The organism is Halobacillus sp. ACCC02827, from assembly GCF_030291935.1.
Classification (GTDB): Bacteria; Bacillota; Bacilli; order Bacillales; family Halobacillaceae; genus Halobacillus.
The window spans coordinates 2,756,117-2,813,787 of record NZ_CP128168.1 but is presented as its reverse complement, the minus strand read 5'-3'; the positions used below and the strand labels follow the sequence as shown (position 1 = coordinate 2,813,787).

The 57,671-nt window shown below is 47.4% G+C and carries 59 protein-coding genes and 1 pseudogene (2 of these 60 running past the window's edge); 52 read left to right on the top strand and 8 right to left on the bottom strand.

Annotated features, from left to right (window positions below; genetic code table 11):
• From QRD89_RS14930 to QRD89_RS14825, 22 genes and pseudogenes are all read left to right on the top strand, one after another.
• Positions 1-723 carry the 3' end of a cell wall-binding repeat-containing protein gene (locus QRD89_RS14930; RefSeq protein WP_286096886.1) on the top strand. 3,558 nt of this gene lie to the left of the window's left edge, so only the last 723 of its 4,281 coding nucleotides appear in the window; the start codon falls outside the window, past its left edge; its stop codon occupies positions 721-723.
• A 109-nt stretch (positions 724-832) separates the two neighbouring features.
• Positions 833-937 (top strand): annotated as a pseudogene (locus QRD89_RS14925) (DUF421 domain-containing protein); the annotation flags it as partial.
• Positions 938-1,113: 176 nt separating this feature from the next.
• Entirely contained in the window at positions 1,114-2,283 is a 1,170-nt protein-coding gene (locus QRD89_RS14920; RefSeq protein ID WP_008637655.1) for an acyl-CoA dehydrogenase family protein, read from the top strand.
• Between the two features lie 15 nt (positions 2,284-2,298).
• The gene (gene fabG / locus QRD89_RS14915; protein WP_026578156.1) at positions 2,299-3,063 is read left to right on the top strand and encodes a 3-oxoacyl-ACP reductase FabG; all 765 of its coding nucleotides are present in this window, start codon (positions 2,299-2,301) and stop codon (positions 3,061-3,063) included.
• Positions 3,064-3,076: 13 nt separating this feature from the next.
• Positions 3,077-3,511, top strand: a complete 435-nt coding sequence (locus QRD89_RS14910) for a MaoC family dehydratase N-terminal domain-containing protein (protein ID WP_008637657.1) — start codon at positions 3,077-3,079, stop codon at positions 3,509-3,511.
• Positions 3,508-3,921 carry a MaoC/PaaZ C-terminal domain-containing protein gene (locus QRD89_RS14905; RefSeq protein ID WP_008637658.1) on the top strand — a complete coding sequence of 138 codons (414 nt, stop codon included), beginning with the start codon at positions 3,508-3,510 and terminating at the stop codon, positions 3,919-3,921. Before QRD89_RS14910 ends, QRD89_RS14905 begins: the two co-directional genes overlap by 4 nt.
• Before the next feature lie 12 nt (positions 3,922-3,933).
• On the top strand, positions 3,934-5,163 hold the full coding sequence (locus QRD89_RS14900; RefSeq protein ID WP_286095590.1) for an acyl-CoA dehydrogenase family protein: 1,230 nt from the start codon (positions 3,934-3,936) through the stop codon (positions 5,161-5,163).
• Positions 5,153-5,926 (top strand): SDR family oxidoreductase, encoded by a 774-nt coding sequence (locus tag QRD89_RS14895; RefSeq protein WP_286095589.1) that lies wholly within the window; start codon positions 5,153-5,155, stop codon positions 5,924-5,926. The genes QRD89_RS14900 and QRD89_RS14895 overlap by 11 nt, the downstream gene beginning before the upstream one ends.
• A 23-nt stretch (positions 5,927-5,949) precedes the next feature.
• Positions 5,950-7,122, top strand: coding sequence for a thiolase family protein (locus tag QRD89_RS14890; RefSeq protein WP_008637665.1), 1,173 nt, complete (start codon positions 5,950-5,952; stop codon positions 7,120-7,122).
• Positions 7,123-7,198: 76 nt separating this feature from the next.
• A complete protein-coding gene (locus QRD89_RS14885; RefSeq protein WP_008637667.1) occupies positions 7,199-7,765 on the top strand; it encodes a TetR/AcrR family transcriptional regulator in 567 nt (188 codons plus the stop codon).
• A gap of 55 nt (positions 7,766-7,820) precedes the next feature.
• Positions 7,821-8,249: an acyl-CoA thioesterase gene (locus QRD89_RS14880; protein WP_008637669.1), complete on the top strand. Its 429-nt coding sequence runs from the start codon at positions 7,821-7,823 to the stop codon at positions 8,247-8,249.
• The gene (locus tag QRD89_RS14875; protein WP_008637671.1) at positions 8,236-9,000 is read left to right on the top strand and encodes an SDR family NAD(P)-dependent oxidoreductase; all 765 of its coding nucleotides are present in this window, start codon (positions 8,236-8,238) and stop codon (positions 8,998-9,000) included. The genes QRD89_RS14880 and QRD89_RS14875 overlap by 14 nt, the downstream gene beginning before the upstream one ends.
• A 66-nt stretch (positions 9,001-9,066) precedes the next feature.
• Positions 9,067-10,746 (top strand): long-chain-fatty-acid--CoA ligase, encoded by a 1,680-nt coding sequence (locus tag QRD89_RS14870; protein WP_026578161.1) that lies wholly within the window; start codon positions 9,067-9,069, stop codon positions 10,744-10,746.
• A 61-nt stretch (positions 10,747-10,807) separates the two neighbouring features.
• Complete coding sequence (locus QRD89_RS14865) at positions 10,808-11,671, top strand: branched-chain amino acid ABC transporter permease (RefSeq protein WP_026578162.1); 864 nt, start codon at positions 10,808-10,810, stop codon at positions 11,669-11,671.
• Complete coding sequence (locus tag QRD89_RS14860) at positions 11,672-12,700, top strand: branched-chain amino acid ABC transporter permease (RefSeq protein ID WP_008637679.1); 1,029 nt, start codon at positions 11,672-11,674, stop codon at positions 12,698-12,700. It abuts the gene before it with no gap.
• Between the two features lie 2 nt (positions 12,701-12,702).
• Positions 12,703-13,467 carry an ABC transporter ATP-binding protein gene (locus QRD89_RS14855; RefSeq protein WP_008637680.1) on the top strand — a complete coding sequence of 255 codons (765 nt, stop codon included), beginning with the start codon at positions 12,703-12,705 and terminating at the stop codon, positions 13,465-13,467.
• On the top strand, positions 13,460-14,167 hold the full coding sequence (locus tag QRD89_RS14850) for an ABC transporter ATP-binding protein (protein ID WP_008637681.1): 708 nt from the start codon (positions 13,460-13,462) through the stop codon (positions 14,165-14,167). Before QRD89_RS14855 ends, QRD89_RS14850 begins: the two co-directional genes overlap by 8 nt.
• 36 nt (positions 14,168-14,203) lie before the next feature.
• Complete coding sequence (locus tag QRD89_RS14845; protein WP_286095588.1) at positions 14,204-15,424, top strand: ABC transporter substrate-binding protein; 1,221 nt, start codon at positions 14,204-14,206, stop codon at positions 15,422-15,424.
• A gap of 81 nt (positions 15,425-15,505) precedes the next feature.
• Positions 15,506-16,657 (top strand): acyl-CoA dehydrogenase family protein, encoded by a 1,152-nt coding sequence (locus QRD89_RS14840; protein WP_286095587.1) that lies wholly within the window; start codon positions 15,506-15,508, stop codon positions 16,655-16,657.
• A 10-nt stretch (positions 16,658-16,667) separates the two neighbouring features.
• Positions 16,668-17,867, top strand: coding sequence for a thiolase family protein (locus tag QRD89_RS14835; RefSeq protein ID WP_286095586.1), 1,200 nt, complete (start codon positions 16,668-16,670; stop codon positions 17,865-17,867).
• A gap of 5 nt (positions 17,868-17,872) precedes the next feature.
• A complete protein-coding gene (locus QRD89_RS14830; protein WP_286095585.1) occupies positions 17,873-18,652 on the top strand; it encodes an enoyl-CoA hydratase/isomerase family protein in 780 nt (259 codons plus the stop codon).
• A 14-nt stretch (positions 18,653-18,666) separates the two neighbouring features.
• Positions 18,667-19,065 carry a PaaI family thioesterase gene (locus tag QRD89_RS14825; RefSeq protein ID WP_008637686.1) on the top strand — a complete coding sequence of 133 codons (399 nt, stop codon included), beginning with the start codon at positions 18,667-18,669 and terminating at the stop codon, positions 19,063-19,065.
• A gap of 27 nt (positions 19,066-19,092) precedes the next feature.
• Here QRD89_RS14825 and QRD89_RS14820 read toward each other — a convergent pair whose 3' ends face one another.
• Entirely contained in the window at positions 19,093-20,211 is a 1,119-nt protein-coding gene (locus QRD89_RS14820) for a glycerate kinase (protein WP_286095584.1), read from the bottom strand.
• 113 nt (positions 20,212-20,324) lie between these two features.
• On the opposite strand from QRD89_RS14820, the gene QRD89_RS14815 reads away from it, so the two are divergent.
• The 4 genes from QRD89_RS14815 (at position 20,325) to lhgD (ending at position 23,818) form a co-directional block, all read left to right on the top strand.
• Positions 20,325-20,879 (top strand): chromate transporter, encoded by a 555-nt coding sequence (locus QRD89_RS14815; protein WP_026578169.1) that lies wholly within the window; start codon positions 20,325-20,327, stop codon positions 20,877-20,879.
• Positions 20,876-21,406: a chromate transporter gene (locus QRD89_RS14810; protein ID WP_008637689.1), complete on the top strand. Its 531-nt coding sequence runs from the start codon at positions 20,876-20,878 to the stop codon at positions 21,404-21,406. Before QRD89_RS14815 ends, QRD89_RS14810 begins: the two co-directional genes overlap by 4 nt.
• Positions 21,407-21,664: 258 nt before the next feature.
• Positions 21,665-22,600, top strand: coding sequence for a glutarate dioxygenase GlaH (glaH, locus tag QRD89_RS14805; RefSeq protein ID WP_026578170.1), 936 nt, complete (start codon positions 21,665-21,667; stop codon positions 22,598-22,600).
• 12 nt (positions 22,601-22,612) lie between these two features.
• A complete protein-coding gene (gene lhgD / locus QRD89_RS14800; protein WP_008637691.1) occupies positions 22,613-23,818 on the top strand; it encodes an L-2-hydroxyglutarate dehydrogenase in 1,206 nt (401 codons plus the stop codon).
• A 75-nt stretch (positions 23,819-23,893) separates the two neighbouring features.
• On the opposite strand, the gene QRD89_RS14795 is transcribed toward lhgD, so the two are convergent.
• Both QRD89_RS14795 and QRD89_RS14790 read right to left on the bottom strand, forming a co-directional pair.
• A complete protein-coding gene (locus tag QRD89_RS14795; RefSeq protein ID WP_008634146.1) occupies positions 23,894-24,199 on the bottom strand; it encodes a DUF3870 domain-containing protein in 306 nt (101 codons plus the stop codon).
• 18 nt (positions 24,200-24,217) lie between these two features.
• Entirely contained in the window at positions 24,218-25,234 is a 1,017-nt protein-coding gene (locus tag QRD89_RS14790) for a DctP family TRAP transporter solute-binding subunit (protein ID WP_286095583.1), read from the bottom strand.
• 96 nt (positions 25,235-25,330) lie between these two features.
• On the opposite strand from QRD89_RS14790, the gene QRD89_RS14785 reads away from it, so the two are divergent.
• The 8 genes from QRD89_RS14785 to QRD89_RS14750 all read left to right on the top strand — a co-directional run bounded on the left by QRD89_RS14785 (position 25,331) and on the right by QRD89_RS14750 (position 33,429).
• Positions 25,331-26,923 carry an ATP-binding protein gene (locus QRD89_RS14785; protein WP_286095582.1) on the top strand — a complete coding sequence of 531 codons (1,593 nt, stop codon included), beginning with the start codon at positions 25,331-25,333 and terminating at the stop codon, positions 26,921-26,923.
• Positions 26,920-27,603 carry a response regulator gene (locus QRD89_RS14780; RefSeq protein ID WP_026578174.1) on the top strand — a complete coding sequence of 228 codons (684 nt, stop codon included), beginning with the start codon at positions 26,920-26,922 and terminating at the stop codon, positions 27,601-27,603. Before QRD89_RS14785 ends, QRD89_RS14780 begins: the two co-directional genes overlap by 4 nt.
• 16 nt (positions 27,604-27,619) lie before the next feature.
• Positions 27,620-28,174, top strand: coding sequence for a GNAT family N-acetyltransferase (locus tag QRD89_RS14775; protein ID WP_286095581.1), 555 nt, complete (start codon positions 27,620-27,622; stop codon positions 28,172-28,174).
• A 134-nt stretch (positions 28,175-28,308) separates the two neighbouring features.
• Positions 28,309-29,298 (top strand): TAXI family TRAP transporter solute-binding subunit, encoded by a 990-nt coding sequence (locus QRD89_RS14770; protein WP_286095580.1) that lies wholly within the window; start codon positions 28,309-28,311, stop codon positions 29,296-29,298.
• Positions 29,295-29,810, top strand: a complete 516-nt coding sequence (locus tag QRD89_RS14765; RefSeq protein WP_286095579.1) for a DUF1850 domain-containing protein — start codon at positions 29,295-29,297, stop codon at positions 29,808-29,810. Before QRD89_RS14770 ends, QRD89_RS14765 begins: the two co-directional genes overlap by 4 nt.
• A gap of 15 nt (positions 29,811-29,825) precedes the next feature.
• Positions 29,826-31,976, top strand: a complete 2,151-nt coding sequence (locus tag QRD89_RS14760) for a TRAP transporter permease (protein WP_008634152.1) — start codon at positions 29,826-29,828, stop codon at positions 31,974-31,976.
• A 19-nt stretch (positions 31,977-31,995) separates the two neighbouring features.
• Positions 31,996-32,787, top strand: coding sequence for an SDR family oxidoreductase (locus QRD89_RS14755; protein WP_286095578.1), 792 nt, complete (start codon positions 31,996-31,998; stop codon positions 32,785-32,787).
• 93 nt (positions 32,788-32,880) lie between these two features.
• A complete protein-coding gene (locus tag QRD89_RS14750) occupies positions 32,881-33,429 on the top strand; it encodes a GNAT family N-acetyltransferase (protein ID WP_026578178.1) in 549 nt (182 codons plus the stop codon).
• A 37-nt stretch (positions 33,430-33,466) separates the two neighbouring features.
• On the opposite strand, the gene ald is transcribed toward QRD89_RS14750, so the two are convergent.
• Positions 33,467-34,597, bottom strand: a complete 1,131-nt coding sequence (gene ald, locus QRD89_RS14745; RefSeq protein WP_008634155.1) for an alanine dehydrogenase — start codon at positions 34,595-34,597, stop codon at positions 33,467-33,469.
• A gap of 106 nt (positions 34,598-34,703) precedes the next feature.
• Positions 34,704-35,954 (bottom strand): PucR family transcriptional regulator, encoded by a 1,251-nt coding sequence (locus QRD89_RS14740; protein WP_286095577.1) that lies wholly within the window; start codon positions 35,952-35,954, stop codon positions 34,704-34,706.
• Between the two features lie 239 nt (positions 35,955-36,193).
• Between QRD89_RS14740 and QRD89_RS14735 the strand changes: the two genes are divergently transcribed.
• From QRD89_RS14735 to QRD89_RS14675, 13 genes are all read left to right on the top strand, one after another.
• Positions 36,194-37,267, top strand: a complete 1,074-nt coding sequence (locus QRD89_RS14735; RefSeq protein WP_008634157.1) for a YkvI family membrane protein — start codon at positions 36,194-36,196, stop codon at positions 37,265-37,267.
• Between the two features lie 143 nt (positions 37,268-37,410).
• Positions 37,411-38,382 (top strand): N-acetylglucosamine kinase, encoded by a 972-nt coding sequence (locus QRD89_RS14730; protein ID WP_286095576.1) that lies wholly within the window; start codon positions 37,411-37,413, stop codon positions 38,380-38,382.
• Positions 38,379-39,284 carry an N-acetylmuramic acid 6-phosphate etherase gene (gene murQ, locus QRD89_RS14725; RefSeq protein ID WP_286095575.1) on the top strand — a complete coding sequence of 302 codons (906 nt, stop codon included), beginning with the start codon at positions 38,379-38,381 and terminating at the stop codon, positions 39,282-39,284. The genes QRD89_RS14730 and murQ overlap by 4 nt, the downstream gene beginning before the upstream one ends.
• A 90-nt stretch (positions 39,285-39,374) precedes the next feature.
• Entirely contained in the window at positions 39,375-40,706 is a 1,332-nt protein-coding gene (locus QRD89_RS14720; protein ID WP_502875721.1) for an extracellular solute-binding protein, read from the top strand.
• A gap of 93 nt (positions 40,707-40,799) precedes the next feature.
• Complete coding sequence (locus QRD89_RS14715) at positions 40,800-41,693, top strand: carbohydrate ABC transporter permease (RefSeq protein WP_008634172.1); 894 nt, start codon at positions 40,800-40,802, stop codon at positions 41,691-41,693.
• A gap of 19 nt (positions 41,694-41,712) precedes the next feature.
• Entirely contained in the window at positions 41,713-42,549 is an 837-nt protein-coding gene (locus tag QRD89_RS14710; protein ID WP_008634174.1) for a carbohydrate ABC transporter permease, read from the top strand.
• A 14-nt stretch (positions 42,550-42,563) separates the two neighbouring features.
• Entirely contained in the window at positions 42,564-43,463 is a 900-nt protein-coding gene (locus QRD89_RS14705; RefSeq protein WP_026578181.1) for a MurR/RpiR family transcriptional regulator, read from the top strand.
• An 18-nt stretch (positions 43,464-43,481) separates the two neighbouring features.
• Positions 43,482-44,885, top strand: coding sequence for an FAD-binding oxidoreductase (locus tag QRD89_RS14700; protein WP_286095573.1), 1,404 nt, complete (start codon positions 43,482-43,484; stop codon positions 44,883-44,885).
• The gene (locus QRD89_RS14695; RefSeq protein WP_286095572.1) at positions 44,878-46,170 is read left to right on the top strand and encodes a (Fe-S)-binding protein; all 1,293 of its coding nucleotides are present in this window, start codon (positions 44,878-44,880) and stop codon (positions 46,168-46,170) included. The genes QRD89_RS14700 and QRD89_RS14695 overlap by 8 nt, the downstream gene beginning before the upstream one ends.
• 103 nt (positions 46,171-46,273) lie before the next feature.
• Positions 46,274-46,960 (top strand): response regulator transcription factor, encoded by a 687-nt coding sequence (locus QRD89_RS14690; RefSeq protein WP_026578184.1) that lies wholly within the window; start codon positions 46,274-46,276, stop codon positions 46,958-46,960.
• Complete coding sequence (locus tag QRD89_RS14685; RefSeq protein ID WP_062514320.1) at positions 46,957-48,309, top strand: sensor histidine kinase; 1,353 nt, start codon at positions 46,957-46,959, stop codon at positions 48,307-48,309. Before QRD89_RS14690 ends, QRD89_RS14685 begins: the two co-directional genes overlap by 4 nt.
• A 33-nt stretch (positions 48,310-48,342) precedes the next feature.
• Positions 48,343-48,885, top strand: coding sequence for a PepSY domain-containing protein (locus QRD89_RS14680; protein ID WP_286095571.1), 543 nt, complete (start codon positions 48,343-48,345; stop codon positions 48,883-48,885).
• Positions 48,886-48,975: 90 nt separating this feature from the next.
• Positions 48,976-49,494 carry a PepSY domain-containing protein gene (locus QRD89_RS14675; protein WP_026578187.1) on the top strand — a complete coding sequence of 173 codons (519 nt, stop codon included), beginning with the start codon at positions 48,976-48,978 and terminating at the stop codon, positions 49,492-49,494.
• Between the two features lie 32 nt (positions 49,495-49,526).
• On the opposite strand, the gene QRD89_RS14670 is transcribed toward QRD89_RS14675, so the two are convergent.
• The gene (locus QRD89_RS14670; RefSeq protein ID WP_286095570.1) at positions 49,527-50,384 is read right to left on the bottom strand and encodes an STAS domain-containing protein; all 858 of its coding nucleotides are present in this window, start codon (positions 50,382-50,384) and stop codon (positions 49,527-49,529) included.
• Between the two features lie 265 nt (positions 50,385-50,649).
• Here QRD89_RS14670 and QRD89_RS14665 point away from each other — a divergent pair, with 265 nt between their 5' ends.
• The 3 genes from QRD89_RS14665 to QRD89_RS14655 all read left to right on the top strand — a co-directional run bounded on the left by QRD89_RS14665 (position 50,650) and on the right by QRD89_RS14655 (position 52,932).
• On the top strand, positions 50,650-51,438 hold the full coding sequence (locus QRD89_RS14665) for a glutamine ABC transporter substrate-binding protein (RefSeq protein WP_008634193.1): 789 nt from the start codon (positions 50,650-50,652) through the stop codon (positions 51,436-51,438).
• A gap of 115 nt (positions 51,439-51,553) precedes the next feature.
• Entirely contained in the window at positions 51,554-52,210 is a 657-nt protein-coding gene (locus QRD89_RS14660; RefSeq protein ID WP_008634195.1) for an amino acid ABC transporter permease, read from the top strand.
• Entirely contained in the window at positions 52,210-52,932 is a 723-nt protein-coding gene (locus tag QRD89_RS14655; protein WP_008634196.1) for an amino acid ABC transporter ATP-binding protein, read from the top strand. Before QRD89_RS14660 ends, QRD89_RS14655 begins: the two co-directional genes overlap by 1 nt.
• 124 nt (positions 52,933-53,056) lie before the next feature.
• On the opposite strand, the gene QRD89_RS14650 is transcribed toward QRD89_RS14655, so the two are convergent.
• On the bottom strand, positions 53,057-54,028 hold the full coding sequence (locus QRD89_RS14650; RefSeq protein WP_062514314.1) for a sodium:calcium antiporter: 972 nt from the start codon (positions 54,026-54,028) through the stop codon (positions 53,057-53,059).
• Positions 54,029-54,323: 295 nt separating this feature from the next.
• Positions 54,324-55,535 carry a S8 family peptidase gene (locus QRD89_RS14645; protein WP_286095568.1) on the bottom strand — a complete coding sequence of 404 codons (1,212 nt, stop codon included), beginning with the start codon at positions 55,533-55,535 and terminating at the stop codon, positions 54,324-54,326.
• A 247-nt stretch (positions 55,536-55,782) separates the two neighbouring features.
• Here QRD89_RS14645 and QRD89_RS14640 point away from each other — a divergent pair, with 247 nt between their 5' ends.
• On the top strand, positions 55,783-57,519 hold the full coding sequence (locus tag QRD89_RS14640; protein ID WP_026578189.1) for a carbon starvation CstA family protein: 1,737 nt from the start codon (positions 55,783-55,785) through the stop codon (positions 57,517-57,519).
• Between the two features lie 57 nt (positions 57,520-57,576).
• On the top strand, positions 57,577-57,671 hold the 5' portion of the coding sequence (locus tag QRD89_RS14635; RefSeq protein ID WP_235601511.1) for a cory-CC-star protein. It continues 133 nt past the right edge of the window; the window shows 95 of its 228 coding nt (coding positions 1-95); it begins with the start codon at positions 57,577-57,579; its stop codon lies off the right edge, out of view.

Below are 57,671 nucleotides of genomic sequence, written 5' to 3'. Positions count from 1 at the left end.
AAGGAAATCAAACGCCTTGGTGCGAAGAACGTGTATCTGTTAGGCGGTGAAGGTGCGGTTTCTAAAGAAGTGTTCAGCCAATTGAACACGATCAGCATCGCATCTGATAAGGTTGAACGTTTGTCAGGTGACACCCGTTATGATACAAACCTTGCTATTGCAAATGAGCTGCAGAATTCCTTTGGATTCGAAGGCAACGGTGTCTTCCTTGCTACAGGTAAGAACTATGCGGACGCGTTAAGTGCCGCTTCTCTTGCCGGAGCAGAAGGAATGCCGATCGTCTTGACAGATGGTAAGAAGCTGTCTAAAGAAGCAATGGCCATCCTGGAAGATGAAGATGTCTATGTTGTCGGTGGAACTGGTGTTATCTCGGATGACCTGGTGAATCAAGTCGACAAGAAGGCTCTTTCCGTGGAACGCCTGTCCGGTACGAACCGTTACGGTACGCTTGTATCGCTGTTGAAAGAGTTCGGACCGAATACTGGTGAATTGTATGTGGCAAGCGGACGAAACTATCCGGACGCTCTCGCAGCAGCACCACTGGTAACAGGTAATGGAGGTTCGCTTCTATTGGTCGATCCAGAGAAGCTTCCGAAAGAATTGGATGCTTATTTGACGAAATATGTCTATACGACTGATGTTACATCCGTAACAGTCCTGGGTGGAGACGGCGCTGTCAGCCCGGCAGTTAAAGAAGCTCTACAGAAGAAAGTTACAGAATAACGTAGTCGTAGGTGAGTACCTTCCCGAATCAGGGAAGGTACTCTTTTTGTTGTATGGATTTTGTTCTCCTCCTGATAATAGAAGATAAAGAAGATAGAGAGTGAACGAAATGTCTACTGTGGAACTCATCCCCAGGCTGTTACTTGCCTTTACGACGTTACTTCTTCTTACTAGGTTGATGGGGAGGAAAGAGATATCCCAGATGACTTTCTTTACGCAGCGAATGAAAATGAAACACCTAAAAAAGCCGCCTGTTTTTCCAGGTGGCTTTTTTAGGTGTTTCATATGGATATTTCTTCAAAAGTTGTTGTATTTTTAGAAAATTTCAAATAATATAGAAGTAACATACTAACCGGTAGGTATGTGTATCGATGAAGAGGGGGAAAAGTTATGCATTTACGTTTGACAGATGAACAGGAAATGGTCAGAAAAACAATACGAAAATTTGTGGAGAAAGAATTGATACCTCTTGAAAATGATGTGCTTAGAAATGAACGGGAAGGAAAGCCCAGTCTTCCTGCCGGGAAATTAGAGGAGCTGCAGCAGAAAGCGAAGGATGCCGGGTTCTGGGGCATAAATACCCCAGAAGAATATGGAGGAGCTGACCTCGGTCAGATGATGCTCGCCATCGTCATGATGGAGGTTTCCCGCACGTTCGTTCCGTTTCAGTTCGGTGGTTCTGCAGACAATATTCTTTACTATGGGAACGAAGAGCAGAAGGAGAAATACCTGCTCCCTACCATCAATGGAGAGAAGAAATCCTGCTTTGCCATGACAGAACCGGGGGCGGGATCGGATACGAGGAACATAAGGATGACGGCTGTGAAAGATGGAGACGGCTGGGTGTTAAACGGGGAGAAAACATTCATCACTGGTGGAAACGAAGCGGATTTCGTCATGGTCATCGCCATCACGGACAAAGAGCTTCACCAAACGTCCAACGGCAGGGAAGGAGTCACCTGCTTTATCGCTGACCGCGATATGGGGTGGAAGTCTGAATATATTCACACGATGGGAGAATGGGGACCGGCGGGGCTTGTTTTCGACAATGTACGTGTCCCGGAAGAAAATATTCTCGGTGAACTTCATAAAGGATACGACCTCGGCTTGGAATGGATTGGCTTCGCCCGCTGGATCGTTGGAGCACGGGCGGTCGGCGCAGCAGAACGTCTTCTCAATATGGCAATCGACTACGCCAATGAGCGGGAAACCTTTGGTAAGCCGATTTCAACGAGACAGGCGATCCAGTGGCAGATTGCTGATTCCGCAGTAGAGATTGAGGCGGCGAAGTGGCTGGTGTTAAACGCTGCGTTCACGCTGGATCAGGGGGAAGATAACAGACATTATGCTTCGATGGCCAAACTGTATGGGGCTAACATGGGAAACAACGTTATCGACCGCGTCTTACAGATCCATGGCGGCATGGGGTATACGAAGGAACTGCCGATTGAGCGTTGGTACAGAGAAGCGAGGCTTTGGAGGATTTACGACGGAACAGATGAAATTCAAAGGCTGATCATATCTCGAAATTTACTTAAAGGGCATGTGAAAATTGGATAAAGGAGGGGAAGCATCATGGCGGACAGATTTAAGAATCGTGTCGCTTTTGTAACCGGTGGAAGCCGCGGGATCGGCAAGGGTATTGCCAAACACTTGGCATTGGACGGTGCAAAAATCGCTGTCATCGATATTAATGAAGAAGCGCTGCAGGAAGTAGAAGCAGAATTTAAAGAAGAAGGACTTGAGCTGTACACGAAAGTCGCGGACGTCAGTGATTTCAGCCAGGTGGAAGATGCGATGCAGGAAGCCTATAAGCGCTTTGGATCGATCGACATTCTTGTCAACAATGCTGGTGTAATCAAAGATAATATGCTGTTTAAAATGACAGCAGAGGACTGGGATACAGTCATGAACGTTCATTTGAAAGGGTCGTTCAACGCTGCCAAAGCTGCACAAAAGTACATGGTTGAAAGTAAATACGGAAGAATTATAAACATTTCCTCCACGTCTGCATTAGGAAACCGGGGACAGGCAAACTATGCCACAGCGAAAGCCGGCCTGCAGGGGTTTACAAAAACGCTTGCCATTGAGCTTGGAAAATTCGGCATTACCGCAAATGCCGTTGCGCCGGGATTCATCGAAACAGAAATGACGAAGCAGACGGCTGAAAGGGTAGGAATTTCTTTTGAAGAAATGATTCGCTTAAGCGTTCAGAATATACCGGTAGGCCGGAGCGGGCATCCGGAAGATATTGCGAACGCAGTGGCGTTTTTCGCTGACGAAAAATCTTCGTTCGTAAGCGGGCAGGTCATCTATGTCGCCGGTGGCCCGAGAAACTAAAAGGAGGATACCTATGTTTAAACATGCGGTCGGAAAGAAATCCGAAAAAGTGAAGAACACGGTAGAGCGGGGAGCGGTCATCAAGTTCGCCGAGGCAATCGGTGACCCTCACCCTGTTTATTTGGATGATGTCGCTTACACGCGTAATATTGCCCCACCAACATTTCCGAGAGTGTTTGATTATGGAAGCGTGAAGGGTCTGGATCTTCCCGCTAAAGGGCTTATCCACGGAGAGCAGCACTATCATTATGAGCGCCCGCTGTTTGTTGGGGAGGAAGTGCTCTGTTATACGGTCATCGAAGATTATTACGAACGGAGCGGCTCCAGCGGCAATATGGGATTCTTGAAAGTGAAAAAGTATGGAGAGGACTTGGAAGGTCGTTTGATTTTCTCAGAAGAGCAGACAGCGATCATTACGGAAGCGGTCAGGAAGGAGATGCGCGTATGACGAATTGGAAAGCTGGGGAAACCCTCGATACGGTGACGATGAAACCGGTAACGAGGCTGGATTTGATCAAGTATGCAGGAGCATCCGGCGATTACAATCCGATCCACACGATCGATAAGGAAGCGGAAAGGGCAGGACTTCCGGGGGTGATCGCTCACGGCATGTGGACGATGGGGAATTTGTCCAAGCTGTTTACTCCTTACTATGACCAAGGCTTCATCCAGGATTATTCCATCCGCTTCAAGGGCATGGTGTTCCTTGGTGATGTGCTCACCCTTCATGCGGAAGTGGAAGAGGATACGGAAGAGAAGACTACGTTCCGCGTGTATGCAAGGAATCAGAAAGAAGAAGATGTCATCAAAGGGAATGTTGTATTTTGTAAGCGTTTAATAGAAGCGCCTATTCATTAAGGAGGATGTTATATGTACTTTGAACATTCCGATAAGGTAAAAGCCTTGCAGGAGAAGTTGAAGGAATTCATGGATACACATATCTACCCGAACGAAGCGATCTATGAAGAACAGCTTGGAAAACAGGATCGTTTCGAAAACATTCCGCCAATCATGGACGAATGGAAGCAGAAGGCCAAAGAAGCAAGGCTTTGGAACTTGTTCTTACCGGACAGCGAATATGGAGCAGGTTTGACGAACATGGAGTATGCTCCACTGTGTGAAATTATGGGACGTTCCTTCGTCGGACCGGAAGTGTTCAACTGTGCGGCACCTGACACAGGTAACATGGAAGTGCTCGTCCGATACGGAACGGACGAGCAGAAGAAGCAGTGGCTTGAACCGTTATTAAACGGAGAGATCCGTTCCTGTTTCTCGATGACCGAGCCGGATGTTGCTTCATCGGATGCTACGAATGTGCAGACGAGTATCACGAGGGTCGGGGATGAATATGTCATCAACGGAACGAAATGGTGGTCCTCCGGAGCAGGAGATCCTCGTTGTAAAATCAGCATTTTAATGGGTAAAACGGACCCCGATGCACCGAAGCATGAGCAGCAGTCGATGATTCTTGTTCCACTGGATACAAAAGGCGTCACTATCAAACGGATGCTTCCGGTATTCGGTTATGACCATGCGCCTCACGGTCATGCGGAGATAGAATTCAAGGATGTGCGCGTTCCAGCCGCTAATTTGCTTTGGGGAGAAGGAAAAGGATTTGCCATCGCACAAGGCCGTCTCGGCCCGGGACGTATTCACCACTGTATGCGCACAATCGGTGCAGCAGAACGCGCGCTTGAACAGATGTGTGCACGTGTTCAGGAACGTACAGCGTTTGGAAAGAAAATCGCGGATCAAGGAGTTGTTCGGGAATGGATCGCTGATTCACGGATAGAAATCGAACAGGCCCGTCTTTTGACACTGAAGGCTGCGTACATGATGGATACAGTTGGAAACAAGGAAGCAAAATCGGAAATCGCCATGATCAAAGTAGTGGCACCCAACATTGCCTTGAATGTCATCGACAGAGCCATCCAGGCTTTCGGTGCTTCCGGTGTCAGTGAAGATCAGTCCCTTGCCGCAAGCTGGGCCAACATCCGCACCCTTCGTCTTGCGGACGGTCCGGATGAGGTACACCGGCGTGCGGTAGCGAAGTATGAACTGCAAAAAGCTTCAAAGAGGAGCGAAGTCCATGCACGCTAAAGACCTTTTCGATTTAAGCGGCAAAGTAGCCGTCGTTACCGGAGGTGGTCGCGGGCTTGGGAAGCAGATCGCGCTTGGCTTGGCCGAGTCAGGTGCACATGTCGTCGTTTGTTCAAGGAAACTTGAGCCCTGTGAACAAGTGCGTGATTTGCTTAAAAAAGAAGGAGTCGATGCGCTGGCGTTCGAGTGCGACGTAACAGATGCTTCCAGCATTCAGGATGTGGTCGATCAGACCGTGGATCATTTCGGCCGCATTGATATTTTGGTCAATAACAGCGGGGCGACCTGGGGAGCACCAATGGAAGAAATGCCGCTTGCAGCCTGGCAGAAGGTCATGGATGTGAACGTCACAGGAACGTTCCTCATGTCCCAGGCCGTAGGGAAAATAATGCTGGAACAAGGAGAAGGAAACATTATTAACATCGCTTCCGTAGCTGGAATGAAAGGGTCTGATCCGGAACAAATGGATACAATCGGTTACAACTCAAGCAAAGGTGCCGTCCTTACGTTTACAAAAGATCTTGCCGTCAAATGGGGTCCCCGTGGTATCCGCGTTAATGCGATTGCACCTGGATTCTTCCCGACGAAAATGTCCAAGGTTCTGATGGAGCGGGGAGAGGATACGTTTCTTAATCGGACGCCTCTGCGGAAGTTCGGCGGCGATGATGATTTGAAAGGAACGGCAATATTCTTAAGTTCACGGGCGTCGAACCATATTACAGGGGATGTCGTCATCATCGATGGTGGTTCTCATGCTATGTGACATTTTCGAAGGGAGTGGAGTAATTGGGGAATAGAGATGCAGTGATCGTATCAGCAGTCCGGACGGCCATTGGAAAGCAGGGAGGTTCTCTTGCAACCGTACCGGCGCATGTTCTTGGCGCAGAAGTTATTAAGGAAGCCGTGAAGCGTGCGAAAGTCAATCCCGAACAGATTGAAGACGTCATTTTCGGTAATGTTTTGAGCGGAGGAGGAAATATTGCCAGATTTTCCGCCCTGCAGACAGGGTTATCAATGAAAATCCCCGGATTGACGGTGGACCGCCAGTGCGGGTCCGGGGTGAATGCTATTCACTTAGCTGCTCAAGCCATTAGATCTGGAGACGGAGATGTATATGTCGCTGGAGGAACAGAAAGCATGAGCAGGGCTCCTTATCTGATGGATCGGCCGGAGCGTCCCTACAGTCCTGTCCCCCCATCGTTCCGATCCTCACAGTTATCGCCGAAGGAGATTGGAGATCCACCCATGGGAATCACGGCAGAAAACCTTGCCGAACAGTACAATATATCCCGGGAGGATCAAGATGCGTTTGCCCAGCGTAGTCAGGAGCGGATGGGGCTGGCCATGGCAGAAGGGCGGTTCGATGAACAGATTGTACCTCTTCACATTCCAGTGCGGAAAGGTGAACCGGTCGAATTTAAACAGGATGAACATCCACGACCGTCCTCAACGATTGAGGGGATGGCGAAGCTGAAGCCTGCATTTGCTCAAGGGGGCAGTGTGACGGCAGCGAACAGTTCCGGGTTGAACGATGCCGCTGCTGCATTAACCCTTATGTCGCGTGAAAAAGCGGAGGCGGTTGGAGTGGAGCCGCTCGCAAAAATTGTTGCCTGTACGGTTGCCGGCGTTGACCCTAACATTATGGGGATAGGTCCGGTTCCCGCCACACAAAAAATCATGGAGCAGACGGGATTATCACTGGCTGACATGGATGTCATTGAAATTAATGAGGCGTTCGCAGCCCAGGTTCTTGCCTGTCAGGCGGAATTGAAAATGAATATGGAGAAGGTGAACGTTAACGGCGGAGCCATTTCTCATGGCCATCCACTCGGTGCGACCGGAGCGATCCTGACGACGAAAGCAGCCTATGAGCTGAAACGCATCGGTGGAAGATATGCGTTGATCACGGCTTGTATCGGAGGCGGCCAGGGGATATCGATGATCATCGAACGTGATTGACGAAATCCGTCGCTTTTTCCCGATTTAGGAATGTTATAATTTATATCATCCCTAAACGAGAGGATCGTGTTGTTCTATGCGAGATAAAATCATTCATACCAGTATCCACCTTTTTGATGAAAAAGGATTTACCGAAACGTCTCTGCAGGAAATCGTGGAAGAGATCGGTGTAACAAAAGGTACCTTTTACTATTATTTCAAAAACAAACAGGAGCTTTTGACGGTCATCCATTTGGACTTCATTGAATTTCTTTTGCGGAACCAGGAGGAGATTCTGCATGACGTCTCGAAAGATAGCAAGCAAAAGCTCCGCAGCATGATTTATATGAGTATCCACAGCATTAAGGATCGAAAGCAGAGTGCCCGAATCTTTTTCCGTGAAATGCGGAATCTGGGTCCGGATTACTTGGAACCGATTATTGAAAAGAGGGACCAGTTCCGGGTGAACGTCCAAAAGGTGGTCGAGGAAGGAATCTCGAACGGGGAGTTCGAGGAAGGGATGAATCCGGATATGGTGACACGTGGAATTCTTGGTATGACGAACTGGAGCTATTATTGGTTCGATCCAACCGGGAAAGTTTCGGAGGAGGATCTCACTTCCATTTATCTTGAAATGATTTTGAACGGAATTGCAAAATCCTGATAGCTCTTTAAGAGCTATCGCCATAACATACTGACTAGTCAGAAGGGGTGAGGAAGTGGAGCATGAGAGTAAAGTGAGGGTCCGTTTCTGCGAGACGGATATGGCTGGACACGTCAATAATACGAGCTACTTCATCTACTTGGAAGAGGCACGGGGAAAGTTCTTTCAAGATATTTTCCCGAGCCACTTGAATACAGTTGGAACGTTCATCCTTGCAACAACGACGTGCGATTTCGTCAGCCAGGCCTATTTCGGACAGCCGCTTATTGTCCAGTCCTGGGTATCTGATATCGGCAACAGCAGTTTTTCCTTCGGGCATCGGATCATCGTCGAAGGAACAGAGGAGCTGGTAGCGAAAGCGAGTGCCGTCATTGTTCATTTCAATTATGATAAGCAAATAAGTGAACGGATTCCCGATGAGCTTCGCCTTTTACTTGACGATTGTCTTATGACGGAAAGGAGTGGGAGCCGTGGGAAGATTTGATTCCACAGTCGCCGTCGTGACCGGAGCCGGCAGCGGAATCGGAGCAGCGACTGCTATGAGACTGGCTGAAGAAGGAGCGGTTGTGGTCCTTGTAGGACGGACGACTTCCAAGCTTGAGCATGTGGCAGCGGATATTCAGGAAGCGTTCGGAGCGCGAAGAGCTTCGATTTATCAAGCAGACGTTTCCGAAGAGGAGCAGGTAGCTGGGCTTGCTGCTTTTCTCTACGAAACATATGGGAACGTGGATGTTCTGGTTAACAACGCGGGAACCTCCGGGAAATCTTCTATTCTGGAAATGGAAGCGTCGGAATGGGACCGCATTCAGGACGTGAACCTGAAGAGTGTCTTCCTCGTATCGAAGGCATTGGCACCACTGATGATGGAGAAGGAAAGTAGAAAACGGTCGATTGTGAATGTTGCTTCTTTGTCCGGACATAAGGCAGGAGCGAAAATTCCGCATTACAGTTCATCAAAAGCCGCGGTCATCAATTTCACGAAAGCGCTGGCATTGGAGTTCGCAGATTCCGGTGTACGCGTCAATTCCGTTTCTCCCGGATTTGCAGTGACATCGATGACCGAAGAAGGGTTGAAAAATGAAAAATTTGAGAAGTCTATTCAACGTCATACAGCATTGAAAAGGGTAGGAAAACCGGAAGAGATTGCAGCCGTCATTTGCTTTGCAGCTTCCGAAGAAGCATCCTATATGACAGGCACCGATTTGCTGGTCGATGGAGGATGGATGATCAGCTGAATTTTCGCCCTGTTTAGAAAGCGCTTACAGAAAAGTCTTGTGAAAAAGGAAGAAGGAGGACTATGTATGCACACGAAACATTATGAATTCTGGCCTAAGCTTACGAAGTCACTGACCATTCCGGAAACCTCGATATATGAAAACCTGCAAGTGTCCGCACGCCGCTATCCGAAGCATGCGGCCATTTCTTATTATGGCACGACTATACCGTATGAGAAGCTGCTGGGGGAAGTTGATGCCCTTGCCGGATATATGCAGAAAGAGTGGGAGGTCAAAAAAGGGGATAAAATCCTTTTATTGATGCAGAATGCCCCTCAGTATATCGTCAGTTTTTTTGCCATTCTGCGTACAGGAGCTGTTGTCGTTCCCATCAATCCGATGTTGAAAGCAGAAGAGCTCGCGTTTTATGTGAAAGACGGAGCCATCGAGCATGCCATTGCAGGTCAGGAGCTTATGTCCGTCGTGGAACCGCTGCTAACATCTACGACTTTACATAGCATTCTGTCTGCGGCGTATTCCGATTATCGCGGGAAGAAGGATGAAGAACTCCAGCCGCAGGAAGTAACAGCAGAGAAAAGGGTATTCGAATCGGAAGCGATTACGCTCTGGAGCGATGCTCTGGAGCGGGAGCATACACCGATAGATGTCGATGTCCGCGCAGAAGATCTTGCCGTCATGCCTTATACTTCGGGAACGACAGGGCTGCCGAAAGGATGTATGCATACGCATCGTACGGTTCAGGCAAATACACTCGGTGCCTTCTATTGGTCCAGGACGACGATGGATTCCAAGTCGCTCGCGACGCTTCCATTCTTCCATGTTACAGGTATGGTCCACAGTATGCTTATGCCTGTCTATAGTGGCAATACCGCAGTCGTAATGACGCGGTGGAACCGGGAAATGGCAAGACGGACGATCAGAGATGAAGCATGCACGCACTGGGTGACAATCAGCACAATGCTTGTTGATTTTCTTGCCAATCCGGAAGTGAAAGCAGAGGATTTGACCACTCTCTACGCCATCTCCGGCGGAGGAGCATCCTTTCCAAAAGCGCTTGGTGAAAAACTGTACAAGCTTACCGGCCTCGAATTTGTTGAAGGATACGGTTTGTCCGAAACAATCGCCCAAACCCATTTTAATCCACCGGATCGTCCGAAGATGCAATGTCTCGGTATTCCATCGTTCAATGTGGATGCGAGAATTATAGATCCTGCGACCTTGGAGGAGGTCGGGACGGGAGAAGTCGGTGAAATCGTTGTGAACGGTCCACAAATCATGGTCGGGTATTACAATCGTCCGGAGGAGAACGAGCATGCGTTTCTTGATATGGACGGAAAGAGCTTTTTCCGAACGGGGGACATCGGCCGGATGGATGAGGAGGGCTATTACTTTATCGTCGATCGACTGAAACGAATGATCAATGCTTCAGGGTATAACGTATGGCCGACAGAGGTGGAATCCGCTCTCTATGATCATCCCGCTGTCCAGCAGGCCTGTGTCGTCGGTGTACCGGATCCGCGTAAAGGAGAAAATATCAAAGCGTTCGTCATTCTGAACGAATCCTACGAAGGTGATATTACAGAAGAAGAAATCATTGCATGGTCGAAAGAGAGAATGGCCGCTTATAAATATCCGCGGATGATTGAATTCATCCAGGAACTTCCGATGACCAACAGCGGAAAGATTTTGTGGCGGAAACTGCAGGAGGATGAACGCAAAAAGGTCGAAGCCAATCAAGAATCCTGAACACCGATGCCCCGGGCGGCCGGGGCATATGCTTAAAAATCGAGCGTAAAGGGGAAGTTTCATGGATATTCTGATGCAACAGTTGTTCAATGGCTTGACAATCGGAAGTGTCTACAGTCTGGTTGCCCTTGGTCTCACCCTTGTTTACGGTATTCTTCATATTCCTAACTTTGCTCACGGTGCATTATATATGCTCGGGGCGTATGTCACTCTGACTATGATGCTGCTTTACGGTGTCCATTACTGGGTTGCTATGGCCGTCTCCGTCCTCGTTGTCGGTCTGCTTGGTGTACTGATGGACCGGATTGTATTTCACCCGCTCCGTAACGCCCCGCCGATCCATGACAAAATTGCCGCCATCGGAATCCTGTTATTTTTGGAAGCTTTCGCTCAATTAATTTGGGGAGCAGATTACCGCACGATGGTTACCCCATATGGGCAGGTCGTCGATATTTTTGGAATGACGGCGACGGTGCAGCGGGTGCTGATCAACGTTGGTGCCATTGTTGTCATGGTCCTCCTCTATTTGTTCCTGAAAAAGACATACGTCGGAGCGACGATTATCGCGATGGCTCAGAATCGGGAAGGGGCACACCTTGTCGGTATCAACACAAACAAAGTTGCCATGCTGACGTTCATGATCTCAGGCGCGCTTGCCGCCATTGCTGCTTCCTTGTCTGCACCGATTAACCTCGTTTTTCCGGGAATGGGCCACCTCGTTATATTGAAGGCATTTGTCATTATTATCATCGGTGGTATGGGCAGCGTCCCGGGGGCGATTCTCGGCGGCTATATTCTTGGCTTTACCGAGAGTCTCGGTGCAACCTATATATCCAACGATTATAAAGACATTATTGCGTTTCTGCTTCTGGTCGCCATCTTGTCCATCAAGCCTAAAGGTTTATTTGCAAGGGAGGGATTTTGATTGGGAGCGCTTCTTAAACAACGGGGCTGGATTATTGGGTTCATCCTCGTCGCTGTTTTGTTTCCCTTCGTTCTGAATAACGGTTATTTCCTTCATGTATTGACTTTGGCCTTCATATGGATGATTGCGGTCTATGGGTTGAACCTGCTCGCTGGTTATACGGGATATCTGTCCCTTGCCCATGCAGGCTTCTTCGCTGTCGGAGCTTATGCTCTGGGACTCCTCACGGTCAAGGCAGAACTCAACTACTGGCTGTCTCTTCTGCTTGCCTGCCTGATCACCAGTGCCATCGGCTGTCTCGTCGGATTAATTGCTCTCCGGACGAGAGAACACTTCTTTGCGATCTACACGCTTTGTGTCGGTTACATCATCTACCTTGTCATTGATAAATGGGACAGTCTCACAGGCGGTGTCCGCGGTTTGATTGGAATTCCCGCCCCCTCCGCAATTGGACCATTGTCATTTGACACACCACTCTCTCAATATTACTTAATCCTATTTTTTCTTTTACTCACCATACTCGTTATGTACCGCATCGTACACTCGCTGACCGGCCGTACTTTTATAGCCATCCGTAATGGGGAGGATCTTGCAAAAACTATCGGTATTTCGACCATGAAGAATAAGCTGATTGTCTTTGTCCTGTCTGCCTTCTTTGCTGGATTTGCCGGTGCTCTCTATGCATCTTTCATTCGATTCATAGGTCCTGATATCGGCTATATGACGGTCATCTTCGACTTGTTGACGTACATGCTTGTCGGCGGGATCGGCACTTTAGCAGGACCGATAGTCGGTACGTTTCTCATCGTTGCCCTGTCCCAGTCCCTTCAATTTCTGCAGGATTATCGAATGCTCATCTTCGGTCCACTCCTCACCCTGTTAATCATTTTCTATCCGAGGGGGATTGCCGGAGCTTATATGGACTGGCGTGTAAAGATGGGGTCGAAGAAGCGGTCGGAAACGAAAAGGCGCCAAGCGTATTTCGACCCACAGGAAGAAGAATCGGAACAAAAAGTGAAGGAGGGATGAGGATGCTAATGGAAACGAAGGGGCTGACGAAACGCTTCGGAGGCCTTGTCGCTGTCAATGAAGTGGACTTCACAATTGAAGCAGGGAAAATCAATGCCATTATCGGTCCGAACGGTGCCGGGAAATCGACATTCTTCAATTTGTTAAGCGGGACCTATACACCGAGTACCGGTCAAGTATTCTACAAGGGAGAAGATATTACAAAGCTGCCTCCGAACAGGATTGCGAAGCTCGGAGTGGCACGAACCTTCCAAACCACGAATTTATTTGAACAGGCAACGGTGCTTGATAACGTCATTGTCGGACATCGTCTGAGAACGAATTCCAATCTGTGGGATGCCATTCTCCGAACGAAGCGATTCCACAGAGAGGAGAAGAAGTGTCGGGATAAGGCGATGGAAGTCCTGGAGTTTGTCGGACTGACGGACGTCCGCGACAAAGTTGCGGGAGGAATATCCCAGGAAGAAAAGAAACGTGTCGCTTTTGCTCTGGCACTCGCTACCGACCCGGAAGTGGTTTTTCTCGATGAACCGACCGCAGGTATTAACCCCGGGGAGACGGAGGGCCTGGCAGAGCTCATGCAGAAAATGGTCAAACGCGGTATTACTGTCTGTCTGATTGAGCACAAAATGAAGATGATTATGAAACTTGCAGGCAAAATCATGGTGTTGAATTACGGCGAGAAGATTGCGGAAGGGACAGCTGATGAAGTAATGAATAACCAAGCTGTCATCGAAGCCTACCTGGGAGGGAGTGCCAGTGCTTGAACTGTTGGATGTGACTGTGAAATATGGCGATCTTGCCGCTGTCGAACATGTCAATCTCCGCGTAGCGGAAGGGGAACTCGTTGTGCTCCTCGGTTCGAACGGTGCGGGGAAAAGCACTACTTTCCATACGGTGAGCGGACTTCATAAACCGAGCACCGGTACAATTCTGTTTGAAGGAAAACCCATTCAAGGGACAGCTCCGGATAAAATTGTCCGTTCCGGTATTGTTCAGTGTGCGGAAGATCGAAAACTTTTTCCGCAAATGTCTGTGAAAGAGAATCTTGTAATGGGAGCATATGTGCACAGGAGAAAGCGGAAACAGGTTCAACAATCTTTGGAAGAAGCCTATGAGCTTTTTCCGATCCTTCGCGATAAGAAGGAAGATGCTGCCGGATCACTCAGTGGAGGACAGCAGCAGATGCTGGCCATTGGACGGGCTATGATGGCGAAGCCCAAGCTTCTGCTTCTAGACGAGCCATCCATCGGACTCGCACCGCTCATTGTCGAGCAAATGTTTGACGTCATCCGAAAAATTAATAAGGACGGGACAACGGTGCTGCTTGCGGAACAGAATGCCTATGCAGCTTTGAAGATTGCGGATCGCGGCTACGTATACGAAAGCGGCAGAGTTGTTGTCCAAGGAACGGCGGAAGAACTGCTGGCCAACGATACCGTAAGAAAAGCATATATTGGTGCGTAATCACAAGTCAGTTAAAAACCATAGGAGGATTATACGATGAAATCTATGAAACTATCGGTTTTGTTCGTGATGTTGGCGATGATGATGGTTATGGCAGGATGTATTGATAACCCGTCCACCCAGTCGGGAGGAGAAGGAGAGGCGGATGCAAAAACGAATGAGCCGGAAGTGAAGGAGGGGGAGGAAGTCGTCCATATCGGATACAGTGGTCCTTTGAGTGGTCCTGCGGCCTACTATGGGGAAAGAACCTTGAACGGGCTTTCGATGGCAGTGGATGAAATTAATGAGAACGGTGGTTTTGAAATCGACGGACAGACGTATAAGTTCAACGTCGTTGCTCTCGACGACAAATACCTCCCGAACGAAACGGCAGCGAACGCTAAACGCATGCTTCAGGAGAATGACACACCGATCATTTTCTCTCCTCACAGCGGTGGAATCAAAGCAATGCAGGTCTTCAATGAAGAGGAAAATTTCTTAGTAGCCGCCTATTCCAGTGAGCCGGACATTACAGCAGCAGGCAATGAACTAACGGTAAGAATTCCGCCCAGCTATGATGGCTATTTGGAGCCGTTCACTAATTATGCCATGGAGAACCATGGGAAGAAGCTCGCAGCACTCCCTGCAGCGACACAATACGGAAAAGACTGGACGGAAGCACTTGTTCCTTACTGGGAGGAGCAGGGTGGCGAGGTCGTCTACAACTCCTCCATCGATTTCACAAAAGATACGGATTTCTTCACACTCGTAACAAATGCGCTGAAGGAAGATCCGGACGTACTCTTTATCGGAGGACCTTCGGAACCGACGGCGAAAGTAGCCAAGCAGGCAAGAGAGCTTGGTTTTGAAGGCGGATTCCTTGTCATGGACCAGGCGAAGTTCGATGAGATGAAAGTCGTTACAGAATCCTATGACATGTTGAACGGTTCTGTCGGAGTGCTTCCATTAGTAGATTCTGATTTTCCGGGGACGGCTGAATTCATAGAAAAATATGAAGCTGAACATGGGGAAACACCTGGATCGGAGGCGGGCTATCATTACGTTGCCACGTACATTTTTATGGAAGCAATGAAAGCAGCAGGCAGTGTCGATAATCCTGAGGCAATCCGGGCAAATATGCAGAAAGGTCTGGAAGCACTGCCGGAAGAGAAGCAGGTTTATACCATTGTTAAGTTGGATGAGAACGGTGGCTTCCATACCAATCTTCGTATCGGTGTCATTGAAGAGGGCAAAGTTGTCGACCTGGCTGTAGAATGACGGGATGGCCGGTTTTATCAGTAGACTGATAGACCGGCTTTTTCTTATATAGAAGGCAGAAAAAGGAAGGGAGAGCGGCAGATGGATTTCACCTTGGGAAAAGACGTGGAATTATTGAAGAAAAACGTCAGAGAATTTGTCCAGTCGGAAGTGGAAGCGGCAGCGGCAGTCATCGAAAAAGAAGACAGGATTCCCGATAAGATCTTGGAAGCTTCCAAACAGATGGGCTTGTTTGGTTTGAGTATACCGGAAGCCTATGGAGGACTCGGCATTGGGATGGTCGGTAAATGTGCACTTTATGAAGAAATTGGAGCGACACACAACGGTTATACCACGATGATCGGCGCGCATACGGGTATTGGAACAGTGGGCATTGTCGAGATGGGAAATGATCTTCAGAAAGAAAGGTATCTTCCCTCTATGGCAAGAGGGGAGTCGATTGGCGCTTTCGCCCTTACCGAGCCGAGTGCCGGTTCCAACGCCTCCAATTTGAAGACGACAGCCGTCAAACATGGCGATAAGTATCTGTTAAACGGAACGAAGCACTATATAACAAACGCACCTATTGCGGATGTGTTCACGGTAATGGCAGTGACCGATCCGGAGAAAGGAGCAAAGGGGATCACGTCGTTTCTCATTGAGAAGGATTTTCCGGGCTTTTACGTAGGGGCAGTAGAACCGAAGATGGGGCTTCACGGCTCCCAGTCGGCGGAAGTCATTATGGAAGATTGTGAGGTGCCGGGAGCCAATGTTCTTGGAGAAATCGGTCAAGGTTATGTCAACGCGCTTAAGATACTTGCCAATGGCCGGGCAGGACTGGCTGCAAGGAATCTCGGCTCCTGTCAAAAGCTGCTCGACTTATCGATGCACTATACCCGGGAACGGGAACAGTTCGGCGTTCCAATCATTGATCATCAAGCAGTAGCTCATATGGTCTCGGAAATGGCGGTGGAAATAGAAGCACTTCGCGCACTGACCTACAAAGTTGCCTGGATGGTCGATCAAGGACAGAAGGTGATCAAGGAAGCTGCCATGCTTAAGTTATATGGTTCCGAGGTCTACAACCGCGTCGCTGATAAAGCGGTACAAGTCCATGGCGGGATTGGATACATATCCGATTACCCGATCGAACGATTTTACCGTGACGCCAGGATTACAAGAATATATGAGGGAACCTCTGAAATTCAGAAAAACATCATTGCGGGACAATTGAAGAAGGAATATGCCAGGTAGGAGGAATGAGATGGAAGACGTCGTCATTGTCAGTGCTGTCCGAACCGCAATCGGCCGATACGGGGGAGCGTTGAAAGACCAGCCCTCCTCAAGCCTAGCAGCGACTGTCATTAAAGCTTCTCTGGACCGTTCGGGAGTGGGAAAAGATCAAGTCGACGAGGTGATTTTTGGAGAAGTCAGGCAGACAACGGAAGCCTCCAATGTCGCAAGGGTCGCAGCTCTGCGTGCAGGAATTCCGGAAGAATCTCCCGCCTATACGATCAACCGCTTATGTGCTTCCGGTCTGCAGTGTGTCGCTTCCGCCGTCCAGCAAATCCTTTTCAAGCAGGCGGACATCGTTGTGGCAGGAGGAACGGAAAGCATGAGCAGGTCACCAATATATCTTAGAAACGCAAGGTTTGGGGGCGACCGGACACACCTTGTCGACTCCAATACAGAAGCAGGGCAGCAACCTCATGAACTATATGGAAGTGGTCTTGGGATGGGGGTGACAGCGGAAAATGTCGCAGAGCGCTACGGTATTTCACGGAAAGAACAGGATCAGTTTGCTGCGGAAAGCCAGCGGCGGGCTGGAAGAGCTGTCAGCAATGGGAAGTTTAAGAAGGAGATTGTTCCGGTTTCTTTAAATAAGCGGGGAGGTACCAGTATTTTTGAAACGGATGAATATCCACGACCGGAGACAACGGAGGAGAAACTAGCCGCATTACCGACCGTTTTTAAAGAAGGCGGCACCGTAACAGCCGGAAATGCCTGTGGTCGTAATGATGGTGCAGCTGCACTAATTATGATGCGCGCATCAAAGGCTGAGGAGATGGGGCTGACTCCTCTCGCCCGGGTTGTGGATTGGGCTGCTTCGGGAGTGTCACCGGAGATTATGGGGATCGGCCCGATACCTGCCGTTATGAAACTTCTGCAAAGGACAGGGAAGAGAATGGAAGATATCGGCTTATTCGAACTGAACGAAGCGTTCGCCTCTCAATCCCTTGCTGTCATACAGGAGCTCGGACTGGACAGGGAACGCGTCAACGTCAATGGAGGAGCCATCGCCTTAGGTCATCCAGTCGGTGCCAGCGGCGCGAGGATACTTGTAACCCTGCTCCACGAAATGAGGAAACGTAACGAACAGGTAGGAATTGCTGCTTTATGCGCCGGCGGAGGACAGGGAATGGCATTGATGGTGGAACAAATCGACCAAAAAAGGAAGGGATGAGACGTATGAAGGAGAAAATGCTTCAATATGGAAAAGAAGGGAAGCTCGCATATTTAAGGATCGATCGTCCGGAAGTAAGGAATGCACTGAATAAACAGACGCTTGAGGAGATGAGTGAGGCACTGGATCGAGCGTCAGCCGATCCGGAAGTCGAACTCGTCGTCTTCACTGGAAGCGGGGAGAAAGCGTTCGCAGCCGGAGCGGATATTAGTCAAATGCCTGACAAGAAAGGCATCGATGCCTTAAAGGAAAACGATATGCAGCAAGTGTACGATCGTATCGAGAGTTTTGAAAAGCCGACGATTGCCATGGTCAACGGTCTCGCCTTAGGTGGCGGATGTGAACTGGCTATGGCTTGTGATATCCGTATCGCTTCTTCTAACGCAAAGTTTGGTCTTCCTGAACTGAATTTGTCCATCATCCCCGGGGCAGGAGGCACCCAGCGGCTTACAAGGCTTGTCGGAAAAGGAAAAGCACTGGAAATGATTTTGACCGGAAAAGTCATCGAAGCAGAGGAGGCGCTTAGAATAGGACTTGTAACCGACATGGTACCGCCGGAGCACCTGAAAGCAAAAGTGGAGGAAGTGTCTGCAAAGATCCTCGCCAAAGGACCGTTGGCAGTCCAGCTTGCCAAGCTGACCGTACACATGGGAGCGGAGACGGATATGAAGACCGGCTTGCTTCTTGAAAAGCTGTCTCAGGCGATCCTGTTCAATTCGGAAGATAAAAATGAGGGGACCAAGGCCTTTATGGAAAAACGCAGAGCTGTTTTCCAGGGGAAATGAAGGGGGATAACTCCATGCTTGCTTCTGTTGATGATGTTCGTTTGAGTTTTGAACAAAGTCCTTATTTCCAGCACATTGGGTTTGAAATTATACGCTTTGAAGAGGGGGATGTTCTTCTGAAGCTTGCTGTGACAGATAAGCTTAGAAATGTAAACGGCACGTTGCACGGAGGCGTCCACGCATCCATGATCGACTTGATTCTCGGGATGACCATCCGTTCTGCGACCAAGACGCGCTGTTCTACTATAAACCTGAATGTCCATTATCTTGCACCGGTTTCTGGAGGCGATCTCTACGCCAAAGGAAAGTTGCTGCAGCAAGGCTATAAGATTGTTACTGCGGAAGCAGAAATGTATGACAGGGAGGGTGTGATGGCTGCCAAAGGAATGGGGACGTTCAAGTTGATCAGATAAAAAAGAGGAGGGCCATGCGCCCTCCTCTCACTTATGGTTAAATAACCGTACGATTTGTGTGGTTGCTTGCTTCACATAGGCTTCTGCATGGTCCAGGCAGTCATCGAGTGTCCTGGGTCCTGGTACAATGGAGAAGCAGGCGGTGAATCGATCGTTGAGTTTTTCAATATCTCCATCCAGGCTTCCGGAGAGGAGAATGACCGGCTTTTTGTGCCGGTGGCATAGCTCGGCGATATACCCTGGTGCTTTGCCGTAAAGTGTTTGATCGTCACTCTGCCCTTCCCCCGTAATCACCAAATCTGCATGCCGGACCGCTTCTTCCAATTGGACGGCCTCTCCCACGAGTTGGGCTCCGGACGTAAGGATGCCGCCAAGCGCCAGGAAAGCAAATCCAAGTCCTCCTGCAGCACCTGCTCCCTTCTGATCCATCAGTGGATGACCTACTGCTTCTTCTACCAATTTCCCATAACACGATAACGCTTGATCATAGGCGAGTATCTGCTCTGTTGTTGCTCCCTTTTGCCTGCCATAAACGTGACTGGCCCCGGATTTACCTGTTAATGGATTATCGACATCACAGGCTACTTGAATCGTCGCTTCCGACACCCTTGGGTCGATGGTCGTAAAGTCCATATGCTCGACGTTATGTAAGTCTTTACCGAAGATACCTGCAGCCTGTCGGTTACCATCTAATGCTTTTATTCCAAGAGCCTGAAGCATACCGAGTCCCCCGTCATTTGTAGAACTGCCGCCGATTGCGATGATGAAGTCGCGCAGCCCCTCATCGAGCGCATGTCTGATTGCCTGGCCAATGCCGTAGCTTGTCGTATGATCAGGGTTTCTTTTGTCCTTCGGGACGAGAGGAAGTCCCGCGATGGCTGCACCTTCTATAATTGCTCTATCTTCCGTCTTGACATACCAGCCCGTCGATTCTTCTCCCAGGGGGCCGGTACAGGGGAAGGAGATTTTTTCATGAGGAATAGAGGCTGCCAATGCTTCGGTGGTTCCTTCTCCTCCATCCGCCATCGGTATAGCCCTGGTTTCTGTATCCGGTAGAACGGCGCGAATGGCCTGTTTCATCGCCTGACTGACTTCGATTGACGATAAACTGCCTTTGAATGAATCCGGTGCTAATACAAATTTCATGAACGGCAAGACTCCCTTCTTTTGCTTCCCTTTATTGTACCAGAGGAGATAGGTAAGAGTAGAAAATCCAATCGATTTGGAGTACAGTGGGGAGCGGAGAAAGGAGTATGGTAATGGTACAGTGGGATATTTTTATAGCATTTTTCCGAGTAGGCATGCTCGGCTATGGCGGCGGCCCATCTTCTATTCCTCTTGTGCATAAGGAAGTGGTCGAGAAATATAAATGGATGTCGGATGATGAGTTCGGGGACGTCCTTGCTCTTGCGAATTCCCTGCCCGGCCCGATTGCCACAAAAATGGCTGGATATATCGGTTATCGCGTGTCGGGCGTGGTCGGGATGATGAATGCACTGGTTGCTTCGGTCCTTCCAACCATCGTGTTGTTGATCATTTTCCTCACATCTTTAAATAACTTTAGAGATCAGGCATGGGTGTCCGGAATGACGAAGGCAGTCGTTCCTGTCGTCGGAGTCATGCTCGCTAAACTCACCTATGATTTTATGATAAAAGCGAAAGGACATATGGGATGGCTTCTTGCCATTTCGCTTGGACTTCTCTCGCTTTTCCTAATGGAATGGATGGGAGTTCACCCTGCTATACTTATAGCGGCCCTGTTGGCCTACGCACTGCTTCGTCCTCGTAAAAAAGAGAGGGGGCAGGCGTCATGATATTATGGAAGATCTTTCTTGCATTTTTCATCCCTGGTATCGTCGGTTATGGGGGAGGTCCTTCTGCCATTCCATTGACGGAAAACGAGATCGTTGACCGTTTCGGCTGGATGTCCGTTTCTGAATTTAGTGAAATGCTGGCCTTGGCAAATGCCCTGCCCGGACCAATTAATACGAAAATTGCCGGCTTAATCGGATATCAACAGGCTGGAGTATTAGGTGCATTTGTCGGAGTGTTTGCTACAGTTGCTCCTTCCCTGATTTTAATGATGTTCTTAATGCGTTTATTATCTAAGTTCAAAGACTCCCCGCGTGTCAAGGAAATGACGAGTTTGATCCGGCCGGTCATCGCTGTTCTGCTGGGAGTCATGGCTTTTGAATTCTTCCATAATTCTTATGAAGGTAGTGGTACCGTCCAGACAGCCGGACTGATTGTGGTCAGCTTTGTATTATTGGAGAAGGTTAAACTAAACCCTGCGTTCGTCATCCTCGGGGCTCTTATTTATGGTGCTCTCTTTTTAGGATGAAGGTATTGACAGAAATTTCAGTTAGTTGTACTATCAAATTAGAAGTAACCAGATAGAGAGGAAGCCCCTTTCATCAACCGGTTACAAAGAACGTTTCGTAAAATAAAAAATGAAACTGTAAAGACTGTCTCGTCTCTGCCGGATCCAGAGATGAATTCGCAGTATAAGCCAGTTTTCTCCTTAGAGAAGGGAGAAAACTGGCTTTTTTCGTTTCCAGGGCCCTGGATATCCTACTACTTAATAAATGGAGGAGTAAACATGTGTGCAGTAGAAATGAAGAAAGATAGTCTCCGTACTTTTGCTGGAAGAGGGTATAACATTGCGCCGCATCCGAAACACCAGCGATTATATTCCATTCAATTGGAAGAAGAAGTCGTTACCCAGTTCTTGAACGAAGTGCAGGATATCAGTGTGGAACAACTGGAGTATATACCCTACCAGCGTCTGATCGTGGCTGATGCTCTGATGCAATTGTTAGACGAAGACTTTCAAACGCTTGTCTGTACGATGCTTCACGACAGAAATTCAGGAGGCTTTACTATCGGATTACAGGGGCGTACGTCATCCACAGAGGATTATGTGAAGTTCTCGACAGCTCTTTCCCATCTTGCCGGAGTTCCTAACTTTGATGCCATGTCTAAAAAGTATTACGCACGCTTTTCCGTGAAACATACAGATGACAGTGATTCGTATCTTCGCCAGGCATATCGCCGCTTCACCCTTCATACAGATGGTACGTATGTCGATGAGCCAACGGACTGGCTCTTGATGATGAAGATGGAAGAAGAAAATGCGGTCGGTGGCAGTTCCCGTCTGCTGCACTTGGATGATTGGGAGGATTTCGATTACTTTTATAACCAGCCGCTGGGGAAACATCCATTTGTTTATAAGGCGCCGGCCAGTAAGAACGTGTCGGAGGAAGTCACGCGCAAAACATTTTATATGTGGAATAACAAACCTTGTATCTGCTTTATCGATCAATTTGTGTATCCCGAAACGATGCAGGAAGCTCAATACTTAAGTCAGTTATCCCGTTCAATGGAAAATTCGGCTGGAGTATTGGAGCTGGAACTGCCGGTCGGAGACTTGGTTATGCTCAACAACCGCTTTTGGCTGCACGGGAGAGCCGGTTTCGAGAGGAATGAATCCCTGCATCGAGAGCTGCTCCGACAGCGCGGGAGGTTCTTACAATAAGGAGGAATCCAGATGTATGATTATGGAATCATTGGTGGAGGAATTGTAGGATTATCGACTGCCTATGCACTGATGCAGGAACATCCACATGCAAGGATAATCGTTATCGAGAAAGAAAAAGAAATAGCAGAACATCAAACGGGCAGAAACAGCGGCGTCATCCATTCCGGGGTTTACTACCAGCCGGGAAGTTTAAAAGCGAGAATGGCCGTTCAGGGTCGGAACAGTATGGAAGCGTTCTGCAGGATGCATAACATTCCACACGATATCTGCGGAAAGGTTCTGGTAGCGACGGAACAGGAAGAGCTGCCGCGTTTAGAAGCGCTTTACAAACGAGTTCAGGAAAATGGGCTGAACGTGACAAGGGTGGACAAGCGGGAACTAACCGCTATTGAACCTCATGTCGCCGGGCTTGCCGGGTTAAAGGTTCCTTCCACCGGAATCGTCGATTATAAGCAGGTTAGTCACAAATTAAAGGCTCTGTTGGAAGGCGGCGGCGCAGAATTTTTAATGGGAGAAGCCGTCCGTTCCATCAACGAAGGACCCGAAGATGTGAACATCGAGACAGAAAAGAAGACGATACGAACGAGGTACATGGTCAACTGTGCAGGACTTTTCAGTGATCGACTTGTAAAGATGGCAGGTATTCACACGGATGTAAGAATCATTCCTTTCCGAGGGGAATATTTCGAATTGACACCTGAGAAGGCTCACCTCGTGAAAGGATTAATCTATCCGATACCGAACCCTGATTTCCCTTTCCTTGGTGTGCATTTGACGAAGATGATCGACGGAGGTGTCCATGCAGGACCTAATGCCGTCCTGAGCTGGAAGCGGGAAGGGTACAAGAAGACGGATTTTGGATGGAGGGATGCTTTGGACGTCCTCTCCTTCCCGGGATTTTGGAAGCTTGCCGGAGCGAACGTGAAAGAGGGATCGAAGGAAATGCTCCGCTCTTTTCATAAGCAGAGCTTCGTGAAGAGCCTGCAGCGTCTGGTTCCGGAAATTGGAACGGAGGATGTCATCCCGACAAAATCGGGGGTGCGGGCGCAGGCCATGTTGAAAGACGGAAGATTGGTAGATGATTTTCATATCATTGCAGGGAAAAGGACGGTCCATGTGTGTAATGCTCCCTCTCCTGCGGCAACGGCTTCGTTGGAGATAGGAAAAGAAATTGCCAGGAGAATGCCTGAGGTTGCCGGCAGGAAGGCCGGATAAGAGAATGTGCAGTAAAAAAGGAAGGACCAGATGAAGTCTGGTCCTTTTACTATTGCCCGGGCAATGGTACTTTTGTCAGTGATGGAGCTGATATTGTTTGTAAGAGTCTTTCAAGGCAGCTTCAAGAGCGTTGCCGGCTTTACCGAGGTATCCTTCTCTGAGGCTCGCAACAGGTTCTTCCGTGCCGTCTTTCAGGCTGTATCCTTTTAGGAGAGATTTTATATATTCCCTGCCATGATCGGTTGCCAGGGTACAGGAAGCATCAATAATTACCCCGTATTTCCTGTCAATCTCCAGTGTCAATGTCAACGACTCGGAGATGTGATTGGCAGCCATACCTCCGGGGAGCTTTGCGTGTCCCGCTACAAAAATGGTTTTCATTCTATTCCGCCTCTTTCTTCATTTGTTTTCGGTTAACGTGGAAGGACGTCTGTAAACAGCTTCCATCGCCTTCTGCCACTCTTCCCTTTCAGCGGGGGTCAAGTAATGAATCTCAATGGATTCGTCCCTTTTCATCTGCCTCAGATAAGCGTCATTCATTTCAATGGAATGACGTTCGATCCACGCCGTCGTTTCTTCCATAGTTTCGGTCAGTATTTGCTGATGGCTGTCCGTTAACTGTTCCCAAAAGTCTTCATTCATCAACACCACATATCCTAAATACCCATGGTTGCTGATGGTCATGTGTGCTTGTTCTATGTAAAGTTTCTTGGTGTAAATGTTGGAGATTGTATTTTCCTGTCCATCAATGAAGTCGACCTCCAGATTGTTGTAAGTTTCATTGAATGGGAGTTCGCTTGTGCTTGCTCCAAGCGCTTCGAACTGAGCTTTAAGTACTGGACTCGGCATGATCCGGAAATGCATTTGCTCAAAATCCTCCGGCATGATGAGTGGATGCTTGTTGCTCGTTATCTGTTTAAACCCGTTATACCAGAAGGTCATTCCTTTTAAACCATCCTCTTCTAACTCTCCGAGCAGTGCTTCACCGGTCGCTCCTTCATACATGGCTTTAACCTCGCTTACATTACGGAAAGCGAAAGGAAGATCGAGAATCTGCCAGCTTGGGAAGTGGATGGTCATTTTGGATGTTGCCGGCGCAATCATTTGGACGTGGCCGCTTTTTAATGCCTCATATTCATTCTTGTCATTGTACAAAGAGCCATTGGAATATACATTTACTTTTATCTTGCCGGCAGAACGCTCCTCCACAAGCTCGGCGAACTTTCTTGCAGCCATTCCCTTCGGTGTGTTTTCTGCTGCAACATGACTGAAGTTGATAACAATCGCTTCCTTTAATCCTTCCTGTTCGTCGTCATATTCAAGCGACTGGGCAGTCTCACTGAAATCCCGGCCGAAGAATAATGCCGAAGCGATTCCGAGAAAGAGAAGCAGGGCAATCGCCAGAAATAATTTCAATGAGAATCCCCCTCTTGAAATCGTTTACAACAGTGTACCATAGATTTACTTTTAAGTGATACACTAGAAGAAGTGATGGAATGAAGGAGCTTATGTATGCCAGTGAAACAAATGCCGATCCGGTGGAAGATTACCATTCTGTCTTTTGGGATTGTCCTGTTCTCCATCTTAATCGGAGGAATCGTCATTATCGGTAATGCCGTCGAGTCGCAGGAGGAGTCTTTAGGGGAACGGTCCCTTATGACAGGGAGAACGGTCGCTAACCTGCCGGCAATAGAAGATGGGTTGAGAGAATCAGAAGGGTGGAAAGTCATTAACCCGATTGTCGAACAAATCCGGATGGTCAATCAAGCAGATTACATCGTCGTTTTGAACATGAATCGTATCCGCTATTCTCATCCAATTGATTCCAAACTGGGGACAGCTTCTGCCGGGAAGGATGAAGGACCTGCTTTCGCAGAACACAGCTATGTCTCTAAAGCCAAGGGCGATTCAGGGATTGCTGTACGAGGATTCGTCCCCGTCATGAATGAGAATCATGAACAGATCGGAGTGGTCATCGTCGGGAACCTGCTTCCTTCCTGGTTTGATATTCTTGGGGCGGTTAAAGGGGAGATATTGTTCGTATTACTTCTGACTTTGAGCTTCGGCATCGTCGGTTCCTGGATGCTCGCCCGTCATTTAAAAGAAGGGACCTATCGTCTTGAGCCTCATGAAATTGTTCAGCTGCTCGTAGAACGAACAGCTACCTTTCAGGCGATGGATGAAGGGATTATTGCGATTGACAAGGAAGGCCGGATCACCATCATGAATGAGAAAGCGAAGGCCATCCTTTCTCTACAGGGAGATTTCCTGAATCAACATTGGAAGCGTGTTGTTCCGGATGTAGAAATTGTCCATTCATTGATGACAGGGGAGCAGGTTAGAAACAAAGAGGTTCGAATGGATCAGACAGTCATTCTAAGTACTTCCATACCGATTAGGATTGAGGAGGAAATCGTCGGAGCTGTCATGGTATTTCAAGACCGTACGGAAGTAAAAGAGCTCGCTGAAGAACTGACGGGAGTCAAAGCGTTTGTGGATGCGTTGAGAATACAGAACCATGAACACCTGAATAAACTACATACCATTGCAGGGTTGATTCAACTGGACAAGAGAGAAGAGGCGTTGGATTTTGTTTTTGATACATCGGAAAATCAGGAACGTTTATCCGGGTTCCTCATGCAGCGTTTTCCTCATTACAGCATTGCCGGTCTGCTTCTCAGTAAAATATCGAGAGGTCTGGAGCTTGGAATCGAGGTTACATTGGATGACTACAGTGAACTGCACGTTTTTCCTCCTTTATTGGATCAGCACGATTTCGTCATTATAATCGGCAACTTGATTGAGAACGCCTTCCAATCGTTTGACGGAATCTATAAAGAACAGAAATGGTTGGATATTTCTGTGATTCAGGGTCGATGTTCCTGTGTGATCTCAGTAGAAGACAATGGCAGAGGAATGACAGAAGAGGAACGGATTCGGATGTTCGACAAAGGGTTTACAACGAAGGAGACGGGATCCGGAATCGGTCTGTTTTTGGTGAAACAGATCGTGGAGAAGGGACGCGGGGACTGGGAGGTTGTTACCAAACCTGGAGAAGGAACGAGTGTCTTGTTAACCATACCGATGGAAGGAGAGGTATCATGAGTGTGAAGCCAGTAATTAATGTGTTGTTAATTGAGGATGATCCGATGGTGCAGGAAGTCAATCGCCAGTTCATTGAGCAGGTGACTCCCTTTCAAGTCATCGCGACAGCAGGGAATGGGAGAGAAGGAGTGGAACTGGCTGAGAAGTTGTCTCCGGATCTGATTGTACTGGATGTGTATATGCCGGAGAAAGATGGGAAGCAGACCATCAAGGAAATCAGGGCGCATGCCTTTCCCTCCGATATCATTGTCATCTCAGCAGCGAAGGAGAAAGAGACGGTACGGGCTATGCTGCGGTACGGGGTGCATGATTACATTATGAAACCTTTCAAGTTTGAAAGGCTTCAGCAGGCATTGCTGTCTTACCATTCTTATTACAGCAAAACAACCGGTGAGGGGGACTTGGGTCAGGATCAGTTGGATACTTTTTTAAAAAGAGAAAAAAAGACTAGAAACGAAACACTGCCCAAAGGGTTGAATGAGAAGACGCTGGAGCAAGTCCAGGAGTATATACAAAGTCGATCGGAAGCGCTCTCTGCGGAAGAAGTTTCGGACGGACTGGGTATGGCACGCGTGACTGCTCGACGTTATTTGGAGTATCTTCAAAAGCAGGGCGTGGTTACTTTGGATCTTCAGTACGGAGGTGTAGGAAGACCAGTCAACCGCTATCGCTATAATTAGAAGGAGAGAGAATGATATGGGAGACTTCCCGAAGCTCGTAACAGAACGTTTGGTTCTAAGAGAAGTATCGGATGGAGACGCAGGAGATATGTTGGAATACCTGTCGGATGAAGAGGTGGTTGCACACCTCGGATTAGCACCATCCATCACAGTTGCTGATGCCCGGAAGGAAGTGGCATGGTACCGAAAGATTAGAAAAGAAGGTACCGGCATCCGGTGGGGAGTGACAAGGAGAGAAGACGATAAGGTCATTGGTAGCTGTGGTTATCTCCATTGGAAGAAGGAGCATTATCGTGCCGAAATCGGCTTTGAATTAAGCAGATCTCATTGGAAAAAAGGAATTGCTTCAGAAGCACTGGATGCCGTCCTTGATTATGGATTTAAAACGCTGGGTTTAGAACGGGTGGAGGCATTGATTGAACCGGATAATACTGCCTCCAGACAGATGGTCACCCGTCATGGTTTCATGAAGGAAGGACTGCTCAGGAATTATGAATATACACTTGGGAAATTTGATGATCTTTGCATATATTCCATACTGAAAGGTGACAAAAGACTATATAAAAGATAAGGCGATTCCAGAAAAGGAGTCGTCTATTTTTATGACCAAAAAGACCAAAATGTCCAATATGGTCAAAAGGTTCCCTTCCCTGAATGAAAGCGTTATCATAATTTTTAGAAAATTAAGAAACGGAGGATGGTTTGATGAAGAAATACATATGGTCTGCAGTCATGTTTTTATCGTTGGTACTTCTTGCTGCTTGCGGCGGGGGATCGGAAGGGGCTTCTGGAGAAGGTGGAGACGGTGCGGAATCGATCGTCTTTGGCACAGGTGGTACATCGGGTTCCTATTATCCGATCGGAGGTGCTTTAAAGCCTGTCCTGGAAGAAAGTGAATTAATCAGCAACGTGACGGTCGAATCCACAGGAGCATCTGTGGCTAACATTCAGAATATCAAGGACAGCCTGAATCAAATGGCCACGATCATGAGTGATGTCGGCTATGACGCGATAGAAGGAATAGGGCAGTTTGAAGGGAATTCCGTCGACGTCCAAGCCATGGCAGGCATGTATCCGAACGAGGTACAGATTGTGGCTTTGAAAAGCAGCGGTATTTCCACGGTTGAAGATTTGAAGGGGAAGAAAGTCGGTGTCGGTAAGGTAGGATCCGGAGTAGAGCAAAGTGCGAAGAAGGTGCTGGAAGCGGTCGACCTTACTTATGATGACTTATCCAAGGTCACCCATACCGGCTATGCGGACAGTGTGCAGGAAATGAAAAACGGCAACCTGGATGCCGCCTTCTTTACGTCCGGCGTACCCAACAGCAACATCACTGATTTAATGCAGCAGACGGATATTACTTTCGTCGAAATCAGTGGAGCGACGGCGGATGCATTGATGGAGAAGTATCCTTTCTATAAACCGTATACGATCGAAGCCGGCGACGAGGCTGTTTATGACTTGTCTGACGCAGTGGAAACGGTAGGCATCCAGAACATGATCATCGTTTCTAAGGATTTGAGCGAGGACGTCGTCTATGATATGACGAAGCGCTACTACGACTATCTTGGTTCAGAGGAAGTGTCCATTGGTGTACTGAAGCAGTTGGAACGTGAAGAAATCGCAAAAGGCTTGATTGCACCTCTTCATCCTGGGGCGAAAAAATTCTATGAAGAAGAAGGCATTCTGGAGTGAAGGGGAAGGGCATCAACAGGGTGCCCTTTTTTCCATCGATGACCGGATATGTCCGAGCAGTAAATGTCGCTGCTGTCTGTTTTCTTCTTCTGACATTACAAGTCCATACGCTTACCGTTTCTTCGGAAAGCATGGAGGAGTGTTTTTTTATAAATGATGGCACGGAGCTGTCCATCCGGTGGACACATTCCGTAGAAAATGAAGATTGGGAAGAGACGTTTCTCATGGAACAGGATAAAATCCGATTGATTAATACAAGGTTTAAAACCTTCGGGGCGGGTGTGCCCAATGATATTGGTACAGAGACATATGTGAAGGACGGCTGGGTCTACATGGAAGGGATCTCCCGAAACATTGGAGAACAACTGATCGTCCGGACGGGGGATCGAACCAACCATCGTCTGCGCATAGGAAACCGGGAGCAGTTGGACTTAGCGTCGGGGGAAGCCTTTAAGATAGCAGGGAATGAGATCTCCCTCTTGTCCATGCTCGTTCGAAATACTATTAAATAAGTAGAGGTGAAAATCATGAACAAGCAGGAAGTAGATGGGAATTTCGATAGAGAAAGTACGACGAGGAGTGCCATTGCCAAACCGATCGCTTTGACGGTATCTGTATTGGCTGTCGCTTTATCTATTTTTCATTTATATACGTCTTATGCAGGGTCTCTGGTAGATATTAAACAGAGGAGCATTCATTTATACACGTTGATGACATTAGGGTTTCTGATGTATCCATTCATCAAGAAGAAAGGGAGCAGAGGGATTCCATTCTATGATTACATAACGGCTGGATTGTCTTTATTTGTAGCAGTATATATGTTGATGACAGCCGAGCGCATTATTCAAACAGGCGGCCAAATTAACGACGTTGATTTCTATGTCGGAATTCTGATCCTCCTGCTTTTGTTTGATATAACAAGAAGGGTGACAGGGTGGGGGCTTTCGCTTTTGGGGCTGGGTTTTCTCATTTATGGCTTTTACGTCAAGCTGTCCGTGTATCCAGAATGGAATCCTGTCGTCATTCAAAGCGTTGCGAAACAAATCATTTCTCAGCTGATCTTCATAACGGAGGGGGTACTGGGTACAGCCGTTGGTGTATCTGCCAGTTACATTATTCTGTTCATTTTGTTCGGAGCGTTCCTTGGTCGGTCCGGCATGGGACAGTTATTTAATGATCTGGCACTAGCTGTAGCGGGACATACGAAGGGAGGCCCCGCGAAAGTAGCGGTCATTGCAAGCGGGTTTCTTGGTTCGATCAACGGTTCTGCCATAGCGAACGTTGTAACGACCGGAACGTTCACCATTCCTTTGATGAAGAAGATTGGTTATAAAAAAGATTTTGCCGGGGCAGTAGAGTCGGCAGCAAGTGTGGGCGGGCAGATTCTGCCGCCGATCATGGGTGCAGCGGCCTTTATTATGGCCGAAAACTTGAATGTCGCCTATACAAAAATCATTTTGGCGGGAATCATACCAGCCCTTCTGTTTTATGTCGGCATCCTGCTGCAAGTCCATTTCCGTGCATCGAAACGAGGGTTGAAAGGAATCCCTAAAAGTGAACTTCCTTCATTACGAGCCGTGCTGGCAGAAAGAGGTCATTTAATTGTTCCGATGTTGACACTGCTGTATCTCCTTTTCTCAGGGAAAACACCGTTTTATGCAGCATTCTGGTCCATTATTGCAACGGTTGTCATTGCGGGATCGAAGCGGATGATTCCGGTTATCCTTGGAGTATCGCTGTTCTTGATTTTTCAGCCTCAGCTGTCTGCTCTCCTATCAGGCGGGTCTATGCCGAACGTACGGGGAGACTGGTGGGAGCTGCTTCTCATTCTTGCTGTCCCGCTCGTTATAAATCTTTGGAGAAAGTGGCTGAAGATCGAAGGCGATGAAGTCACCATCATCGATTGCCTGAAGGCTCTGGAAGATGGAGCGAAGACCACTGTTCCGGTAGCCATTGCATGTGGAGCCGTAGGAATTGTGGTGGGTATTGCGTCCCTCACCGGTGTGGCGCTTGAGATTGCCAACAGCATTGTCAGTATCGGAAGCGCCGTGAACAGTCCGCTTATCCAATTGCTGATAACCTTGGTCCTTACGATGATTACATCCATTGTCCTGGGAATGGGGCTTCCAAGTATTCCAACCTATATTATTACAAGTACGATGGCAGCACCAATCCTGCTTCAGCTTCCATTGTATCGGGAATTGGCGGGATCTCCGGAAACAGCTACGTTTGTCGCCCACATGTTCGTTTTTTATTTCGGGATCTTTGCGAATATTACGCCGCCGGTTGCCCTTGCTGCCTTTGCTGGAGCTGGAATCGCAGGAGGAAATCCGAACAAAACCGGGTTCCAGGCTATGAAACTCGCGATTGCTGGATTCATTGTCCCGTTTATGTTCGTATTCTCTCATGAAATGCTGATGATTGATGCAACGGCAGGAAATATTCTTTTAATTACGATTACATCGTTAGCCGGAGTGTTCCTTCTTTCTGTCATGACGGAAGGTCATTTCAGACAAAGAGTGCCGTTCTGGCTGCGAGCAGTCGCTGGTATAGGAGCATTACTTCTTATCTATCCGGGTATTGTAACAGACATCATGGGGGTCGCTGCTCTGGCGCTTCTGCTTATTACCAGTTCTAAAAAGGAAAAGGCGATCCCGGAACAGCGCTCCGCTTTGTAGTAGAAAGGAGAATGGGAAGATGGATTTGAATTTGGAAGGGAAATCTGTCGTTGTTTTGGCTGCGAGCAAAGGATTAGGGAAGGCTGTAGCAACTGTTTATGCACAGGAAGGTGCGCACGTAGTGATTTCCAGCAGACAGGAAAAAGAATTGAAAAGGACCGTAGAGGGACTGAAAGAAGCAACAGGAAATGAGCACGTCCATTACCATGTTTGTGATGTCACCAAACCGGAAGATATTCGTAGTTTGATGGAAAGAACAGTGGAGCTGAACGGGAAAGTGGATGTGTTAATTAACAATGCCGGCGGTCCGCCGGCAGGAACGTTCGATGATTTCCATGATGAAGATTGGCAGCAGGCCTTCGAATTGAATTTATTGAGTCTCACGAGAGCCATTCGTGCAGTACTCCCTTCGATGAGGAAAGAGGGCGGTGGACGCATCGTCAATATTGCTTCTTCCTCCATCAAGCAGTCTCTCGATCATCTCATTCTGTCCAACACATTTCGTGCCGGTATCGTAGGCCTGTCAAAAAGCCTCTCCCAAGAGCTTGCACCGGATAATATATTGATCAACACCGTCGGCCCTGGCAGGATTGCGACAGAACGCGTCGAGCAATTAGATCAGAAGCGGGCGGATGAATCAGGCGTGTCTGTGGAAGAGTTGAAACAGAAGGCAGAGGGAGCCATTCCTCTGCAGAGATACGGGACACCGGAGGAATTCGCGGCATCTGTTGCCTTTATCGGCTCGTTTGCCAATACGTACATGACAGGGCAGGCCCTGGTCGTCGATGGCGGTTTAGTGAAAGCCTATTGAATACGGAAAACGTCCGAAAGTTTATTCTTCGGACGTTTTTTTATCCTTTTCTTTATTATTATAGTAGTAGGTAAAAGAAGGGGAGGATGCCAGGTGATTACATTACATGATTTTAGAAAGGAAGATTTCACTCAGCTTATCCAGTGGGTGAAATCTCCGGAGTTTCTGATGCAGTGGGCGGGTCCGACTTTCGACTATCCTTTAGATCGAGAGCAGCTTGAAGTTTATAGGAGGGGATCGAACAAAAAGGGTTCAGAAGTGCTCATCTTTAAAGCGGTGGACATGGAGAATGAGCGGGTCATCGGACATATTTCTCTTGGGAGGATCGATCATCATAATAAGTCGGCACGGATCGGGAAAGTATTAATTGGTGAAGAATCATCCAGAGGGAAAGGCTATGCCGGTCAAATGATCGACAGAGTTCTTGCTGTCGCCTTCGATGAACTGGAATTACACCGGGTCAGCTTAGGGGTCTTTGACTTCAACAAAGCAGCCATCTCCTGTTATGAGAAGGCAGGATTCATTAAGGAAGGGTTACATAGAGACAAACAAAAAGTGGGAGAGGAATATTGGAGCTTATGGGAGATGAGTATGCTGGAATCTGAGTGGCGGAGCAGACAATCGGAGACATATATATACTGAATGGAAAAGCCCCGTCGGGAAGAACGGGGCTTTTGTGTCAGGCTTCTATGGTTTGACGAATGGCTTCACGAGCCGGTTTATATTCATAACCGAGATCGTTTGCTACTGCTTCATAAGTCAAGTGGCCGTTCGCTGTATTTAAGCCGTGCTCGATGGCTGTATTTTCTTCTACTGCTTTCACGACACCCTTCGATGCGATTTGGACCGCATAAGGAATCGTCACGTTTGTAAGGGCGATGGTGGACGTACGTGGAACAGCTCCAGGGATGTTTGCGACAGCATAATGGAGGACGCCATGTTTCTCATAGATTGGCTCATCATGTGTCGTGATATGATCGACTGTTTCAAAGTTACCACCCTGGTCGATGGCGACGTCAACGATAACAGAGCCTGCTTTCATTTCCTTCACCATGTCCTCGGTTACGAGTTTCGGTGCTTTCGCTCCAGGAATCAAAACCGCGCCAATTACTAGATCCGCATTTTTAACTGATTCCGCGATATTGAAAGGATTCGACATTAACGTCTGGACATCTCCCCCGAACTGATCATCCAATTCACGGAGACGAGTAGGGTTTAAATCAAGAATGGTTACGTGTGCACCGAGACCGACTGCGATTTTCGCCGCGTTTGTTCCGACGATACCGCCTCCGATGATCACGACATTCCCGCGGGATACACCCGGCACCCCACTCAATAGAATTCCTTTACCGCCGAAAGATTTTTCTAAGTACTGTGCGCCTACTTGTGTAGCCATACGTCCGGCTACTTCACTCATTGGAGTAAGCAATGGAAGCTTATTATCTGCACTTACCGTTTCATAAGCGATTGCTGTCACTTCGTTATCCACCAATGCTTTTGTTAAGCCCGGCTCAGCAGCGAGGTGAAGGTAGGTGAAAAGGATCAACCCTTTGCGGAAATATCCATATTCTGCAGGTAGTGGTTCTTTCACCTTCATTACCATCTCGGCCTGCTCCCAAACGGATGAAGCGCTTTCAATAATGGTTGCTCCGGATGCAATATATTCTTCGTCCGTGAAGTTGCTGCCAAGTCCAGCTTCTGTCTCGATCAACACTTTGTGCCCGGCTTTCAGCAGGTGAATAACACCGGATGGAGTGATGGCTACGCGGTTCTCGTTGTTTTTAATTTCTTTTGGAATACCGATAATCATGGGATAGGTCCACCTTTCGTAATCGAATGTAAGAAAAGTATATCTCGTCTGACTATTTTTTTGTTTAGGGGAAAGTGAAAAAATGAAAGAGAGGATTTGTGAAAAATCACAAATCCTCTCTTTCGCTTTCCTGTATCAACAAATCTAAATAAAGCATCGTCTTCTGGTTGGTATCCTTAAAATCGATATGGCCAATTTCCCGGATCCGTTTCAAGCGGTAATTCAGCGTGTTTGTGTGTATGTGCATGTGGGAAGCGGCTTTGTGAACATTGCTGTTCATCTCGAGAAAGACCTTTAATGTTTCCAATAGGGAAGAACGGTTTTGTTCGTCGTAAGCCTTCAATCTCATCAAGGAATCATTTTTATAGTTTTCCCGCTTCTGTAAGGAGGCGAGTTCGTTAATGAATTGATAAATACCGAGATCCTGATAGTTATCGACCTCAGCGAGTTTCACAGGAAACTGCTCCTTCAGCTCCAATACCTTCAACGCTTGTTTATAACTGTCCTTAATAGACTGTGGATTATCATAGACCAGTCCGAAAGCACCTTTTAAATCTTCAAATCCAAGCCTTTCCTTCATCTTTTGTGTGAATTCACGAATGAAGGCCTGGCTCATTTTGTTCGCATCTTCTAAGTTGTCGGTTCTCACAAGCAGGATGAGCTGGCGGTCATCAAATATACGGCTGATAATCTTTGTCTGCTGCAGTGTCTCCGATAAATAATAGGCATGACGCTCGACGGACTGGCTCGTGTCTTCTGTAAATTCAAAGACCGCAACACAAAGCTGACCGTACAAATGAAGGCCAAACCGCTTTGCCTGTTTATGAATATCCTCTGAATTGGTGGCGGCTCCGGTCAATAACTGCCAGAAGAATTCTTTTTCGTTTTCTTCGGATTTCTGCTTCTTCGCCTGCTGGCGCTGGAGGTGCTGGGCTACCATTTGAGCTGCTTCGCGAATAGTGGACAAATGATCCGTCGTTACGGTGACCTTATCTGTCTGTGCCCAAATGAAACCAAGGATTTCCTTGTTGTTGCGAACAGACACAGCCAGTCGATTACCTAGCCCAATAGAGTCTATACTGTCGACAATAATAGGTTCGCCGCTTTCGAACAGCTGGGACATGATTCCGTGTTTCCAAAGCCCGTTGACAACATGCTCTGGAACTTTACGCCGCATAATCGTAGCCGTTCGCGCATCGTCGACGTTGGACTCATGCTTGCTGTAGGAAACAATGTGATGGTTTGCATCTTCGATAGTCACGGGACAGCCAAGATTGTAGGCAATTTGATCCGCCATCCCCTCTGGAGAATCCAACATATCTTTATAGGGGTGGTGCTGACGTGTCGAATGTTTCATAGCCGTTCTCCTTCTATAACAATGGTTAGTTCTATTTTATCATGCTTTCTCAGAACAGACATCCGCATTTTTACACTTGATTTATTTGTGTAAATAAACGAACATATATGTTAGGGTTTGTTTAAAATGACAAACATAAGAAAACGCATTCATGATAAGCTGAGGTAGTTCAACCGGTTTGAAAGCCTTTACATTTTGTTGAATCACCAGGTGAAGACAGAGTTGGGAGGATGTATGTTTTGATTAGGGTATTGAAAATTGCTAGTGCATTCATTGGAATCATTGTGGGAGCAGGATTTGCTTCCGGTCAGGAAATTCTTCAATATTTCACGAGTTTTGGTACGATCGGTACGATAGGAGCGGTCATTTCAACCGCGCTCTTTGCTTACCTTGGAATGATGCTTACAAAAATAGGGACACGCTTAAAGGCAAAATCTCATAAAGAAGCGATCTACCGCGTAAGCGGAAAATACTTAGGGGTCGTCGTTGATTACGTTATCATTTTCACTTTGTTCGGTATCGGAGTCGTCATGATTGCTGGTGCTGGATCGATACCTAGTCAGCAGTTCGGTCTTTCCCCGTTATTCGGCGTCATTCTTATGAGTGTTATCGTTCTGGCGACGGTTATGTTAAATGTAGAGAAAGTCATTCGGATCATCGGCAGCGTCACCCCATTCCTGGTCGTTTCGGTGGTCGGTGTATCGATATACAGCTTAATCACCATGGACGGGACGTTCTCCGAGTGGAACTCGGTTGCTCAGGAGCAGCCATCGGCCGTTTCCAATTGGTTCATGTCCTCCATTAATTATGTATCTTTGAACTTGGCATTAGGAGCTTCCATGTCTCTATTGATGGGAGGAAATGAAGACGATGAGCGCATTTCTTCTCTTGGCGGTCTTGTAGGTGGACTGGTCCTCGGTCTGATGATCGTATTGAGTCATCTAGCTATGTTCGCTCAAATAGAGGTCGTGGGCACGTATGATATGCCGATGCTGAAGATGGTGGACGATCTCTCTCCTGCCCTCGGAATCCTATATTCCATTATTCTATTCGGGATGGTATTCAATACCGCAGTGAGTATGTTCTTCTCCCTTTCCGCAAGGTTTACGACGGTCGGCACACCTGCCCACCGTAAGTTCGTTACTGTTTCCATCATAGCCGCATTTATCTTAAGCTTTGCAGGGTTTACAAAGCTTGTCAGTATCTTTTATCCGGTAATCGGATACATGGGAATATTTTTAATTCTGGCATTGATTACGGCTCCGTTTCGTTTAAAGCAGGAGATGCACAATCAAGAACGTCGTTCAGCATAGAAACAGGGTAGCCGGGGAATTCGAGTTCCCCGGCTTTTTGCTTTGTTATTTTTGAAATAAAATAACGGAATATAAAAAGGTATATTGACATAAAAATTCAATAAATCTATAATATAGTCAATCATTCCCATTGGAGGTCGTCTATGGAATATGTAATTGGAATAGACGGAGGAGGAACGAAAACGGCGTGTCTATTTATGGAAGCAGGGAAAACAACCAGCTCTCCGGATCCTATGGTAGTGGTAGGACCTGGAACGAATCCACATATCATTGGCTTTGAAAAGGCGTGGGGCCGGATTCAGTCTTTAATTTCGGAAGGTATGGAGCAATTCAGCATTGATCCACAGGAAGTTGCAGGAGTGGGAGTCGGTCTTGCGGGAGTCGGAAGAGCAGAAGATAAGCAGCAAATGAAGGCAATAGCCCAAAAAAAATTTTCAAATCAATTTTTTTCTGAAAATTGCCACTTGTTTATCGGATCGGACAGTCATGCGGCTTTAAGAGGTGCACTACCACCGCACGAGGAGTCGGGTATTCTTGTCATTTCAGGGACTGGTTCAAGCGCCATCGGAATTGCTCCGGACCACAGGCTGCATCGGTGCGGCGGCTGGGGGCATATCCTTGGTGATGAAGGAAGTGGATATTACATATCTTTGAAAGCGTTATCAGAAGTGACGAAGGCGGCAGATGGACGAAGAGGGGAAACCATTCTGACAGAACTGCTTCTGGAAAAGTGGCAGTTGGATAAACCGGAACAGCTGATCCGGTTTATCCATGAGGGAAATCGAATGGAAAAGCAGACAATCGCCGGTGTTGCAGAATGTGTTATTGCAGCTTCGGAGACGGGGGACAGTACGGCAACACGCATTTTGCATACAGCTGCGGAGGAATTGCTGCTTCATCTCTACTCTATAAGACGTAAAGGATTTAACACGATACCCGCAGTCGTGACGGCTGGATCAATTTTCACTCATTCCCATGTATTGAAGAAATACTTCATCAGACAAATGGAGGAACGGGGGTTGGGTCGGTATGTGGAAGCATACGGACCTCCGGAATTCGGGGCGGCCTTACTGGCTCAGCCGTCCTTGGTATTAAAGGAGGGGGAGAATAGATGACAGATTCCTTGGCATCTTTGACGACGGAACAGAGAAATGAACGTACAAAAGAGTTGGATCGCATGACGACCGCAGAAATTTTGACGGTTATGAATGAAGAAGATCAAAAAGTGGCGGAAGCGGTCAGACAGGTGCTGCCTCAGATAACGAAGGCAGTGGATCGGATTTCGGAAGCCCTGAAGCGTGGAGGACGTCTCTTTTATGTAGGGGCAGGTACAAGCGGCCGCCTTGGAGTTTTGGATGCTTCTGAATGTCCGCCTACCTTTCAAGTAGACTATGATATGGTCCAGGCGGTCATGGCAGGGGGCGGAGAAGCTTTTTTTAAGGCGAAAGAAAACTCTGAGGACGATGAACGACAAGGAGAAGAGGATTTACAGCAGAAGAAAGTCTCCCCGATGGATGTGGTCGTCGGCATCACGGCAAGCGGAAGGACGCCTTATCCTATTGGTGCTCTGAAGGTGGCACGCCGAGTCGGTGCATTTACGGTTTCACTTTCTTGTAATGAGGCATCAGAAATCAGTGCCTTCGCGGACTGTCCGATCGAAGTCATCGTCGGACCGGAAGTATTGACTGGTTCGACGCGGTTGAAATCAGCATCCGCTCATAAAATGGTGCTTAATATGCTCAGTACCGTCAGTATGGTGAAACTTGGCAAAGTCTATGAAAACTTGATGGTTGACGTCCACGCAAGCAACCATAAACTCCGTGAACGCGCGAAAAGCATCTTGATGGAAAGCACGAAGACGAAGTATGAAGAGGCGGAATCTGCTTTGGAACAAGCGGATATGCAGGTGAAACCGGCTATTTTAATGCTTTTAAAGTCTGTTTCTTATGAAGAAGCACAAACATTGCTCGCGGCTCATGAGGGGCAGCTGAGGGAAGCGCTGGAAACGAACAGTTGATTTGCAAACCATTCAATGGTTTCAAATAAATGACCAAAACAAAGGGGGAGCTTTGCTTTGAACAAGTGGCGGAACGTTTCATCTTGGTGGATGATAGGTATTCTGTTTGCATTCGTGGTGCTGGCTGGTTGTGCTCCGGGGGCAGGATCAGATGAGTCGAGCGAGGAGGACTCAGGAGATGGTTCAGGAGAAGAAAGTTCATCCGGAGAAATTTCCGGTGAGCTGGAAATCCAGTATTTTGTCGGGGGTTACGGGGATTCGTGGTGGAAAGAAGTGATTGCTGATTTTCAGGAAGAATATCCGGATGTGACCATTACAGAACATGCCGGTCCGAACATTAACGAAGAAATGAGATCACGCTGGGTATCCGACGATCCGCCTGATGTCGTTTATATTGACGGTGCCGGTTCCAGTGAAACACAAATGGTGGAAGACGGGCAGTTGATGAATTTGTCGGAATGGGTGAGCGGTATAGAGTTGGAAGACGGTTCCAAGCTGAACGAAAGCTTTATCGTCGACCCGGCTGACTATGACGGCGATATTTACAGCCTTCCATTAGTCTTCGATACATGGGGAACGTGGTATGACAATGCTTGGTTTGAAGAAAAAGGCTGGGATGTTCCGAAAGATTTCCCTGGCTTTATGGAAACGATGAAGACGATCAAGGACGAAGAGGATATCGCACCGTTCGTTACAACCGGCCAATATCCATATTATTTCCTTCGTGGTGTCCTTTACCCGGCATTCGGTGCAGCCGGTGGGGATGAACTATTGACGGATGTCATCACAGGTAAAGAAGGTGCGTGGACGAGTGAGCCGGTGCTGGAAGTGATGAAGAATGTGGAGCAGATGCAGAAGGATGGGCTGATCGATCCTGGATTTGGTGCTCTCAATCATACACAGTCCCAAATGAACTTCCTTCTCCATGATAATGCATTTATCCCGGTTGGTTTCTGGCTGCCGAATGAAATGGCCAATGATACACCGGAAGATTTCGAATACGGATTTATTCCATCTCCAATGCAGGCAGAGGGTGAACCATATGCGATCGTACCGGATCTTCGCCCACTGGCGATCGCAGAGAAGGCCGAAAATCCGGAAGCTGCCAAAGCGTTCGTTGAGTTCGTGTTTACGAAGGAATATGCGAAGAGCTTTTCTGAGCATACCGGTGCAATTATGAACCTTCAGGGAGTCGACCTTTCTTCCAGTGAGGAAGTCCCGCCGTTCCTTATTGAAGCGAACGAGATGATCAACGATCCGGAGCAGGTTCAAATCTATCAGAAACCGCATCCGATGAGCTCTGAATTGGAAACGCCTGTAAGTAATTCGCTGGTCTCTCTCATGCTGGGTAATATTACTGCGGAAGAATTCGTGGAGGAAGCAGAAAAAGCAGCTGCGGAATATCGTAAGAGTCTCGAGTAGGAATATCAGCGGAATGTGGAGGATTCACTCTTCTGCATTCCCTTTTTCTTCCTTTGTCCAAGAAAGAATCTGAAAGAGAAAGAGGTGGGAAGGATGGTCCAGTCGAAGCGGCAGAGATATTTGTTTTTGGCGTTCTGCCTTGTTCCGACGTTTCTTTTGTTTGCGGTTTTCACCCTTTATCCCTTGTTCAACGGGCTTTATTATTCATTATTTAAATGGTCAGGTTCCTCTTCGATTGCTGAATTTGTCGGCTTTGATAATTATCGCCGGTTGTTCAGTGATGGAATTATCCCTGATACGATCCTCCATGATTATTTCCTCGTCGTTACGAAGGTAATCGGCATCATGGTACTAGCGACGTTCTTCGCGGTTGCGTTGACTCAGTTGAAAATTAAAGAAGCACCATTTTATCGGATCGTATTTTTCTTCCCAAATATTATGTCCGTCGTTGTTATCGGTATTCTCTGGATGTTCATCTACAACCCAAGCCTTGGTTTGGTAAACTCGGGGCTTGAATTTATCGGTCTTGAAAGCCTGCAGCGTCCATGGCTTGGAAGTGAAGACTGGGCTCTGCCGAGTCTGGTACTGCCGTCAATATGGGCCGGTATCGGCTTGTTCATGCTTATGCTCATGGGAGGAATTTCGAACATTTCGAAGAGCTACTATGAAGCGGCGGAGATAGACGGTGCGACCGAGTGGCAGCAATTTTGGAAAGTAACGCTTCCACTTATATGGCCACAGATCAAAATTTCGATCCTTTATATCATTATCACAACATTGAACGGCTCCTTCATCATCGTCCAGGTCATGACCCAGGGTGGGCCGAACAATTCGACACATGTGATGGGGTCCTATTTATATGAGCAGGCATTCGTCAAATACAATTTCGGTTACGGGGCTACAATCGGGGTAATGATATTGATTCTGTCCCTCGTGACGGTACTTATCCTGCAGTTTTTTATGAGGCGGGAGAAAGTAGAGTATTAAACGACAGGAGGGGAATACCGTGCACAAAGGCAGTTTTTTCTCACGGACGATCGTCCGTGTCCCACTGATCATCTGGTCCTTGGCCGTTCTGTATCCGATTTTCTGGATGATTCTTGGTGCGTTCAAGTCGAATGCGGAGATATACCGAAATCCATGGGGGATTCCGGAGAGCTTCTCGTTTTCCAACTTCGTGGACGCCTGGAGTAACTATAATATAGATACAAGCGTATTCAACAGCTTCCTTGTCACAGGGCTTGGAGCGACGCTTACGTTAATGATGGCGATTCCGACATCTTATGCGCTCGAACGGATGGTTTTCCGTGGGAACCGTGTCTTGTTTACTTTATACATTTCTGCGATGATGATCCCAATGGTACTCGGCTGGATTCCGTTGTTTTTCCTGCTCATGCAGCTGAATCTGCTTGATAACATCTTCGGATTGAGCATTGTCTATGCTGTCAGCCAACTGCCATTCAGCATTTTCGTACTTACGAGTTTCATGGCCACGATCCCAAAATCATTGGAGGAAGCGGCAGCTATCGACGGGATGTCTCCTTACGGTGTCTTGTGGAAAGTGATCACGCCGTTGTCTACTACCGGAATTATTACCGTAACGATTATGAATATGATTCAGTTCTGGAATGAATATTTTATGGCATTGATTTTTCTCCAGACAGAAGAAAACTATACATTGGCACTGGCTATTGACTTTATTAGTAACGAAACCCAGTACACCAATGCCTGGGGAACATTATTTGCGAGTCTCGTCATCGCTATCATTCCGGTCATCGTTCTTTATGCGATTTTCCAACGCCGGATTGTGAAAGGGATGACGGAAGGAGCTATTAAAGGATAAGAGTGGTGATGATCATGAAAGCTTCGCTTACAGGCGGTCTAGTCATGCTTAAAGAAATGAAGGATAAATTACCTCCTTCAGAAAGAAAAATTGCGGGCTTCATTCTGGATCAGCCGCATGAAGCGATACACTGCACAGCGTCTCAGCTCGGGGAGTTGAGTTCAACAAGCAGCGCGGCTGTCATCCGCCTCTGCAAATCACTTGGTTTAAAGGGGCTTCAGGAGTTGAAACTTCGAATCTCCGGTGACCTGCAGAAGAAACCGGAGGAACAGTACCGGGATATTCAGCCCGGAGAGCCTTCGGATTTAATTGTAGAGAAAGTAACTAACAACAGTGTGCAGGCAATTAAGGAAACCACCGAGCTGGTCGATTACAAGACCCTGTCTGAAGCCATCAAGTTTTTGAAAAATGCCGAGAGAATTCATTTTTTCGGTGTTGGTGCGTCGGGCATTATTGCTCAGGATGCCCAACAGAAGTTCATGCGCATGAATAAGGCTACTTCGGCATTCAACGATTTACATAATGCTGCCATGAACATCGCGAACGTTTCTGACCGGGATGTGGTTTTCGGTATTTCCTTCTCCGGGGAGACATACGAAACAGCCAAAGTTATGGAAATTGCTAAACGAAAAGGAGCCAAAACGATCAGCCTCACAAGATATGGACAGTCTCCGGTTACAGCCTGTGCGGATGTTTCGCTGTATATATCCGCCTCTAGAGAGATTCCAGCACCTTTCCGCAGCGGTGCTACATCCTCGCGGCTTGCCCAGCTCCACATGATCGATATTCTTTTTGTCAATCTTGTCACAGAACAATGGGGAGAAGCATCGGATTACTTTGAGGAAATAACCGAAGTCATTAATGATTTGAAAGGAAAGCCGTCTCTGAAAAACGTCAAATCTATGAAGCAATGACCAGGGAGGTTGGATAGAATGAAAGATTGGTTGAGGGAACTCCAGCAGATTCTGCCGGAAGAAAGAATTCTCACATCGGCCGCCGATCGTTACAGCTACAGTTTTGACGCATCCTTCGGTGAATATATGCCCGAAGCCGTCGTCCAGGTGAAGAAGAAAGAGGAAGTAGCAGCTGTCTTGAAGGTGGCGAACCGCTGTCGTGTACCGGTTTATCCAAGGGGATCGGGTACTTGTCTGAGTGGCGGTCCTCTTCCTGTCTATGGAGGAATCGTTCTTGATATGTCCCAATGGCCTGCGGTGATCGAAATGCAGCCTTATGATTTGACTGTAGACGTTACGCCGAGTGTGAAGACCGTGGATATTAATGCGGAGGCTGCGGAGCATGGTTTAATGTACGCTCCTGATCCAAGCAGTGCTCATGTTGCGACAATCGGCGGCAACCTTGCGGAGAATTCCGGCGGGCCCCGGGGCTTGAAGTATGGTGTGACGAAGGATCACGTTCTCGGCCTTGAAGTAGTGACACCGGAGGGGGAAATAATCAGAACCGGTGGCCGGACGATTAAGAACGTGACAGGTTTCGATCTTACGAAGCTGATAGTCGGGTCGGAAGGAACGCTTGCGGTCATTGTCGGAGCGACCTTGAAGCTGATGCCGAAACCGAAAGCTGTACAAACGATGATGGTCGCATTCCAAGAGGTGAGGAAAGCAGGAGAGGCGATTTCACGGACGCTCACTTCCGGGATTCTACCAGCTAAGATGGAATTTATGGACCAGGCCTGTATCGTCGCTGTCGAGAACTTCCAGCCTGTCGGTCTTCCCGTCGATGCTGCTGCTATCGTCATCATTGAGCTTGACGGTCATCCGGAAACGCTTCGGGTGGAACGCGGGCTTGTCGAAGAAATCATGCTGGATGTCGGTGCTGTGGAAATCATCATCCCTAAAACCGAAGAGGAAGCAGCTGCCATCTGGCACGCAAGAAAACAAGTATCCCCTGCAATCGCCAAAATCAAACCGACCAAAGTCTCGGAAGACGCTACCGTTCCCAGAAGCAAAATTCCTGACTTCATCGACCGGTTACATACAATAAAAGAAAAATATCAAGTCGAAGTTGTCGCATTCGGACATGCAGGAGATGGAAACCTCCACCCAAATGTACTATGTGACAAAAGGGATAAGGAAGAGATGAAGCGTGCAGAAGCTGCAGTGGAAGCCATGTTTGAAGCTGCACTGGAACTCGGAGGTACATTGTCAGGAGAACACGGGATAGGCACGATGAAAGCTCCCTTCATGGAGGCAGAGCTCGGAGCAGTCGGTCTTGGGATGATGAAACGCATCAAGGACAGTTGGGACCCGAATGGAATTCTTAACCCGGGAAAGATCTTTCCAGAGAAGGGTCAGAAGCTGGTGTTGACAGATGAGTGAACAATTGAAAGAAAGGTTGTCCTATGACAGGACCATTGATTGTGTCCAGTGCGGCTATTGCCTCCCAGCCTGTCCGACATATGAAACGATGGAGAAAGAAACGCACTCGCCAAGGGGAAGGATCAATCTGATTAAAATGGTGGCAGAAGGAAAAGCGGCAGTAGAGGAATTGAAAGAACCGATTGAGAAATGCCTTGGCTGTATGGCCTGTACAGTCGTCTGTCCCACTAACGTCCAGTACGGAGAGCTTTTGGAAAGTGCAAAGACGGTCATGGAAGAAGAAACAGGAAAGCCCCGCCCGCAAAGATGGATGGAAAGCTTCTTATACAAGGAGTTTTTTCCTTCCTCGAAGTGGATGGATTTCCTGGGAAATGCGGCGTGGCTCTATCAGAAGACGGGGATACAGAAAGCAGCTGGTCATTTCGGCCTCCTGAAGCGTATTTCCGAGCCGCTTGGACAGATGGAATCGGTGCTCCCGGCCATGCCGCCGCCGAAACTGCGTAAGCAGAGAGCGAATCGCTATGTAAGGATGCGCCCGGCTAAGGCTAAGGTTGGGTTTTTTAGAGGATGTATCATGGACAGCGTTTTTTTTGAATCCAATGAAAATACGCTCGAACTGCTCCTGCGAAGTGGAGCAGAGATCGTTATTCCTGAGCAGCAGACGTGCTGTGGGGCCCTTCATGGTCACTCCGGAAAAAAGGAAGAGGCGACGGAGCTGGCCAAGAGAAATATAGAAGCATTTGAGGAAGAGAACTTCGATTATATTGTGAATAATGCAGGAGGCTGCGGAGCACGTTTAATCGAATATGCCACTCTTTTTGAAGAAGGAACAACATGGCACAAGCGGGCTCTCCAATTTACACACCGGGTGAAAGACATATCGGAAGTATTGGTGGAGATGGACGGCCTTATCTTTAATAAGTCGTTGGATGTGGCAGTTACTTATCAGCCATCCTGTCATTTGAGAAATGTTCAGAAGGTGACGAACGAACCCATCGATCTCTTAAAGCGTATTCCGGGGCTTACCTTAAAAGAGCTGGATCGACCAGAGTTCTGCTGCGGATCTGCGGGGGTATATAACATTGTCAACTATGAAGAGGCGATGGATATCCTGGATGTTAAAATGAAGGACGTTTGTCAGACGGGGCCGGACAGGATCATAACGTCCAACCCAGGCTGCCTCCTGCAGATGAAGCTTGGTGTCGAAAGGGAAGGAAAGAGTGGGGTGATGGATTCGGTTCACATCGTCGATCTGCTGATGGAAGCGGATCCGCTCCCGAAATAGTTTAAAGGCGATTCGTTTATCGAATCGTCTTTTCTTATGCGCGTTGATGGGTATGTCTGCTAGAATGATGCTAAACAATAAAAGGGAAAGAGGGATGAAGGTGATGAAAGCGGATATTCTCGTTATTGAAGATGAACAGAAAATTGCGCGTGTGCTTGAAATCGAACTCGAGTATGAAGGTTACACCGTGACAAAGGCACACGATGGAGCGGAGGGGATGGACCTTTTCCGTTCGAAGTCCTGGGACCTGGTTCTCCTTGATGTCATGCTTCCAAGTATGAGCGGTACCGATGTGCTGAAGCGAATAAGAAAGGGAGATACGGCAACTCCTGTAATTATGCTGACGGCTAAAGATAACGTCGAAGATAAAGTGACAGGGCTGGACCTTGGCGCAAACGATTATGTGACCAAGCCGTTTGATTTTGAAGAATTATTAGCAAGAATTCGAGCTGCTCTACGCTTCAAACCTGCTGATGAAACAGGCGAGCCGGGTTTGTCTCTTGCGGATCTTAAAGTAAATGAATCGACACATGAGGTGAGCCGCGGAGAGGATAAGATCGATTTGACCGCTAAAGAATTCGCGCTGCTCGTTTATTTATTGAAGAACAAGCGGCAGGTCTTGAACAGGGAGCAGCTTCTCGACGGGGTGTGGGGCTATGACTACTATGGAGATACGAATATCGTGGACGTCTATATTCGTTATCTACGTAACAAAATGGACAAGAACTATGAACCGAAGCTGCTGCACACCGTCCGGGGCGTCGGTTATGTGTTAAAGGATCCGCGATGAAATTATCGAATAAAATCCACGTCTACACCACAGTGCTGTTCACTGTCTTACTGGTCCTGATCAGCCTGTCTGTTTATTTCACGTTCAGCCATATCAGTTACGACAGCGACTTGGAACAAACGCGTCTCGAGGCAGAGCGTATCGCTGCCGGTATCAACGAACAGGAGAGCACTTCCCTGTCCACAGACCTTCTCAGGGCTTATGTACCGGCAAACGGTATGATTAGAATCATACGCCGAAACGGACAAGCGGAAACGGTGGCGGCAGGCAGTCAGCAGGACCTCGCTGATCAGGAGTACCGGTATTATCAGGGAGAACAGGTGGAAGTAGAGAAATACGACGAAACACCTCACGCTGTAGCTGCTGTTCCGGTTCTCTGGATGAATGGAGAAGTGGCGTCTCTGCAATTGACGCAGAGTCTTGCTTCAACGTCGTCCAACTTAGAAGTTTTAAGACTAGTGCTTTTGGTCGTTACCATTCTTGCTATCCTTCCACTTTTTCTTTCTGCGCGCATCCTTAGCAACCTAATAACGAAGCCGATCGTATCGCTTACCGATACGATGCAGGAAATCAGGGGAAGTGGAGAGTTCAAGCAGATTGAGACAGAGAAGCAGTCCAAGGATGAACTTGATCAGATGGCGGATGCCTTTAATCAAATGATCATACAGCTCGAGCGAAATTATGAACGTCAAGAGCAGTTCGTATCCAATGCATCCCATGAATTGAAAACACCATTGACTGTTATTGAATCCTATTCCAGCTTACTGAAACGTCGTGGGAATAAAGACGAGAAACTCTTCCGTGAATCTATAGAGGCAATCTATTCTGAGGCGAAGCAAATGAGAGCACTGACTCAGCAGCTGCTTTTATTGGCGAAACAAGAGGAGCACTGGAATGTGAAGAAGGAGAATATACCGCTGGTTTCGTTACTTGAGTCAACGGTAGTCTCCTTTGAAAAAGCCTATAGTCGACAGGTGCGCTTACTTTCAGATAGTGCCGTAACCGTATATACAGACGAACAGAAGCTGAAGCAGCTGCTTTATATCTTAATGGACAATGCAAAAAAATACAGCGACGAAGCAATCGCTGTTTTTGTCAAACAGCACAGTAGTAAGGTCATTATTGATGTGGTTGATGAAGGGATTGGAATGACGGATCAGGAACTTGAACACGTGTTCGACCGATTCTATCAGGTTGATCAATCCCGCTCGGAAGGATATGGCCTTGGGTTATCCCTTGCACAGGAGCTTGCCGAGGCAATTGGGGCGGAACTGAAGTTGACGAGTATTAAAGGGAAAGGCACGACGGCTTCGATAATCCTTGCCCATTCTCAGAAGAATCTCAGATAACTCCTATACAATGAGAAGAACAGGAGGGATCCTATGTCAAAATTATGGAAGTTATTGTTGTCAACAGTCGGCCTGCTCCTTTTCCTTCTCCTTGGCTGGCAGATGATTAATGACCGTTCCAGTGCAGAGCCGTTAACTGATAACGATGTCCGCACGAAAGTGGAAGACCAGTACAGTGGAGAAGTGAGCCGAATAATAGCTGAGGATGACCACTATACAGCCACTGTTCAAACAGCTGCAGGGACGTATGAAGTCACGGTGCTGAAAGTAGATGGAAGTATTGCCAATGTGCAGAGGGTCGCTGGAAGCGACACTACAGATCAACAGCAGAAGGAAGAGTCGTCTGACCCACCTGAGGAAAACAGTCCATCCTCTGAAACTAAGACAATTTCCGAGCAGGAAGCGGAAAGGCTAGCATTAGCGGAAGTAGACGGAGAGGTAGATGACGTGGACCTCGAAGAGAATGACGGAACTATCTATTATTTAGTGGAAATTGAACAAAAGGATGAGCGAGAAGGAACCGTCCAGGTACACGCCGTGACAGGAGAGGTCATGTCCGTGAGTTGGGACGATTAATCGGTTCTCATGAAATTCTCATTTTATACTCCATTTGTTCTCATCTTGCCTGGATATAGTGTAAGTAGATAAAACAAAGGAGGAAACAAAATGAAGAAAACATGGATGATTGCTGGAGTGGCAGGAGTAATGATTCTGGGCGGTGCATTCGGTGTCAGTGCGGTAAGTAACGATGGTCAATGGTCTGATAAGAACGTCAAAGTATCCCAGAAACAGGCAGAAGATACGGCGGTTAAAGAAGTGGAAGGTTTAGAAATCACTAAAGTAGAAAAAGATGTAGACGACGGTGTACAGAAGTATGAAGTGAAAGGAATGACCAAAGACGGCCAGGAAATGGACGTAGACATTCACGCAGAATCCGGAGAAGTGTTGGAAGTGGATCGTGAGGATTCGGACAGTGATTCTGATCAAGTATCCGCAGCTGATTTGAAGGTGGACCAAGCGACTGCTGAAAAGACTGCAGAACAGGAAACCGGCGGGACCATTACAGAATCAGAGGTTGATGACGGCCACTTTGAATTCGAGCTTGTCGATGATACCCACGAATACGATGTTACGGTGGATGGACAAACAGGAGAAGTCATTGAATATGAAAAGGAAAAGAAATAATAAAAAGAAAAACCTCGTCCAGTGACGAGGTTTTATTGTTTCTCTACTAAAGAAAATCCGATAGACGAGAGAGCTGCTTCCAAATTAACAACGGTTCTCGCTTTTAGTTTGTTGAACTTTACATTTTCCACTTCGCGCTGGGCGATTGCCGGGGTAATACCTGTCATTAGTGCTTCAATTCCCATTAATTCCAGGGAATGAACGAGCTTCGCCAGCACGTCCGGGAAAAGATCATCCAAAATGACCAGCCCGGACAAATCAATGATGAAATAATCAATGTCCTTCTCCGCCCCGTATCGAAGGGTAGTGTCCATAATCTTTTTCGCCCGTCGTTCATCAATAATTCCTTGGATAGTCAAAATCGATACACCCTTTGTAATCGGTATGATCGGGACATTCAGCAAAGCCATATTATACTGCGTTTGATCCAATTCGATTATATGGGAGAGAACGTCAGCGATAGATTTCAGGAAACGGATGTCTTCCTGCTCAAATACCTTTTCCTCGGAATCCATTACACAAAGGGTACCGAACGTGTTGCCATCAACATCCGTAAGCTCCACGCCGAGAAACCCTCTTTTGCGCAGCTCATCCGTAACTGCCAAGTCTTTCGTCCGTGCTTCCTGCATTAAATTTTCTGTAGTCATTGCTTTATTGCGGCTGTTTAAAATAAACCGACAGTATGTACCTCCGTAATCCACCGTATATCCCTCGTTGATGATACCTTCATCTCTGTTATAAGAACTAAGCACAGTCATGGATGTATCATCTTTCTTTGCAATATAGGCAGTTTGGACGTCCAGATGTTCGCTGATAATATGGAACATTTTCCTTGAAGCGGTCCTTAAGGACTGGAAATCTGTCGTATCCAACTTGTACTCGTTAGGCATGATTACCCTTCCTCTATTAGAAATTAAAAGTCCAATATTCCCCACTACCCTTTGGTGAAATCTTTAAACGACTTTTTTTGACTTTTTTTAGTTTAATAACGAGGAAAGCCGATGAAAAAGTCGTAAATATGAGAAAAATGTCTTCCTGATATCTAAATTAGGTGAATATCCAATAATAAAGCTGAAAACAAATAATTCAGAAAATTTTAATTATTATTTATATTTGAGATAATGGGGAAGCGATCTTTCATAAGGGGGAGAAAAAATGAAAAAGAAGTGGGTCTTATTAATTACGATTTTTGCTATGGTATCTATTCTTGCCGCTTGTGGCGGGGATGAAGATGCTTCCGGCGACTCTGGTGAAACGTACACCGTCGCTACCGATAACAACTTCGTTCCGTTTGAGTTTATGAATGAAGAGACAGGCGAAATGGAAGGCTTCGATATCGATCTTATTAAAGCGGTCGCAGATGAAGCAGGTTTCAACGTGGATATCGAATCCATGAAATTTGATGGTGTCGTAGCGGGTATGCAGTCCGGCCGCTATGATATTGGTATTGCCGGTATGACAATTACGGAAGAGCGTAAAGAATCGATTGCTTTCTCCGATCCATACTATGATGCCGGCTTAATGATAGCAGTCAATGGAGATAACGAAGAAATCCAATCGGAGGATGACCTTGCTGGTAAAAAGGTGGGAACTCGTTCCGGTACGACCAGTGAAACATATCTGAAAGAGAACCATCCGGATGCCGAGCTCGTTACATTCCCCGGCATTGTTGAAGCGTATTTGGATTTGGAATCCGGTCGTTTAGATGCCGTCATGTACGATGTGCCAAACGTACAGTATTATGTGGCAAACGATGCAGAGAATTTGAAGACCGCTGGAGATATTCTCCAAGGAGAGCAGTACGGGATAGCCTTTCCGAAGGACTCCGAGCTTGTAGAAGATGTGAATGAAGCGCTCCAGACGTTGATTGACAACGGAACGTATGACGACATTTATGAAGAGTGGTTCGGAGAGCGTAAATACGGAACGGAATCATCAGAGTAACAGACACTATTATGACCAAGCTGATCAAGAGGAGCGTAACAAGTGGCCGGCTTGTTACGCTTTCTTTAACGTACGGCATCGACTGAATTACAAAACTTAAGGAGCGGTCTCTCATATGGAGTTTATAACAGAATCCCATTATTACCGTGTCATGCCTTTCCTGCTTGAAGGTCTGGTATGGACATTGATCATAACATTCGTCGGTCTGATTTTCGGTTTTATCCTGGGCGCAGTTTTCGGCTTTGCCCGTCTTTCCAAGAATAAACTGGTGTATGGCATTGCTACCGTCTACGTCGAAGCCGTTCGCGGGACGCCGATTCTTGCACAGATATTATTCATTTATTTCGGGATATCTGATTTGACAGGAATCAACATCGATAAAATCACTGCATCTATCATTGCGATCGCTATCAATGCAGGAGCTTATATTGCTGAAATCGTCCGCGGTGCCGTTTACTCCATTGATAAGGGACAGGAAGAAGCGGGGCGTTCCATCGGCCTGACGAGAAACCAAACGATGCGGTACATTATTTGGCCGCAAGCTTTCAGGCGAATGATTCCGCCTCTCGGTAACCAATTCGTGATAAGTCTGAAAGATACTTCTTTATTCTCTGTCATAGCCGTAGGGGAGCTGTTGTATATGGGGCAGCAATACTACGGAATGACCTTTCAGCCGTTTCAGGCACTGACGATGGTTTGTGTGATGTACTTGATCATCACTGTACCAACAGCTGTTTATTTAAGGAGAGTGGAAAGGAGACTGGACGTCTGATGATTACTGTGAAAGATTTACATAAATCGTTTGGTTCCAACGAAGTACTGAAAGGGATTAACACAGAAATCGATGAAAAAGAGGTCGTATGTGTCATAGGACCATCTGGATCGGGGAAAAGCACCTTCCTTCGCTGTTTGAACCTCCTGGAAGAAGTGACGTCGGGGGATGTGTATATTGAGGGTGATAATCTTACGGATTCTAAAGTGAACATCAATGATGTGCGATCACGGGTTGGGATGGTATTCCAACACTTTAACTTATTTCCACATAAGACCGTTCTTGAGAATATAACGATCGGTCCAATGAAAGTGAAAAAGATGAAGAAAGCAGCGGCTGAGGCGATTGCCCGTCCTCTGCTGGAGAAAGTCGGCTTGGCTGATAAGGCGAATGTTTATCCGGAGAGTCTTTCCGGTGGACAGAAGCAGCGGGTAGCCATTGCCCGGTCTTTGGCTATGGAGCCGAAAATTATGTTGTTTGATGAGCCGACATCGGCCCTCGATCCTGAACTCGTCGGTGATGTCCTTGCTGTTATGAAGGAGCTTGCGAAAGAAGGGATGACGATGGTCGTCGTGACTCATGAAATGGGATTCGCAAGGGAGGTTGGAGATAGGGTGTTGTTCATGGATGAAGGTATCATCATGGAAGAGGGTCTGCCTGCAGATATTTTCAGCAACCCTCAAAACCCAAGGACACAGGAATTTTTAAGCAAAGTTTTATAGCATTTCAAAAATATGCGTAAGAGTAGGGAGAAGTATCGGGTGTATTGCCGCTCGATACTTCTCCCTTTCTATTCTTTCTCTAGAACGTAAGAAAAGACACAGGGAGACTGTGTCTTTTCTGCGGTCAAAATAGATTGTAAGAAGTAATGAAGTACATCAGAATTATTAAAAGCGATGGCGCTGCATAATAAAAACTATTGGTTCGTGGCTTGCGTCCGATCGTCAAAACGGTCAACAAAAGCATGGCTACGCTCAACAGCGCAATCGGAAGGTGAGAAGAGCTTAAAACGGTCAGAATTGCTCCTTTTGTATAGAAAACATCCGTTACTGCAAGAAGCTGTAAGTTGAACAGGTTACTCCCGAGGATTGACCCCACGGCCATCCCGTAATTAGCCATTCGAAATGCAACGAGGACGGTCACCAATTCAGGAAGCGAAGTGGAAGCAGCTATGAGGAAACTTCCTACGAAGCTTGAACTCATTCCTGTCTGCTGGGCTAGCTGGTCTCCGAAGATCGACAAGGCACTACCTGCTGCAAAAACAACGACGGCTGCAACACCGAAGCCGATACTGGCCCCTTTAAGCGTATAATCTTTGCCTGCGGCGGCAGCCTCGTCCATCTCCTCTTCTTCCTCTTCGGAGTTCCCGAAGAATTTCATCGTAACCACATAGAGGGCAACGAGGACGAACATTTCCCATCCAATATGGAAGAGTGACGCTTGAAACGGAAGAATAAGGGACAGAACGACAACCATTGTGAGAACGATTCCTGCAATGGCAGAAGGCAGGTGCTGCTTCTGATTGATGGTGTTAAACATTCTTTTTCTCCGGTAAATCATATCGACGACAGCAAGGATTAATAGATTGAACGTATTACTTCCAAGCATGTTTCCGACGGCGATGTCGGGGTTGTCAATATAGACGGCCGTTAAGCTTGTTGTCAGCTCAGGCAGGGATGTTGCTCCTGCTATAAGAAAAGTACCGACAACAGCACCGCTGAGCGAAGACTTTCGACTGATCACATCTCCGAAACGGTTTAATTGGACTGCCGCATACACGACAATCACAGCGGATAAGGCAAATAAGAAAAATACCAAAGTAAATCCTCCTTTTGATAACTTTCAGAGCCTTGATCACAAAAAAACAGACCTCGGCCCTGATGGCCAAGGTCTTGCGTACTAGTTGATAGTTTGATGGACCGAGTGCCGCAGCACTGGAATGACGATCCAACAATCCGTATTATACGGCCGCTACTCCCCTTGTTGATTCTAATATAGCCGAGGTAGAAGTCGGCGTCAATAGATAAGTGTCGATACCCACTGTACAATCGTCTCTAAATTAAAAAGAGCCTCAAGTTTCCTTGAGGCCCTACGGAGTGTGTTAAGAATCCGTTTAATAGTTTACGGCGTTATAAGAGTTGATCAACCCGTGCTGGAAGTAAGAACCTGTCCCGCTGATCGGCTCCGCTGTTTGTTCGATTGCTGCCCGTATATTGCTGTTTGAACGTCCTTGAGAAGCAAGGAGTCCTGCAAGTCCGGCAACGTGTGGCGAAGCCATGGACGTTCCGGAAAGGTAGGCGTACCCTCCATTAGGAACGGTGGATGCAATGTCTACACCAGGAGCGGTGACGTCCACCCATGTTCCATAGTTTGAAAAGGAGGCTTTACGATTATATCGGTCGACAGCTCCGACCGCGATCACATTATCATAAGATGCCGGCTCGAACGTCGTTCTTACTCCGTCGTTTCCAGCAGCAGCGATAATGACAGAGCCTTTATTCCATGCATAATTCACAGCGTCTTCGAGTGTTTGGGTATCACAATTACATCCGAGGGAAAGGTTAATGACTTCTGCCCCTTGATCAGCAGAATAACGGATGGCGTTGGCGATATTGTTCAATGAGCCGCTGCCATTGGCATCCAAGGCGCGGACGGCAAGGATTTTAGTATTGGGTGCCATTCCTGCGACACCGCTGCCGTTGTTCGTCTGTGCTGCAGCTGTCCCTGCTACGTGAGTACCGTGATTATTCAAGTCCATCGGATCATAGTCATTATCAACGAAATCATAGCCCTTTATCGTTTTGTTTTTTAGATCAGGATGGTTATAGTCTACTCCGGAGTCTACGATGGCAATTTCCTGGTTACTGCTCCCCCGGGTGATATCCCAAGCGGCTTCGGTGTTCGTGTTCTGAGGTCCATATTGATAGCCGGAGTAGTAGGTGTCATTCGGCGTCCATGTGACATCGAATATGTAGTTAGGTTCTGCGTATTCGACATTCGGGTTATTGTTCAAGGCTTTTACGACTGCATCCACGTTGCCGACTTCGAGAACTTTCACATTTGAATCAACGACCTTTTTTTCTTCCTTCGCTTTTTCTGCACCGAAGGCTTGAAGCTGTTTGCTGCTCAACGTTTTCCCTTCTTTGAATTTAACGACGACTTCTCCTTTAACGTAGTCCCCTTTTTGGACATCTGTCTGTACCTTCATTTCTTTCTTCAATGGTTCCGGCGTCTGATCGGCGAAGACTTGTCCTGTTGTCGGAATCAGTGCAAGACTTGCAGCCAGGGATAAGGTTGCTAATTTCTTAAACTTTTTCAACTTCATGAAACATTCCTCCTTGATAAGATATATATAAGTAATTCGAAAGAATCAGGAAAAACCCTCTCAAATAGGGGTTGGGATAGTGGCAGGGAAAAAGAGGGGGTAACATGCATTTTTTGACACATACTTTCCCAAGTCGTCGAAAATCCTTTTGTTATCTGATTTATCTGTAAATTTATTGGGGTATTACCTGTTTCTGGTGTATAATACCAACTATAATGAAAGCGCGTACATTAAGAGGAGGGATTGTGTGAGTGGTATTTGGCTTGCGGTTGTAGGCAGCTTCGTGTTTTTTCTGGGTTATCGCTATTATTCGAGATTCATAGCAGACAAAATTTACAGGTTGGATCCAAACTATGTAACGCCTGCCCATCAATATAAAGATGGTGTCGATTTCGTCCCAACCAATAAGTTTATCTTATGGGGGCATCACTTCACTTCCGTAGCAGGCGCAGCGCCAATCGTAGGACCAGCAATCGCTGTTTACTGGGGATGGCTTCCAGCAGTGTTATGGGTGCTTCTCGGTACCGTTTTCGCGGCCGGCGTACATGACTTCGGTACGCTTGTTCTATCCGTGCGGAACAAAGGCCAGTCAATCGGCACACTTGCCAGCAAGTTGATCGGTCAGCGGGCAAAGGTCTTATTCCTATTCATCATCTTATTGTTGGTGTTGATGGTTAACGCTGTCTTCGCCTGGGTAATCGCCAACCTTTTCATTTCTTTTCCTGCCAGTGTCCTGTCCGTATTTATTCAAATCCCGTTAGCAGTATGGATCGGTTATCACGTGTATAAAAGACAGGGAAATATGCTGCTTCCATCCGTCGTCGCTCTTGCTGTCATGTATCTTTCTGCAATCGTAGCCAGCTACGTTCCTGCTCTGCAAATTGATCTCGTCCGCTATTTTGGAGGAGAAGGTGCAGAAACAATTTTCGGTTTGAATGCAACATCCATGTCCTTCTTTGTCTGGATTGTTGTTCTGATGGTTTATGTGTACATCGCATCCACTTTGCCTGTATGGAAACTATTGCAGCCGAGGGATTATATTAATTCCCACCAACTTATTGTCGGGCTAGGTCTGCTTTATCTCGGCCTTTTGTTCACCAACCCTGAAATTACGGCTCCTGTGACCAATGGTGCTGCGGACACTTCCTGGTTTCCACTATTATTCATCACGATCGCCTGTGGAGCGATTTCCGGTTTCCATGGACTTGTATCCTCGGGGACCTCTTCCAAACAGTTGAATAATGAAAAAGATGCACGATTTGTCGGGTATCTGGGATCGGTTGGTGAAGGTGCACTCGCTCTTGTCGCTATTATCGCAGTTATCACATTCTTCCCGACCAGGGGAGAATTCACAGCAACGTACAGTGGGTTTGCCGAAGCAAGCAATGCAGGACTCGGTGTATTTATTCAAGGTGCCGGTCAGCTGGCGTCTGGACTAGGTATCCCCGCTTCTGTCGCTTCTACGATCGTATCTGTCATTGTTGTAAGCTTTGCGGCGACAACGCTGGATTCATCCGTCCGTCTGATGCGATACATTATTGCAGAGCTTGGGTCGGAATATAATGTTACCCCGCTTACAAAGACACATGCAGCGACAACGCTTGCCGTCGTGTCCAGTGCGGCTCTCACATTAATTCCTCAAGGACCAAAAGGGTTTGGATCTGGTGGTTACCTGCTTTGGCCGTTGTTCGGTACATCCAATCAGCTGCTCGCAGGCATCAGTCTTCTCCTTGTATCCATCTGGCTGAAGAGGCAGGGGAGAAATTACCTGCCGACGATCATTCCTATGGTATTCCTTATGTTTATGACATTATGGGCCATGATCACCCAGGTTTTCATGGAATGGGCACCGTGGGCGGAAAGCAGTGATTGGATGCTCTTCACCTTCGGGGCAATTATTCTTGTATTTACGTTATGGATCTTGTTGACAGCTGTTTCCACCCTTACCGGCAGGAATAAGGATTCTATTGAAAAAAGTGCATAAAAGTTTGGAGGGATGTCGGCAGTGAAGAAAAGCTACTCCATTAAACGCCTGATACAAATGTATGATGAAATGCTGCGGGTTCCTCATAAGCGTGAAATTGCAAGGGAGCTGAGGCAGGAGGAGGACTTGTTTCTTCTCCTGATTTATTCAGA

Coding starts and splice junctions, on each gene's coding strand:
- QRD89_RS14700 (WP_286095573.1), top strand. CDS start 43,482: ATGAAAGATTGGTTGAGGGAACTCCAGCAGATTCTGCCGGAAGAAAGA.
- QRD89_RS14815 (WP_026578169.1), top strand. CDS start 20,325: ATGGTACAGTGGGATATTTTTATAGCATTTTTCCGAGTAGGCATGCTC.
- QRD89_RS14820 (WP_286095584.1), bottom strand. CDS start 20,211: ATGAAATTTGTATTAGCACCGGATTCATTCAAAGGCAGTTTATCGTCA.
- QRD89_RS14775 (WP_286095581.1), top strand. CDS start 27,620: ATGGGAGACTTCCCGAAGCTCGTAACAGAACGTTTGGTTCTAAGAGAA.
- QRD89_RS14830 (WP_286095585.1), top strand. CDS start 17,873: ATGAAGGAGAAAATGCTTCAATATGGAAAAGAAGGGAAGCTCGCATAT.
- glaH (WP_026578170.1), top strand. CDS start 21,665: ATGTGTGCAGTAGAAATGAAGAAAGATAGTCTCCGTACTTTTGCTGGA.
- QRD89_RS14895 (WP_286095589.1), top strand. CDS start 5,153: ATGCACGCTAAAGACCTTTTCGATTTAAGCGGCAAAGTAGCCGTCGTT.
- fabG (WP_026578156.1), top strand. CDS start 2,299: ATGGCGGACAGATTTAAGAATCGTGTCGCTTTTGTAACCGGTGGAAGC.
- QRD89_RS14910 (WP_008637657.1), top strand. CDS start 3,077: ATGTTTAAACATGCGGTCGGAAAGAAATCCGAAAAAGTGAAGAACACG.
- QRD89_RS14675 (WP_026578187.1), top strand. CDS start 48,976: ATGAAGAAAACATGGATGATTGCTGGAGTGGCAGGAGTAATGATTCTG.
- QRD89_RS14770 (WP_286095580.1), top strand. CDS start 28,309: ATGAAGAAATACATATGGTCTGCAGTCATGTTTTTATCGTTGGTACTT.
- QRD89_RS14740 (WP_286095577.1), bottom strand. CDS start 35,954: ATGAAACATTCGACACGTCAGCACCACCCCTATAAAGATATGTTGGAT.
- QRD89_RS14695 (WP_286095572.1), top strand. CDS start 44,878: ATGAGTGAACAATTGAAAGAAAGGTTGTCCTATGACAGGACCATTGAT.
- QRD89_RS14660 (WP_008634195.1), top strand. CDS start 51,554: ATGGAGTTTATAACAGAATCCCATTATTACCGTGTCATGCCTTTCCTG.
- QRD89_RS14855 (WP_008637680.1), top strand. CDS start 12,703: ATGCTAATGGAAACGAAGGGGCTGACGAAACGCTTCGGAGGCCTTGTC.
- QRD89_RS14870 (WP_026578161.1), top strand. CDS start 9,067: ATGCACACGAAACATTATGAATTCTGGCCTAAGCTTACGAAGTCACTG.
- QRD89_RS14665 (WP_008634193.1), top strand. CDS start 50,650: ATGAAAAAGAAGTGGGTCTTATTAATTACGATTTTTGCTATGGTATCT.
- QRD89_RS14705 (WP_026578181.1), top strand. CDS start 42,564: ATGAAAGCTTCGCTTACAGGCGGTCTAGTCATGCTTAAAGAAATGAAG.
- QRD89_RS14645 (WP_286095568.1), bottom strand. CDS start 55,535: ATGAAGTTGAAAAAGTTTAAGAAATTAGCAACCTTATCCCTGGCTGCA.
- QRD89_RS14780 (WP_026578174.1), top strand. CDS start 26,920: ATGAGTGTGAAGCCAGTAATTAATGTGTTGTTAATTGAGGATGATCCG.
- QRD89_RS14755 (WP_286095578.1), top strand. CDS start 31,996: ATGGATTTGAATTTGGAAGGGAAATCTGTCGTTGTTTTGGCTGCGAGC.
- QRD89_RS14885 (WP_008637667.1), top strand. CDS start 7,199: ATGCGAGATAAAATCATTCATACCAGTATCCACCTTTTTGATGAAAAA.
- QRD89_RS14715 (WP_008634172.1), top strand. CDS start 40,800: ATGGTCCAGTCGAAGCGGCAGAGATATTTGTTTTTGGCGTTCTGCCTT.
- QRD89_RS14845 (WP_286095588.1), top strand. CDS start 14,204: ATGAAATCTATGAAACTATCGGTTTTGTTCGTGATGTTGGCGATGATG.
- QRD89_RS14835 (WP_286095586.1), top strand. CDS start 16,668: ATGGAAGACGTCGTCATTGTCAGTGCTGTCCGAACCGCAATCGGCCGA.
- QRD89_RS14905 (WP_008637658.1), top strand. CDS start 3,508: ATGACGAATTGGAAAGCTGGGGAAACCCTCGATACGGTGACGATGAAA.
- QRD89_RS14685 (WP_062514320.1), top strand. CDS start 46,957: ATGAAATTATCGAATAAAATCCACGTCTACACCACAGTGCTGTTCACT.
- QRD89_RS14920 (WP_008637655.1), top strand. CDS start 1,114: ATGCATTTACGTTTGACAGATGAACAGGAAATGGTCAGAAAAACAATA.
- QRD89_RS14825 (WP_008637686.1), top strand. CDS start 18,667: ATGCTTGCTTCTGTTGATGATGTTCGTTTGAGTTTTGAACAAAGTCCT.
- QRD89_RS14655 (WP_008634196.1), top strand. CDS start 52,210: ATGATTACTGTGAAAGATTTACATAAATCGTTTGGTTCCAACGAAGTA.
- QRD89_RS14720 (WP_502875721.1), top strand. CDS start 39,375: ATGATAGGTATTCTGTTTGCATTCGTGGTGCTGGCTGGTTGTGCTCCG.
- QRD89_RS14785 (WP_286095582.1), top strand. CDS start 25,331: ATGCCAGTGAAACAAATGCCGATCCGGTGGAAGATTACCATTCTGTCT.
- QRD89_RS14795 (WP_008634146.1), bottom strand. CDS start 24,199: ATGAAAACCATTTTTGTAGCGGGACACGCAAAGCTCCCCGGAGGTATG.
- QRD89_RS14680 (WP_286095571.1), top strand. CDS start 48,343: ATGTCAAAATTATGGAAGTTATTGTTGTCAACAGTCGGCCTGCTCCTT.
- QRD89_RS14730 (WP_286095576.1), top strand. CDS start 37,411: ATGGAATATGTAATTGGAATAGACGGAGGAGGAACGAAAACGGCGTGT.
- QRD89_RS14900 (WP_286095590.1), top strand. CDS start 3,934: ATGTACTTTGAACATTCCGATAAGGTAAAAGCCTTGCAGGAGAAGTTG.
- ald (WP_008634155.1), bottom strand. CDS start 34,597: ATGATTATCGGTATTCCAAAAGAAATTAAAAACAACGAGAACCGCGTA.
- QRD89_RS14690 (WP_026578184.1), top strand. CDS start 46,274: ATGAAAGCGGATATTCTCGTTATTGAAGATGAACAGAAAATTGCGCGT.
- QRD89_RS14865 (WP_026578162.1), top strand. CDS start 10,808: ATGGATATTCTGATGCAACAGTTGTTCAATGGCTTGACAATCGGAAGT.
- QRD89_RS14840 (WP_286095587.1), top strand. CDS start 15,506: ATGGATTTCACCTTGGGAAAAGACGTGGAATTATTGAAGAAAAACGTC.
- QRD89_RS14760 (WP_008634152.1), top strand. CDS start 29,826: ATGAACAAGCAGGAAGTAGATGGGAATTTCGATAGAGAAAGTACGACG.
- QRD89_RS14670 (WP_286095570.1), bottom strand. CDS start 50,384: ATGCCTAACGAGTACAAGTTGGATACGACAGATTTCCAGTCCTTAAGG.
- murQ (WP_286095575.1), top strand. CDS start 38,379: ATGACAGATTCCTTGGCATCTTTGACGACGGAACAGAGAAATGAACGT.
- QRD89_RS14810 (WP_008637689.1), top strand. CDS start 20,876: ATGATATTATGGAAGATCTTTCTTGCATTTTTCATCCCTGGTATCGTC.
- lhgD (WP_008637691.1), top strand. CDS start 22,613: ATGTATGATTATGGAATCATTGGTGGAGGAATTGTAGGATTATCGACT.